The organism is Paenibacillus sp. FSL H3-0321 (assembly GCF_038002865.1).
Classification (GTDB): Bacteria; Bacillota; Bacilli; order Paenibacillales; family Paenibacillaceae; genus Paenibacillus_AQ.
The window spans coordinates 1,614,798-1,672,468 of record NZ_JBBODH010000001.1 but is presented as its reverse complement, the minus strand read 5'-3'; the positions used below and the strand labels follow the sequence as shown (position 1 = coordinate 1,672,468).

General features: G+C 51.5%; 54 protein-coding genes (2 of these 54 cut by a window edge). 47 read left to right on the top strand and 7 right to left on the bottom strand.

What is annotated here, in order from left to right; genetic code table 11:
* Positions 1 to 504, top strand: partial view of a DinB family protein gene (locus MHI45_RS07405; protein ID WP_076108909.1) — the 3' portion only. It extends 15 nt beyond the left edge of the window; 504 of the gene's 519 nt are visible here — the last part of the coding sequence; the start codon falls outside the window, past its left edge; the stop codon is at positions 502 to 504.
* A gap of 51 nt (positions 505 to 555) precedes the next feature.
* The gene (locus tag MHI45_RS07400) at positions 556 to 822 is read left to right on the top strand and encodes a hypothetical protein (protein WP_076108910.1); all 267 of its coding nucleotides are present in this window, start codon (positions 556 to 558) and stop codon (positions 820 to 822) included.
* Between the two features lie 51 nt (positions 823 to 873).
* Here MHI45_RS07400 and MHI45_RS07395 read toward each other — a convergent pair whose 3' ends face one another.
* Positions 874 to 1,443 (bottom strand): thymidine kinase, encoded by a 570-nt coding sequence (locus tag MHI45_RS07395; protein WP_076108911.1) that lies wholly within the window; start codon positions 1,441 to 1,443, stop codon positions 874 to 876.
* Positions 1,444 to 1,664: 221 nt separating this feature from the next.
* Here MHI45_RS07395 and MHI45_RS07390 point away from each other — a divergent pair, with 221 nt between their 5' ends.
* From MHI45_RS07390 to MHI45_RS07380, 3 genes are read left to right on the top strand one after another with little or no spacing between them, the layout of a single operon-like run.
* A complete protein-coding gene (locus MHI45_RS07390) occupies positions 1,665 to 1,874 on the top strand; it encodes a hypothetical protein (protein ID WP_038594769.1) in 210 nt (69 codons plus the stop codon).
* A gap of 18 nt (positions 1,875 to 1,892) precedes the next feature.
* Positions 1,893 to 3,680, top strand: a complete 1,788-nt coding sequence (locus MHI45_RS07385) for an ABC transporter ATP-binding protein (RefSeq protein WP_340897316.1) — start codon at positions 1,893 to 1,895, stop codon at positions 3,678 to 3,680.
* Positions 3,661 to 5,508 (top strand): ABC transporter ATP-binding protein, encoded by a 1,848-nt coding sequence (locus tag MHI45_RS07380; protein ID WP_076108913.1) that lies wholly within the window; start codon positions 3,661 to 3,663, stop codon positions 5,506 to 5,508. The genes MHI45_RS07385 and MHI45_RS07380 overlap by 20 nt, the downstream gene beginning before the upstream one ends.
* A gap of 113 nt (positions 5,509 to 5,621) precedes the next feature.
* On the opposite strand, the gene MHI45_RS07375 is transcribed toward MHI45_RS07380, so the two are convergent.
* The 3 genes from MHI45_RS07375 to MHI45_RS07365 all read right to left on the bottom strand — a co-directional run bounded on the left by MHI45_RS07375 (position 5,622) and on the right by MHI45_RS07365 (position 7,510).
* Complete coding sequence (locus MHI45_RS07375; protein ID WP_076108914.1) at positions 5,622 to 6,350, bottom strand: hypothetical protein; 729 nt, start codon at positions 6,348 to 6,350, stop codon at positions 5,622 to 5,624.
* Positions 6,350 to 7,069, bottom strand: a complete 720-nt coding sequence (locus MHI45_RS07370) for an ABC transporter ATP-binding protein (protein ID WP_179091663.1) — start codon at positions 7,067 to 7,069, stop codon at positions 6,350 to 6,352. Before MHI45_RS07370 ends, MHI45_RS07375 begins: the two co-directional genes overlap by 1 nt.
* 135 nt (positions 7,070 to 7,204) lie before the next feature.
* The gene (locus MHI45_RS07365) at positions 7,205 to 7,510 is read right to left on the bottom strand and encodes a DUF2627 domain-containing protein (RefSeq protein WP_076108915.1); all 306 of its coding nucleotides are present in this window, start codon (positions 7,508 to 7,510) and stop codon (positions 7,205 to 7,207) included.
* Between the two features lie 167 nt (positions 7,511 to 7,677).
* Between MHI45_RS07365 and lpdA the strand changes: the two genes are divergently transcribed.
* From lpdA to lipB, 5 genes are all read left to right on the top strand, one after another.
* A complete protein-coding gene (lpdA, locus tag MHI45_RS07360; protein ID WP_076108916.1) occupies positions 7,678 to 9,099 on the top strand; it encodes a dihydrolipoyl dehydrogenase in 1,422 nt (473 codons plus the stop codon).
* Between the two features lie 251 nt (positions 9,100 to 9,350).
* The gene (locus tag MHI45_RS07355) at positions 9,351 to 10,382 is read left to right on the top strand and encodes a thiamine pyrophosphate-dependent dehydrogenase E1 component subunit alpha (RefSeq protein WP_076108917.1); all 1,032 of its coding nucleotides are present in this window, start codon (positions 9,351 to 9,353) and stop codon (positions 10,380 to 10,382) included.
* Between the two features lie 3 nt (positions 10,383 to 10,385).
* Positions 10,386 to 11,372, top strand: coding sequence for an alpha-ketoacid dehydrogenase subunit beta (locus MHI45_RS07350; protein ID WP_076108918.1), 987 nt, complete (start codon positions 10,386 to 10,388; stop codon positions 11,370 to 11,372).
* A 159-nt stretch (positions 11,373 to 11,531) separates the two neighbouring features.
* Positions 11,532 to 12,935 carry a dihydrolipoamide acetyltransferase family protein gene (locus MHI45_RS07345; protein WP_076108919.1) on the top strand — a complete coding sequence of 468 codons (1,404 nt, stop codon included), beginning with the start codon at positions 11,532 to 11,534 and terminating at the stop codon, positions 12,933 to 12,935.
* Positions 12,936 to 12,988: 53 nt separating this feature from the next.
* Positions 12,989 to 13,696: a lipoyl(octanoyl) transferase LipB gene (gene lipB / locus MHI45_RS07340; protein WP_076108920.1), complete on the top strand. Its 708-nt coding sequence runs from the start codon at positions 12,989 to 12,991 to the stop codon at positions 13,694 to 13,696.
* A gap of 79 nt (positions 13,697 to 13,775) precedes the next feature.
* On the opposite strand, the gene prli42 is transcribed toward lipB, so the two are convergent.
* A complete protein-coding gene (gene prli42, locus MHI45_RS07335; RefSeq protein WP_144024217.1) occupies positions 13,776 to 13,877 on the bottom strand; it encodes a stressosome-associated protein Prli42 in 102 nt (33 codons plus the stop codon).
* Positions 13,878 to 13,972: 95 nt separating this feature from the next.
* Here prli42 and MHI45_RS07330 point away from each other — a divergent pair, with 95 nt between their 5' ends.
* Entirely contained in the window at positions 13,973 to 15,100 is a 1,128-nt protein-coding gene (locus MHI45_RS07330) for a M20/M25/M40 family metallo-hydrolase (RefSeq protein ID WP_076108921.1), read from the top strand.
* Positions 15,101 to 15,603: 503 nt separating this feature from the next.
* Here the strand turns inward: MHI45_RS07330 and MHI45_RS07325 are convergent.
* Positions 15,604 to 15,777: a hypothetical protein gene (locus tag MHI45_RS07325; protein ID WP_179091664.1), complete on the bottom strand. Its 174-nt coding sequence runs from the start codon at positions 15,775 to 15,777 to the stop codon at positions 15,604 to 15,606.
* Positions 15,778 to 15,853: 76 nt separating this feature from the next.
* Here MHI45_RS07325 and MHI45_RS07320 point away from each other — a divergent pair, with 76 nt between their 5' ends.
* The 11 genes from MHI45_RS07320 (at position 15,854) to MHI45_RS07270 (ending at position 26,365) form a co-directional block, all read left to right on the top strand.
* Positions 15,854 to 16,426 carry an NUDIX hydrolase gene (locus MHI45_RS07320; protein ID WP_076108922.1) on the top strand — a complete coding sequence of 191 codons (573 nt, stop codon included), beginning with the start codon at positions 15,854 to 15,856 and terminating at the stop codon, positions 16,424 to 16,426.
* Positions 16,417 to 17,622 (top strand): endonuclease Q family protein, encoded by a 1,206-nt coding sequence (locus MHI45_RS07315; RefSeq protein ID WP_076108923.1) that lies wholly within the window; start codon positions 16,417 to 16,419, stop codon positions 17,620 to 17,622. Before MHI45_RS07320 ends, MHI45_RS07315 begins: the two co-directional genes overlap by 10 nt.
* Positions 17,623 to 17,720: 98 nt before the next feature.
* On the top strand, positions 17,721 to 18,353 hold the full coding sequence (spoIIM, locus tag MHI45_RS07310) for a stage II sporulation protein M (RefSeq protein WP_076108924.1): 633 nt from the start codon (positions 17,721 to 17,723) through the stop codon (positions 18,351 to 18,353).
* 146 nt (positions 18,354 to 18,499) lie between these two features.
* Positions 18,500 to 19,576, top strand: a complete 1,077-nt coding sequence (locus tag MHI45_RS07305; protein ID WP_076108925.1) for a hypothetical protein — start codon at positions 18,500 to 18,502, stop codon at positions 19,574 to 19,576.
* 152 nt (positions 19,577 to 19,728) lie between these two features.
* Complete coding sequence (fur, locus tag MHI45_RS07300) at positions 19,729 to 20,196, top strand: ferric iron uptake transcriptional regulator (protein WP_038594739.1); 468 nt, start codon at positions 19,729 to 19,731, stop codon at positions 20,194 to 20,196.
* A gap of 265 nt (positions 20,197 to 20,461) precedes the next feature.
* Positions 20,462 to 20,695 carry a DUF4227 family protein gene (locus MHI45_RS07295; protein ID WP_038594738.1) on the top strand — a complete coding sequence of 78 codons (234 nt, stop codon included), beginning with the start codon at positions 20,462 to 20,464 and terminating at the stop codon, positions 20,693 to 20,695.
* Positions 20,696 to 20,853: 158 nt separating this feature from the next.
* Positions 20,854 to 21,747 carry a site-specific tyrosine recombinase XerD gene (xerD, locus tag MHI45_RS07290; RefSeq protein WP_076108926.1) on the top strand — a complete coding sequence of 298 codons (894 nt, stop codon included), beginning with the start codon at positions 20,854 to 20,856 and terminating at the stop codon, positions 21,745 to 21,747.
* Between the two features lie 284 nt (positions 21,748 to 22,031).
* The gene (gene deoB, locus MHI45_RS07285) at positions 22,032 to 23,210 is read left to right on the top strand and encodes a phosphopentomutase (RefSeq protein ID WP_038600282.1); all 1,179 of its coding nucleotides are present in this window, start codon (positions 22,032 to 22,034) and stop codon (positions 23,208 to 23,210) included.
* Positions 23,211 to 23,266: 56 nt separating this feature from the next.
* The gene (locus MHI45_RS07280; protein ID WP_076108927.1) at positions 23,267 to 24,091 is read left to right on the top strand and encodes a purine-nucleoside phosphorylase; all 825 of its coding nucleotides are present in this window, start codon (positions 23,267 to 23,269) and stop codon (positions 24,089 to 24,091) included.
* Between the two features lie 82 nt (positions 24,092 to 24,173).
* Entirely contained in the window at positions 24,174 to 25,034 is an 861-nt protein-coding gene (locus MHI45_RS07275) for a purine-nucleoside phosphorylase (protein WP_076108928.1), read from the top strand.
* Positions 25,034 to 26,365 carry a pyrimidine-nucleoside phosphorylase gene (locus MHI45_RS07270; protein ID WP_076108929.1) on the top strand — a complete coding sequence of 444 codons (1,332 nt, stop codon included), beginning with the start codon at positions 25,034 to 25,036 and terminating at the stop codon, positions 26,363 to 26,365. The genes MHI45_RS07275 and MHI45_RS07270 overlap by 1 nt, the downstream gene beginning before the upstream one ends.
* 170 nt (positions 26,366 to 26,535) lie before the next feature.
* Here MHI45_RS07270 and MHI45_RS07265 read toward each other — a convergent pair whose 3' ends face one another.
* A complete protein-coding gene (locus tag MHI45_RS07265; RefSeq protein ID WP_076108930.1) occupies positions 26,536 to 27,558 on the bottom strand; it encodes a serine hydrolase domain-containing protein in 1,023 nt (340 codons plus the stop codon).
* Between the two features lie 344 nt (positions 27,559 to 27,902).
* On the opposite strand from MHI45_RS07265, the gene MHI45_RS07260 reads away from it, so the two are divergent.
* The 25 genes from MHI45_RS07260 to MHI45_RS07140 form a co-directional block, all read left to right on the top strand.
* Entirely contained in the window at positions 27,903 to 28,853 is a 951-nt protein-coding gene (locus MHI45_RS07260; RefSeq protein WP_340897330.1) for a DUF1177 domain-containing protein, read from the top strand.
* Between the two features lie 62 nt (positions 28,854 to 28,915).
* Complete coding sequence (locus MHI45_RS07255) at positions 28,916 to 29,584, top strand: AroM family protein (protein WP_076108932.1); 669 nt, start codon at positions 28,916 to 28,918, stop codon at positions 29,582 to 29,584.
* A 15-nt stretch (positions 29,585 to 29,599) separates the two neighbouring features.
* Positions 29,600 to 30,544: an aminopeptidase gene (locus MHI45_RS07250; protein ID WP_076108933.1), complete on the top strand. Its 945-nt coding sequence runs from the start codon at positions 29,600 to 29,602 to the stop codon at positions 30,542 to 30,544.
* A 54-nt stretch (positions 30,545 to 30,598) separates the two neighbouring features.
* Entirely contained in the window at positions 30,599 to 31,252 is a 654-nt protein-coding gene (locus tag MHI45_RS07245; protein ID WP_076108934.1) for an aspartate/glutamate racemase family protein, read from the top strand.
* A gap of 597 nt (positions 31,253 to 31,849) precedes the next feature.
* Positions 31,850 to 33,376, top strand: coding sequence for a PucR family transcriptional regulator (locus MHI45_RS07240; RefSeq protein WP_076108935.1), 1,527 nt, complete (start codon positions 31,850 to 31,852; stop codon positions 33,374 to 33,376).
* Positions 33,377 to 33,632: 256 nt separating this feature from the next.
* Positions 33,633 to 34,643, top strand: a complete 1,011-nt coding sequence (locus MHI45_RS07235) for an ABC transporter permease (protein WP_179091665.1) — start codon at positions 33,633 to 33,635, stop codon at positions 34,641 to 34,643.
* A gap of 29 nt (positions 34,644 to 34,672) precedes the next feature.
* Entirely contained in the window at positions 34,673 to 35,572 is a 900-nt protein-coding gene (locus tag MHI45_RS07230) for an ABC transporter permease (protein WP_076108936.1), read from the top strand.
* Between the two features lie 191 nt (positions 35,573 to 35,763).
* Positions 35,764 to 37,365 carry an ABC transporter substrate-binding protein gene (locus MHI45_RS07225; protein ID WP_179091666.1) on the top strand — a complete coding sequence of 534 codons (1,602 nt, stop codon included), beginning with the start codon at positions 35,764 to 35,766 and terminating at the stop codon, positions 37,363 to 37,365.
* A gap of 88 nt (positions 37,366 to 37,453) precedes the next feature.
* The gene (locus MHI45_RS07220; RefSeq protein ID WP_076108938.1) at positions 37,454 to 38,740 is read left to right on the top strand and encodes a M20 family metallopeptidase; all 1,287 of its coding nucleotides are present in this window, start codon (positions 37,454 to 37,456) and stop codon (positions 38,738 to 38,740) included.
* Between the two features lie 19 nt (positions 38,741 to 38,759).
* The gene (locus MHI45_RS07215; RefSeq protein ID WP_038594710.1) at positions 38,760 to 39,737 is read left to right on the top strand and encodes an ABC transporter ATP-binding protein; all 978 of its coding nucleotides are present in this window, start codon (positions 38,760 to 38,762) and stop codon (positions 39,735 to 39,737) included.
* On the top strand, positions 39,734 to 40,696 hold the full coding sequence (locus tag MHI45_RS07210) for an ABC transporter ATP-binding protein (RefSeq protein WP_076108939.1): 963 nt from the start codon (positions 39,734 to 39,736) through the stop codon (positions 40,694 to 40,696). Before MHI45_RS07215 ends, MHI45_RS07210 begins: the two co-directional genes overlap by 4 nt.
* A gap of 163 nt (positions 40,697 to 40,859) precedes the next feature.
* Complete coding sequence (locus tag MHI45_RS07205) at positions 40,860 to 42,047, top strand: D-alanyl-D-alanine carboxypeptidase family protein (RefSeq protein ID WP_076109011.1); 1,188 nt, start codon at positions 40,860 to 40,862, stop codon at positions 42,045 to 42,047.
* A 173-nt stretch (positions 42,048 to 42,220) separates the two neighbouring features.
* Complete coding sequence (gene spoIIAA / locus MHI45_RS07200; RefSeq protein WP_038594706.1) at positions 42,221 to 42,574, top strand: anti-sigma F factor antagonist; 354 nt, start codon at positions 42,221 to 42,223, stop codon at positions 42,572 to 42,574.
* A complete protein-coding gene (spoIIAB, locus tag MHI45_RS07195; protein ID WP_038594704.1) occupies positions 42,571 to 43,026 on the top strand; it encodes an anti-sigma F factor in 456 nt (151 codons plus the stop codon). The genes spoIIAA and spoIIAB overlap by 4 nt, the downstream gene beginning before the upstream one ends.
* Positions 43,027 to 43,037: 11 nt before the next feature.
* On the top strand, positions 43,038 to 43,793 hold the full coding sequence (gene sigF / locus MHI45_RS07190; protein ID WP_038594702.1) for an RNA polymerase sporulation sigma factor SigF: 756 nt from the start codon (positions 43,038 to 43,040) through the stop codon (positions 43,791 to 43,793).
* Positions 43,794 to 44,424: 631 nt separating this feature from the next.
* Positions 44,425 to 45,717, top strand: a complete 1,293-nt coding sequence (gene ltrA, locus MHI45_RS07185; RefSeq protein ID WP_076108940.1) for a group II intron reverse transcriptase/maturase — start codon at positions 44,425 to 44,427, stop codon at positions 45,715 to 45,717.
* Positions 45,718 to 46,321: 604 nt separating this feature from the next.
* Positions 46,322 to 47,644: a group II intron reverse transcriptase/maturase gene (gene ltrA, locus MHI45_RS07180; protein WP_076108941.1), complete on the top strand. Its 1,323-nt coding sequence runs from the start codon at positions 46,322 to 46,324 to the stop codon at positions 47,642 to 47,644.
* Positions 47,645 to 48,521: 877 nt separating this feature from the next.
* Positions 48,522 to 49,208, top strand: coding sequence for a response regulator transcription factor (locus tag MHI45_RS07175; RefSeq protein WP_038594700.1), 687 nt, complete (start codon positions 48,522 to 48,524; stop codon positions 49,206 to 49,208).
* Positions 49,205 to 50,347 (top strand): HAMP domain-containing sensor histidine kinase, encoded by a 1,143-nt coding sequence (locus MHI45_RS07170; RefSeq protein ID WP_076108943.1) that lies wholly within the window; start codon positions 49,205 to 49,207, stop codon positions 50,345 to 50,347. The genes MHI45_RS07175 and MHI45_RS07170 overlap by 4 nt, the downstream gene beginning before the upstream one ends.
* Positions 50,348 to 50,349: 2 nt before the next feature.
* A complete protein-coding gene (locus tag MHI45_RS07165; protein ID WP_076108944.1) occupies positions 50,350 to 52,680 on the top strand; it encodes an ABC transporter permease in 2,331 nt (776 codons plus the stop codon).
* 4 nt (positions 52,681 to 52,684) lie between these two features.
* Positions 52,685 to 53,443: an ABC transporter ATP-binding protein gene (locus MHI45_RS07160; RefSeq protein ID WP_076108945.1), complete on the top strand. Its 759-nt coding sequence runs from the start codon at positions 52,685 to 52,687 to the stop codon at positions 53,441 to 53,443.
* A 361-nt stretch (positions 53,444 to 53,804) separates the two neighbouring features.
* Entirely contained in the window at positions 53,805 to 54,506 is a 702-nt protein-coding gene (locus MHI45_RS07155; protein ID WP_038594692.1) for a response regulator transcription factor, read from the top strand.
* Positions 54,503 to 55,732: a sensor histidine kinase gene (locus MHI45_RS07150; protein ID WP_076108946.1), complete on the top strand. Its 1,230-nt coding sequence runs from the start codon at positions 54,503 to 54,505 to the stop codon at positions 55,730 to 55,732. Before MHI45_RS07155 ends, MHI45_RS07150 begins: the two co-directional genes overlap by 4 nt.
* Positions 55,733 to 55,796: 64 nt before the next feature.
* Complete coding sequence (locus MHI45_RS07145; RefSeq protein ID WP_076108947.1) at positions 55,797 to 56,492, top strand: ABC transporter ATP-binding protein; 696 nt, start codon at positions 55,797 to 55,799, stop codon at positions 56,490 to 56,492.
* On the top strand, positions 56,476 to 57,671 hold the 5' portion of the coding sequence (locus MHI45_RS07140) for an ABC transporter permease (RefSeq protein ID WP_076108948.1). 1,165 nt of this gene lie beyond the right edge of the window; only the first 1,196 of its 2,361 coding nucleotides appear in the window; it begins with the start codon at positions 56,476 to 56,478; its stop codon lies off the right edge, out of view. Before MHI45_RS07145 ends, MHI45_RS07140 begins: the two co-directional genes overlap by 17 nt.

Below are 57,671 nucleotides of genomic sequence, written 5' to 3'. Positions count from 1 at the left end.
GAAAAAAATGAGTATCTTGAGGTTCAGGAGCGATATATCGCTCTAGTGCCAGCTGAGGGAGATTTGGCAGCCATTCTGAGGGAGCAATCCGGAAGCTTTTTTGATTTGCTGGGAGCCTTAAGCGAAGAGCAGGGGAACTATCGTTATGCACCGGAGAAGTGGAGCATTAAGCAGATGATTGGCCACCTGACCGACAATGACCGGATTATGTCTTACCGCTTGCTTTGTTTTGCCAGAGGAGAACAAGCGCCGCTGCCCGGTTACGAGGAAAATGATTATGTGGCCGCAGGTGATTTTGACCGCTTCACTCTTCAGGAACTGGTCAGCCAGTACAAACTGGTCCGCGAGTCTACGCTGGCCCTGCTGGACAGTCTGCCGGAAGACGCCTGGACCCGTAGAGGAATGTTCCATTCGACAGCAATGTCGGTCAGAGCACAGGCCTGCCTCATTATCGGACATGAACTTCATCATTTGAATGTGTTGAACGAGCGTTACTTGAATTAGTTGCGGCTGCAGTTGATGGCAGTGAGGGATGGGGACAGGAGGAGGACGCAAATGAGCTTTTTAACGGGCATCTTGCATTTCTTTGTTCCACGGGAGAGAACACTGCTCTTCACTACATTTGATCAGGCCCAGTATTTCAGGGTGAAGAGCCGTCTTACCGCAGCGGGCATCCGCCACCGTTCCAAGATTAATGGAGGCATGCGGGCTGCAACCAACCGCGCAAATTATGGAGGGAACGTGGCAGCGCAGCATGAGCTGTTTGTGAGCAGGGAAGACGAACATAGAGCGCTGAAGGAGATACAATCGTCTTCGGTCTAAACCAAAAAAAGCATTCCGGCTCTTTATGAAGAGGCTGGAATGCTTTTATATTTACAAGGGCGGATTCTTGTGGCATTTGCGGCAGACCGGATAATAAGCTTCATTGCCGCCGATCTGGATTTGCTTGCCGCTGTATACGGGTTGGCCGTTCTCTACACGCAGCGCCATTGTGGCTTTCCGTTCACAGAACCAGCAGATCGTCTTCATTTCTTCAATTTTATCCGCGTAGATCAGCATATATTTACTGCCTTCGAATAAGTTGTTCTGAAAATCATTTTTTAGTCCAAAAGCCATTACCGGTATGTTCAGCTCATCCACAATACGCACAAGCTGGAGAATGCAGTCCTTGGTCAGAAACTGGCATTCGTCGATCAGCACGCAGTGGGGCTTCGGCAGATTGCTGCTGACTATGCTGTATATATCTGTGTTCTCATCGATAGCTATGGCCTGCTTGCGCAGTCCGATGCGGGAGGAAATATACCCGACCTCGTCCCGATCGTCCAGGGATGGAGTGAAGATGAGCACCGACTTGCCCTGCTCCTCGTAATTATGGGCTACCTTGAGAATCTCAATGGATTTGCCGCTGTTCATTGCTCCATACTTGAAAAACAACTGTGCCACGTCCATCTATCCTTTCGTTCTTCAACCTGTGTAATAGTGTACCGAAAAATGCGACTTTATTAGAGTATCATACTCGTGGCTGAACTTGCCAGTGAAATCATTGCTATCGTGTTTTTAAATTTCAGCAACCGCTTTAAAGTGTGCTTCCCTGGTGATATGTTATAATATACGCAATTATGGACTTCCACAGGAGAAGCCTTGACAGAAAGGAAGTTTGGCAGTTGACGGAGAAAATGGAGCATTATAAAGAGAGAATGGCAGCACTTCAGGAGAGCGGGGAACTGTCCCCGGAAACGCAAAGTTTATTGACGGAAATGCTTGATGAATTAGCAGAAATGAACCGGAGCAACAAGGCGCTGCGGCGGGTGATACTCAAGACGGGACAGGGCTCTGCTATGTCCACCCGCCTGCGGGATGCGCTCTACGAATAAACAAATGGGGTAACGTCGATGAACTTAATTTTTTCTTATCTCAAAAGATACCGGGTGGCGGCGATCGCCGCCCTGGTAATGATGCTTATCGAGCTTTCGGTGGAACTTTCGCAGCCTTTGCTGATCTCCAAAATTATCGATAATGGGATCAGGGAGAAGGATAATTCAGTAGTCTGGCTGTGGGGCGGTGTACTTGCAGTAAGCGCGATTATAGCGTTTGCGGCGGGTGTGCTCAGCTCTTTTTTTGCGTCCCATGCCAGTCAGGGATTTGCTTTTGATCTCAGGGACAAGCTGTATGAGAAGGTGCAGTCCTTCACCTATGAAGTGTTCAGCCGTTTTCCGACCTCGTCGCTGATTACGCGTCTTACCGGAGATGTGACCCAACTGCAGGATACAATATTTATGGGGCTGCGGTTTATGACCCGGGTGCCGCTTGTTGTCTTGGGCAGTGTGATCATGGCTTTGGTCGTGCATGTGAAGCTGGGGCTGCTGCTGACGGTGACATTGCCGGTGCTGATTCTGTTCCTGGCGTGGGTGATACGCAGGTCATCAGATTTGTTTCGCAGCGTGCAAGTCCGGCTTGATGGGGTAAACGGCGTTATTCAGGAGAATCTGACCGGCATCCGTTTAATTCGTGTGTTTGTACGTATGGGCCATGAGATTGGCCGGTTCGCTTCATTCAGTGGAGAGCTGATGAAGTCGACTGTAGCTGCACTCCGATTGACGGAAACAACTGCTCCGCTGATTATGCTGATCGTCAACGCGGGGATTATGGCGGTTTTATGGTTTGGAAGGATTGAGATTTCTGCAGGGGAAGCAACCCTGGGACAGACCGTGGCCGTTATTAACTACTCGTTGCGCACGATAGGTGCTATGTCAGCCTTGTCCTCGATCATGGCGACGTTCTCCCGTGCAATAGCTTCTTCGCAGCGGGTGGCGGAAGTGATGTCGGCAGATGCAGCTACGGACGTAACTGCGGAGCAAGCCGAACAGGCCAATGAGCGTAAACGTGGCGTTTCTGGAATCAGTGACTATACCGGACCGGATGCTATACAGGGTGAGGTTGAATTTGAGAATGTCAGCTTCAGTTATCCGGGTAGCGAGATCGCAGTGCTGGAAGAGATCTCCTTTAAGGTGAAACCTGGAGAACGCGTGGCGATTATGGGGGCTACCGGCTCCGGGAAATCCTCACTGGTTGGACTGATTCCCCGGTTATATGAACAGAACCATGGGGTGATCTCAATTGACGGTGTGGACAGCTCGGAGCTGGACATTGCCAAGCTGAGGGGAGCGATAGGTTATGTGCCACAGGAGGTACTGCTCTTCACCGGCTCGGTACGTGACAATATTGCCTGGGGGAATGAACACGCAACCCGGGAAGAGATCGAGCGGGCAGCTGCTGCGGCGCAAATCCATGAAACGGTGACAGGTCTTCCTCAAGGCTATGACACCAAGCTGGGGCAGCGGGGGGTCAATCTGTCCGGCGGGCAAAAGCAGCGGCTGACTATCGCCCGGGCGCTTGCGCGAAAGCCGGCGATACTCATTCTGGATGACAGCACCAGTGCGCTAGATGCAGTAACGGAAGGTCTTTTGCTGGAGGAACTGAAGCATATGTCCTGCACAACCATTCTTATTACCCAGAAGATCAGCTCCACGGTATCGGCAGACCTGATCCTGCTGCTGGATGAAGGCCGGTTAATCGCCAAAGGTACCCATGGAGAGCTTATGACCGGCTCTTCCCTCTACCGGAAAATTTATGAATCCCAGGGCAAGGAGGCGGTGCATCATGTTCAAAGCATTAATTGAACCTTTCAAGCATCCGAAGCTGGATCTGGGACTTGGAGAGGGTAGAAGCTTCGGGGCGGCCTCGAGCCGAAAGCCCCAAGCGAAAGCGAAAAATTGGTCGGCTACGCTGAAACGGATCTGGAGTTATCTTGCCGAGCGCAAAGCCAAGCTGTTCCTCGTGCTTCTGATGGTGCTGTTCAGCTCCGGTCTGGCGCTGCTTGGACCTTATCTGATCAGCCGGGCGGTCGATCATTACTTAGAGGGATCGGGGGGCAGAACCTGGGGGACCTTCCTCATTACCCTTGCACTTGTATATGTGCTCAATTCATTAACTTCCTGGCTGCAAAATATTTGGATGATCGAAATTGCCCAGGAGACAATCTACCGGATACGCACCGATTTGTTCGCGCACCTGCACCGTTTGCCGATTTCCTTCTTCAACCGCAGGCAGCAGGGCGAAATTATGAGCCGCCTGACCAATGACATCGAGAATATCAGCTCCACCCTGAACAGCTCGGCGATCCAGATTTTCTCCAGTGTCCTCACGCTGCTGGGCACCGTGGGTGTTATGCTATGGCTCAGTCCGCTGCTTACGCTCCTGACGTTTATTGTAGTGCCGCTGATGACGCTGGGGATGCGCTGGATTACGCGGCGTACCGGGCCGCTGTTCAAGGAGCGGCAGCGCAGCATGGGCGAGCTCAACGGCTATATAGAAGAAACATTGTCGGGACAGCGGATTATCAAGGCGTTCTCGCAGGAGGAACGGGTCATTTCCGGTTTCCGTGAACGTAATACGCGGATTATGCTGTCCGGGTATTGGGCGCAGTCCATTTCCGGCTTCATTCCCAAGCTGATGAATGGGCTGAACAATCTGAGCTTTGCCATCGTTGCCGGTGTCGGGGGCCTGCTGGCGATCCGCGGCCTGGTCACTGTCGGTGTAATCATCGCCTTTGTGGAGTATACACGTCAATTTACACGGCCGCTTAATGATCTGGCGAATCAGTGGAACACACTGCTGTCGGCGATTGCCGGGGCGGAGCGGGTGTTTGAGGTTATGGACGAAGAGACTGAAGCCAAGGATGAAGGCGCGGCGGTATCGCTGGATCAGGTAGAGGGGGCGGTGACGTTCAAGGACGTCTCTTTCTCTTATGACGGCGGTGCCGACACATTGCAGAATATCAGCTTTGAAGCGAAGCCGGGCGAGATGATCGCCCTCGTCGGGCCTACAGGGGCTGGCAAGACAACACTGATAGGCCTCTTGTCGCGGTTCTACGATCCGAGCAAAGGAAGCATTACGCTGGACGGCATGGTTCTTTCGTCCATCCGCAGGGAAAGTTTGCGCAGCCAGATGGCTTTTGTGCTGCAGGATTCCTTCTTGTTCAAAGGCACAATCCGCGACAATATCCGCTACGGCAGGCTGGACGCCACGGACGAGGAAGTGGAGCAGGCGGCGAAGCTGGCGAATGCCCATTCCTTCATCATGCGGATGCGCGGCGGCTACGAGCGGATGCTCTCCGTGGACGGTAGCGGGATCAGCCAGGGGCAGAAGCAGCTGCTGGCGATCGCAAGAGCGATTCTCGCCAATCCTTCCATGCTGGTGCTGGATGAGGCGACCAGCAGCATTGATACGGTGACTGAAATCAAGATTCAGGAAGGGCTGCAGGCGCTGATGAAAGGCCGGACCAGCTTCGTGATCGCCCACAGACTGGGCACCATCCGCGCGGCGGACCGTATCCTGGTATTGCAGGGCGGACGTTTGCTGCAGCAGGGCACGCATGACGAACTGCTGCAGCAAGGCGGATTGTACAGCGAACTGGTTCGGGGTGCCAAGGATGAGGCAGCGATGTAAGGGGACAGTCCAGAATCAGAACGGCTAACGAGAAGCAGCAAGATACGCCATCCCGGCAGGCAGTGGGACTGGGGCGGGCTTGCTGCTTTTTTGGCCTTTCCCGAAAAATGGAGCTACTGTTTGTAGGATAATATAATGCTCTCATTGCTCAGCTTCCCGTTTAGAGAAGAGCGCACAGCGGTGCAGAGTGCAGCCAGGAGAAGCAGCATGCAGCCGGTAATCCAAAGGATGGCGTTACCATCCGGTGTAATCCCGAGCTTGCGGATAAATGTGCCGGGCAGTGAGGCGGCAAACACAAACAGCACGGCACTGACCGAAAGGAAAGTTCTTACCCGCTCGGGGGACTTGGAGAGCATGGAGATCAGCGTCAATGTTCCGGTGGCGGCATAGGTAAACAGGAGATAAGCCGCAGCAAACATCACAAAAGCAACATTCCGGAACAGATGGAGAAGCACCGCTTCCCGGGCAGCCAGGGCATATCCGAACACGAGGGCATTAAAAAGCAGGATAGGAGCAATGCTTAGCACAAAGGCGGAGCGGCTGTATAAAGAGGTTAGCTGGCGGATATCGACCTTGTTGGCAAGATAATATTCGCAGCGCCCCGAGGTTTTTTCGGAAATAACTATCAGACTGAGGGCAATCATATTAAGAAAGAGATAGATCGAGATGTTGAGAACAAGGTAAATATAGACCGGGATAAATGCCATCGGGCCGGTGCTGGTTCTCAGAATTTGCAGCAGGGAGTTAAACGGCAAGATCATCACGATCAGGAGCATGGCAATATACGAGGGGGTTCTCAGGACATCCTTGATATTCAATTTGTTCACCGGATGCAGCCTCATTATCTAGCCTCCTTAAGTACAGTGAAGAACCGTTGCTCCAAATCACCGCAGAATTCTTGATTATGGATAATATCAACAATAGAACCGCCGATCATGATGGTGATCCAATCGCTGATTTTTTGAACCTCCGCCAGATCGTGAGAGGTAAGGATAAGTGTTTTGCCTTCATCCTTCAAACCGCGCAGGACACTGCGCATGACCAGTCTTGATTCGGGATCGACACCGGAGGTAGGCTCGTCCAGCAGCAGAATGGGGGAATCCTTCAGCAGCGTAATCAGCAGCGACAGCTTTCGTTTCATGCCTTTGGAATAGGTAGCCACTTTATTATCAAGTGCGGTTTCGAGCTGCAGAAGAGCAGCGTATCGTTCGATCATCGTAGAAGCTAACGCCGGACTTACGTCCAAATAGATGCAGAAATCACGGATGTTTTCACGCCCGGTTTTGGTCTCGAATAAGTAATCATTCTCCAGCAATACCGAGATTATCCGCGGATCACTGGAATAAGTAATCGTTCCTTCATCCAGAATCAAGAGACCCATGATGAGACGCAGCAGGGTTGTTTTGCCCGCTCCGTTCGGGCCGATGATGGCAAAAATGCTGTTATGAGGCACAGCGAAAGAAACGCTGCGGATGATCTTTGTCTGATTTAATGTTTTGCCTGCGCCGGATACGATAATCGCATTGCTGTCCAGTGCCGGGGTCTGTTGTTGATGCAGCAAGACATACCACTCCCTGATTAAAATAAGTTACAGGGAAAATATACCTTATTTCCTAAGGGATTCATAGAATCAAAAAAAAAGGCATCTCCGAATGTCTTCGGAAATGCCTGGTTAAGTGATCTAAGTTATTAAAAGTTAAGGATTACTTTTCGCAGCAGGCGGCTGCTGGATTTTTTGCTTCTCTCTGAACCGCGGGCCGACATAGTTCTTTTTACGGTCACGCGTCAGAATCCAGCCTCCGAGAAAGCTCATCCCGGCCAAGAAGAGCAGCAGCCCCCCGCCAAAATGCAGCCAGGCAAAATCCGGTGTCACAGCATCGTCGCCATGCATGGAGATATAGTTGAAAATATCATCTTTCATCATCAGGAAGCCTGTCATGGCCAGCAGGCCGGGAATAACCAGAATAAGGATGGCAATGAAGCGTGAAATCAGCAGTTTCATGAGGGTTCCATCTCCTTCGCAGCCCTTTGGATTCCCCCATATGATAACGCTTCACCAGGGAAAAGTCCATGAATACATGACGATTATAAGTTTGTAATGGGCATAAAAGAGAGTACAATGTAATAGGTTATGCAGAACTTATGAGTAATGACTGGAGGATACATATCATGACAATATCCTGTGACGTGGCGATACTGGGCGGTGGAACCGGAGGTTATGTGGCGGCGATCCGCGCGGCCCAGCTGGGAAAGTCGGTTGTCGTCATCGAAATGGACAAACTGGGCGGCACCTGCCTGCACCGCGGCTGTATTCCAAGCAAGTCGCTGCTGCGCAGCGCAGAAGTCTATGCTGAGATAAATGAGAGCGAAAGTTATGGCATCGAAACAACAGGCGTGAAACTGGTATTCCCGAAGGTGCAGCGCCGCAAGGAAGCTGTGGTGGAACAGCTGCATGAGGGTGTGCAATATTTGATGCGCAAAAATAAAATTCAGGTCCTCAAAGGGAAAGGCCGGATCATCGGGCCTTCGATTTTCTCTCCGCGCAGCGGTGCTGTGGCGGTGGAATTGGAGAATGGCGAGATGGAGACTGTGGTCTCATCCAATCTTATTGTCGCTACAGGCTCACGCCCCCGCGTGCTGCCGGGACTTAAACCGGATGGCAAAGTTATTCTGAGCAGTGAAGAAGCGCTGACGCTTGAAGAACTGCCGTCTTCGATCATTATTGTGGGCGGCGGAGTAATCGGTGTGGAGTGGGCTTCAATGCTGGTTGATTTCGGCGTACAGGTGACTGTGGTCGAGGCCGCTGGCCAGCTGCTGCCGCTGGAAGACGAGGAAATTGCCCGGGAGCTGCTGCGTCTGCTCAAAAAACGCGGGGTCAAAGTTCTAACGGGGACAACTGTGGATGCTGAGACTTGTGTGGTAACGGAGGACGGCGTAACCATTGAAGCCCGCAAGGGGGAACAGAGCCAGAGCTTGTCCGCAGAGAAGCTGCTGGTGTCTGTCGGCAGAGTAGCCAATATCGAAAATATTGGATTGGAAAACACCGATATCCACTTCGATAAAGGTGTGATTGAGGTTAATGCTAACATGCAGACAAATGAGCCGCATATCTACGGTATCGGCGACTGCATCGGCGGTCTGCAGCTGGCCCATGCCGCCAGCCATGAAGGTATTCGCGCGGTGAACCATCTGGCAGGCGAGAAGCTCCATCCCTATCATATCCATCAGGTTCCCCGTTGTGTCTACACACGGCCGGAAGTGGCCAGTGTCGGATATACGGAGAAAGAGGCCAAGAATCTCGGTCATGATGTCGTGACAGGGAAATTTCCATTCTCGGCTATCGGCAAAGCTATCGTCTACGGGATGAAGGACGGTTTTGTCAAAGTCGTTGCCGACCGCAGCAGCGGAGATATTCTCGGTGTTCAAATGATCGGACCGCATGTGACCGATCTCATCGGCGAAGCGGCGCTGGCGCAGCTGCTGGACGCTACCCCTTGGGAGATCGGCGAAGCCATCCACGCCCATCCGACCCTTTCCGAGATTATTGGAGAAGCCATGCTGGCGGTAGATGGCAAATCAATCGGTTTTTAGTATACGAGAAAAGTCCCCAAGAGAATGCCGGATAGAGCTGGAGAAGCGTTATGCGCCGAAATAGCTCTATTCCGGCTTTTCCTCTCTTTTCTTTTTGTACAAAAAGGGATTATAATGAACTCAAGTCAAGTCTTAGTACCAGGTTATAAGATCAGGCACAGGTTGTTATAATTTTAAGCATCTAATCCAAGTTTGTACGAAACCAATTTAGTGGGATTAGGCTCACAAAACATTTAGGAGGTACCTCTCATATGGAATCTCAAGGTACTGTAGGAACAGTCAACAGACATCAGGAGCTTGGACTCAGCGACGGCCAGGTCATCGATATGTACAAATATATGCAGATGGGACGGAAGTACGATGAGCGCAGTCTGCTGCTGCAGCGCGCCGGGAAGATTAACTTCCATGTTTCCGGTATCGGCCAGGAGGCAGCTCAGGTTGCGGCGGCTTTTGCACTGGACCGGCAGAACGATTATTTCCTTCCGTATTACCGCGATTATGCCTTTGTGCTTACCGTGGGCATGACCATGCGCGAGCTGATGCTCTCCGTGTTCGCCAAGGCTGAGGATCCCAACAGCGGTGGACGGCAGATGCCGGGCCACTTTGGAAGCAAACGTCTGCGCATCGTAACCGGCTCAAGTCCGGTGACTACACAAGTACCGCATGCGGTAGGTTTCGCGCTTGCGGCCAAGATGCAGAAGAAAAAGTTTGTTTCTTTTGTTACGTTCGGTGAAGGCTCCAGCAACCAGGGGGATTTTCATGAAGCGTGCAATTTTGCCGGTGTGAACAAGCTGCCGGTCATTATTTTTTGCCAGAACAACCAGTACGCCATCTCCATCCCTGCCCATAAGCAGCTCGCCGGCAAAGTCAGTGACCGTGCGCTGGGCTACGGCTTCCCGGGCATCCAGGTAGACGGCAATGATCCGCTTGAAGTGTACCGAGTCGTTAAGGAAGCGCGGGAGAGAGCTCTTAGAGGAGAAGGACCAACGCTGATCGAAGCGATGATGTACCGCCTGTCACCGCATTCCACCTCGGACAACGATCTGGCTTACCGGACCAAGGAAGAGGTTGACGAGAACTGGAAAAAGGACGGCGTCGCCGCCTTCCGCAACTATCTGATAGAGCTGGGCCTGTGGAGTGACGAACAGGAACGCGATCTGACTGCACAGTACAATCTTGAACTGAAAGAGGCTATTGAATATGCTGACAATGCACCTTTCCCGAAACCGGAAGATACGCTGCTGCATGTATACAGTGAATCAGACCTCAAAGGAGGAGCATAATTCATGGCAATGATGGAATATATCGATGCGATCCGGCTGGCGATGAAGGAAGAAATGGAACGCGATGAATCCGTGTTCGTGCTAGGCGAGGATGTTGGCGTAAAGGGCGGTGTGTTCACCACTACCAAAGGGCTGCAGGAGCAGTTCGGGGAAGAACGCGTGATGGATACCCCGCTGGCGGAGTCGGCGATTGCCGGAGTGGCCATCGGAGCGGCCATGTATGGCATGAAGCCTATTGCCGAAATGCAATATTCGGATTTCATGCTTCCGGCAACCAATCAGATTATTAGCGAAGCGGCCAAAATCCGTTACCGCTCCAATAACGACTGGAACTGCCCGGTCGTTATCCGCGCGCCTATCGGCGGCGGTATATTTGGCGGGCTGTATCATTCCCAGTGTCCCGAATCAATTTTCTTCGGTACACCGGGACTGAAGATTGTAGCGCCTTATTCGGCTTATGACGCCAAAGGTCTGCTGAAGGCAGCGGTCCGTGACCCGGATCCGGTCTTATTCTTCGAGAACAAGAAATGCTACAAGCTGATTAAGGAAGATGTGCCGGAAGATGATTATACCGTGCCGATCGGAGAGGCGAACCTGCTGCGCGCAGGCAGCGATATTACGGTGATCGGATACAGCCTGCCGCTGCATTTTGCGATGCAGGCTGCGGAGGAGCTGGAGCGCGAGGAAGGCATAACCGCACACATACTGGATCTTCGCACGCTGCAGCCGCTGGACCGTGAAGCCATTATTGCCGCTGCCCGCCAGACCGGCAAGGTGCTGATTGTCCATGAGGACAACAAGACAGGCGGAATCGGCGGCGAGGTGGCGGCCATTATTGCCGAGCACTGCCTGTTCGAGCTGGACGCGCCGATCTTCCGGCTCTGCGGCCCTGATGTGCCCGCGATGCCGATCAGCCCGCCGATGGAGAAATTCTTCATGCTGAGCAAAGATAAAGTGAAAGCGGAGATGCTCCGGCTGGCGCAATACTAAACATTCTGATTCTGCGGGTACATGCTTCCGAAGTGAATTTTGTACGAAGATGCTTCAGGAAGTATTGCTTACAAAACTTTAAGCGTATGCTTCCGAAATCAGTTTTGTACGAAGACATTTCTAGGAAGTATCGCTTACAAAACTTTAAGGAGTGACAATATGTCTGACAATACAAAGCTGATCGACGTGATTCTGCCGCAGCTGGCGGAGTCGCTGGTATCGGCGACGATCGGCAAATGGCTGAAGCAGCCGGGCGATCAAGTGGATCAATATGAGCCCATCTGCGATTTGATTACGGATAAAGTCAATGCAGAGCTGCCTTCCACCGTGGAAGGAACGCTGGTGGAGCTGCTCGCGGAAGAGGGCCAGACCGTCAACGTTGGCGAAGTCATCGCCCGTATCGCTGTAGCCGTGGCTGCCCCCGCAGCTCCAACGGTTCCGGCAGCTCCATCCGCCGGAGCTGGCCAGGTTAATTCCGCTCCGCAGGCGCCTGCAGCAGCCAGACCGCCGGTACCAGCTGCCGGGGGTTCAGCTGACGCTCCAATGCGCTCCCGCTACTCACCGGCAGTACAGACACTCGCCGCCGAGCACGGTATTAATCTTGCCGCTGTGCCGGGAACCGGTATGGGCGGCCGTATCACCCGGAAGGATGTGCTGACGTTCCTGGAAAGCGGCGGGGCCGCAGCCGTCCATGCCTCCAATGGCGCAGCTTCAGCAGCCGGACATCAGGCGCAAGAAGCTGCGCAGCAACCTGTACTGCAGGCTGTTCAAACCGAAGTGCAGGAGCCCGTTCGCCATTCCGGACTGCACCTGAGCGAATCTCCACGTATTCCGACGATTGAGGTGGAAGGCGGCCGGGGCAGCAGTTCAGAATTTTTGATCGACGTCACCCCGATCCGCAACACGATCGCCACGAGAATGCGCCAGAGTGTCTCGGAGATTCCCCATGCGTGGACAATGATTGAAGTGGATGTGACGAATCTCGTCGTGCTGCGCAATAAGCTTAAAGATGAGTTCAAGCGCAAGGAAGGCATAAACCTGACTTACCTAGCTTTTATGATGAAGGCTGTAGTCAGTGCGATCAAGGATTATCCGATTATGAACTCCGTCTGGGCGGTTGATAAAATCATTGTCAAACGCGACATCAATATTACACTTGCTGTAGGCACCGAAGATTCCGTTATGACACCGGTAATCAAGAAGGCTGATCAGAAGAACATCGCCGGACTTGCCCGGGAGATCGACGAATTAGCGCAAAAGACCCGCGACGGCAAGCTGCGCCTGGAAGATATGCAGGGTGGTACCTTTACCGTCAACAACACCGGTTCTTTCGGTTCTATTCTGTCCTACCCGATTATCAACTACCCGCAGGCGGCAATATTGACCTTTGAATCCATCGTGAAGAAGCCTGTGGTCATCAACGATATGATCGCCGTACGCTCCATGGCCAATATTTGTCTGTCTCTGGATCACCGGATTCTGGATGGAGTCATTTGCGGCCGCTTCCTGCAGCGCGTGAAGGATAACCTGGAAAGCTATACACCGGATACCAAGCTGTATTAATATTTTGCAACATTCAGTGACTGGCGACTCTAATTCAAAGGGGACCTGACGTTATGAATAACCCGCAACCTGGCAAGCTGGAAATTTCATATCACCCCCTGATGGAATATGGTGCGGCCTGGGAGCTGCAAAAGGAACATGTGCAGGCCATTGATGCCGGAACAGGCCTGGAACAGCTGATCCTTTTGCAGCATCCGCCCACCTATACCATCGGTTCTCAGAATCACCCGGAGCATCTTCTCCTCAGCGGTGAACAGCTCAAGGAGCAAGGGATTGCGCTGTTTGAAATCGACCGCGGGGGGGACATTACATATCACGGGCCGGGCCAGCTTGTCGGCTACCCGCTGCTGAAGCTTGGGGAGGACGGAAGGGTCGACCTGCACGGGTATCTCCGCCGGTTGGAGGCTGTAATTATTGATTATTTGGCTTCGTGCGGAATAGAGGGTGACCGAAAGCCCGGGTATACCGGCGTTTGGGTTGGCGACCAGAAGATTTGTGCGATTGGCGTCAAGTTTAACAGAAGCAAATCACGCAGAGGCTTTATTACCAGCCACGGCTTTGCCTTCAACATCTCTGCGGGGATTGGCGGGCGCGGGTTTCAGGGGATTATCCCCTGCGGCATTGCGGAATATGGGGTAACTTCGCTGGAGGAATGCACCGGCCGGCCTGTGGAGCCTGAGCAGGTATCAGAGGAGCTGATTCCTTATTTCCTGCAGCACTTTCCGTATAAGGTAATCAACCCGGCGAATCCACATGCTTAGGCCGATTTGACGGTAGTCCGGGATGTCAAATAGCGCCCGGGGAGCCCGGACGCTATTATTAACGTTCTACTTTCTGCTGTTAACCGGCCAGGAAAGGCTCGATGACCATCAGCAAGGTAGAGCCGACCATGGCGATCAGCATGACATAAATGAAGATACGGAACCATTTTTGACGTTGCATGAGTGACTCCTTTGGAATTAGTTTAAGTTAAGAGCGTACAGATATTTAAGGCAGTACCACTATTGTAACGCAATCGTGAAAGAGAGGGAAGTCCAATGATAACACAAGACCGATTGATTCAGGAATTTATGGAGCTTGTCCGTATTGACAGTGAAACAAGAAACGAACGGCAAATTGCCGATGTGCTAAAAGAAAAATTCAGCGCCTTGGGTCTTACTGCCATCGAGGACGATTCCCAGGAGCGCACTGGACATGGGGCAGGCAATCTGTTCGTTACCTGGCCTGCCGATAACGGAGCAGCAGCTCCCAAGCTGCTGTTCACCTGCCATATGGATACAGTAGTTCCCGGACAGAACATCAAGCCTACCCTTGGAGAAGACGGCTGGATTACGAGCGACGGCAGCACAATTCTCGGGGCGGATGACAAAGCGGGGTTAGCTGCTCTGTTCGAAGCGATCCGTGTCATTCAGGAACAGGGCGTTGCTCACGGGCAGATTCAGTTTGTCATTACAGCCGGTGAAGAATCCGGGCTGCTTGGCGCCCGGGCCATGGACCCCAAACTGCTGGATGCTGACATGGGCTTTGCGCTGGATTCCAACGGCGAGGTTGGAGCGATTGCGGTTGCTGCGCCTTCCCAGGCTAAAGTAACGATGCAGATCTTCGGCAAATCCGCCCATGCCGGCGTGAATCCGGAAGATGGCATCAGCGCCATTCAGGTAGCAAGCAAAGCCATCTCGGCGATGAAGCTGGGACGCATCGACAATGAGACTACGGCCAATATTGGCAAATTCGCAGGCGGCGGACCAACGAATGTGGTCTGCGACCATGTGCAGCTGGATGCTGAAGCGCGCAGTATTGTGCAGGAGAAGGTAGACCGGCAAGTGGCTTCCATGCGCGAAGCATTGGAGACTACAGTGCGTGAGCATGGTGCAGAATGTGAATTCCGCAGTGAGATTATTTATCCGGCCTTCAGCTTTAATGAGCATGATCCGGTTGTAGTACTTGCGGACCGCGCCATAACCTCACTCGGTCTGAAGACACGCTTGTTCCCGTCCGGCGGCGGCAGCGACGCCAATGTGTTCAATGGTCTAAAGGTACCAACGGTAAATCTGGCCATCGGTTACGAGCATATCCATACCACCAAGGAACGAATCAAAGCCGAGGACATCGTCAAAGCGGCTGAGCTGGTTGTAGCCATCGTTAAGGAAAGTGTAAAAGGTTAAAATATCATGTGCAGCAGCTGAGGCTGGGTATATGCAGTGAAGGAGCTGTTTCCGGGCGATTCCCGGGAGCAGCTCCTTATGTTTTACTGAACAGCACCATTAGTAGCGTTTAATGGAACAGCTTCGCCGAATGGAACCTTACGGAAAATGCTGTTGTCTAGCTAAATCTACGTATTTGTTGGGAACGTTCCTTCAAGCGAATGGGGAGGACTCTCGGTGACTTAGAAGGTGGCCTAGAAGCTGGGGAGAACTCTCCGTGACTTGAGGATGAGGAATAGAAGCTGCCGGACTCCATGGACGTTATTTCTAATAATCGCCGGTTTTTGACAAGGGAACGGACTCCAGAGACACTATTGTTCTGTTTTGAAGCCAATCTCCCTCCTTGTAGAGGAAATAACGCCTTTCCGGTCCGGATGATCGGGAAAAAGGATTTTCCAGGTGTAATAACGTCTTTCCGGTCCGGATACATTCAGAAACGGAAAGGAGAAAATGCTGCAAGCGGGTTACCCCGCTTTAGGTGGACTCAGCCGTGATTCAGCTTTCAGCCGCAGGATGTAGGACAGTGGCATATCACGTCTGTACTGCAGGGTCCACCCGGCGATTACTGCTTTAATCTGCTCCGGTGTACCTACCATTGTGACTGCAGTTGAGCTTGTACGGATAAGGATGTCATACATGTCTACATTCCTTCTTTCCCCTTAAGTTTGCTATAATACACCCTATGCAGAACTGAGCTAAAGGAGACCATAAACTATGAAAAAAGTTGAAACTCACCGCAATCCCGCACTGGATGAAGAGACGTTGTCTACACAGCCGATTTTTGAAGGCAAAATTATTACCCTGCAGGTGGATACGGTTAAGCTGCCGGATGGCAATACCGCAACCCGCGAGGTCGTGAAGCATCCCGGAGCTGTAGCTGTGCTTGCTCTGAATCAGGGCAAAATGCTTGTAGTGGAGCAATACCGCCAGCCGATGCACCGCACCGAGGTAGAGATCCCCGCAGGTAAGCTGGATAAGGGCGAAGATCCCTTGGCCGCTGCCGGCCGGGAGCTTCAGGAGGAGACGGGCTTTCACAGCGGCGACCTTAAGCTGCTGAAATCCTTTTATACCTCGCCCGGATTCGCAGATGAAATTATTCATTTGTATGTGACAGACAACGCCCAGGCGGGAGATATGGCACTGGATGAGGACGAATTCCTGGAGGTTTCCGAGCTTACGCTGGAGGAAGCCTACCAGTACATTGCGGACGGCCGTATTGCCGACGCCAAAACGATGATGGCGGTGTATGCATGGCATCTCTATACGCTGACGGGCCAATGGCACTAGAAGAGGAAAACAAGCTGCACAGCTTCTACTGTGACCTGCATGTTCATATCGGCCGCACTACGGAAGGACAAGCTGTCAAAATCAGCGGCAGCAAGAATCTCACCTTTGCCGGAATCGCCAAGGAGGCCGCAGAGCGCAAGGGGATCGGGCTAATCGGGATTATAGACAGCCACTCTCCCGGCGTGCAACGCGATATCTGCCAGTCGCTGGAATCCGGAGAGATGACAGTGGCAGACGGTGGAGGTATTGCTTACAGGGGCACCACCATCCTGCTGGGGTCAGAGATCGAAATCCGCGAGCCTGGCCGGAAGGAATGCCATGTGTTGGCCTTTATGCCGGATCTGGAGACGATGGCGGATTTCAGCAGCTGGATGAGCAAGCATATGCGCAACGTAAATCTCAGTTCCCAGCGGCTGTATGCCCCATCCAGAGAACTGCAGGATGAGATTTACGGACGCGGGGGCATTCTAATTCCGGCGCATATTTTCACGCCGCATAAAGGTCTTTATGGTTGTGCTGCAGAGCGTATGGCCGAGCTGTTTGACCTGGAGCGCATCGCAGCAGTTGAGCTTGGCCTTAGCGCGGATTCGGAGATGGCAGGATACATTTCTGAGCTGGACAGCTATACCTTCCTGACCAACTCTGACGCCCACTCCCTCGGCAAAATCGGCCGTGAATACAATGTCATCGAGCTGGCTAAGCCGTCCTTCAGCGAATTGAAGCTGGCACTGAAGCGTAAGGCAGGCCGTAGAGTCAGCGCTAATTTTGGACTGAACCCGCGCCTGGGCAAGTATCACCGCACTTATTGCGCCGGATGCGGCAGCATCATTGATGAAGCGTATGCCACTTCGGAACGCTGTCCTTATTGCGGCAGTCCCAAGCTGGTGCAGGGGGTGTTTGACCGGATTCTGTCCATCGCCGACCGCGGGCAGCCCCTCGTGCCGGACCATCGTCCGCCGTATCATTATCAGGTGCCGCTTGAGTTTATTCCGGGACTTGGCCCGGCTAAGATGAACGCGCTGCTGGCGGCTTTTGGCACAGAGATGAACATTCTGCATGGTGCCGGCGAGGCGGAGATTGCTGCAGTAGCGGGAACAGAGCTGGCTGCGCAGATTGTTCTTGCCCGCACGGGGGAACTTGCACTGTCGGCTGGTGGCGGAGGGACGTACGGCAAAGTAATGGTGAACAAAAAGTAGAATTGCTGTGCATAACAGCGACCTGTCCAAAGGACAAGTCATAGAGCGGGATGTCTCCTCATATGGTTTAATATGTGACCGGAAAGGAGAACGTCCCGATGCGCAGTTTAAGGCTGATGATGAAGGAACAGACGCCTCTTTATATTTTTGTTGCCGTATTATTTCTCGTTGGTGTCGTTTTCGGGGCTCTGATTGTTAGTGCGTTAACGTTGGATCAGCAGCAGGAGCTGGGAGATTACATGGGGAATTTCTTCGTCACCGTTGATCAGCAGGGCCTGCCGGCTGCGCCCGACTCTTTCTGGAGTATCGCCGCGCTCAATCTGAAGTGGGTGGGACTCATTTGGATTCTTGGGTTGTCGGTCATTGGGCTTCCGGGTATTCTGATCTTAGATTTTCTCAAAGGCGTGCTGATCGGTTTTACCGTCGGTTGCCTCGTCAGCCAGTATTCCTGGCACGGTATGCTGTTTGCCCTCGTCTCGGTTGCTCCGCACAATCTTGTGCTGATCCCGGTTCTGCTCGTATGCAGCGCAGCGGCTATTGCCTTCTCACTGCTGATGATCCGCAGCCGGGTGCTGGGGAAGCGGCGTACACCGGTGACAAGGCCTTTTGCAATGTACACGGTATTATCGCTTGGAATGGCCGTACTCGTCTTGGGCATTTCTGGTTTTGAGGCCTGGGTGACGCCGGTGATGATGAGATGGGTGACACCCATGCTCGTATCTATAGGGTGATTTAAAGAATGCTGCCGGGTGGAATTTTCACTGGGGCAGCATTTTTTTTATCCCTTTGATTGCAAAAAGTTATGAATAGTAGATATTTGCAAATATAGGAATTAAAATGGTGTTGGGTGAGCAGCCGAGGAAGGAGGATATAGCAGGTGAAAAAAATAGGGATTCTGATAATTCTTTTGTTTATGGTGTCTACGAATGTTTTCGCAGAACCCGTTCAACAGAGGTCATTAGAAGGCTTTCTTAACAATGATTTGCAAATGCTTACACTTTCAGCCCAAGAGAAAGTTGTTTTTAACAGGATGGATAACTCGATATCTGTCTTTAACTTGGCTTCAGGCGAAGAAGCTTGGACGAAAAGTTATTCCAAGCTCTATGATGTTGATGTACTCAGCTCTCCGGAGAAAATCATTGTGATCGCCAAAGACAAAGATAAAGACAACAAGCTGCAAAAGATCGTCCTGAGTAAAGAAGGAACGACACTCTCCACTACGGTCTTTAACAGCGCTCCAATCACTAAATCAATAACAAGCAATGAGGAGATGATCAACTGGTACGCACCAGAAGGGAGCAATAAAGAAAGACTCTCTGTGTACAGTAACAACGTTCTTGCTGCATATCAAGCCCCTTGGAACAATCCTGTTTTTAAAATAAATTTCGGCGGAATGTCAAGCAGCAAGTACGAAGATATCACGCTTAAGGATATTAAATTGAACGGGCCTTATGCGGTGGTCAAATTTACAGGATCCAGTCTAATGCAGAGCCAGGATTTTTTTCGTGTGATTAATACCTCGAATAAGAAAACATACATTATCGCTTCTGATTGGAACACACGCAGTGATTCTTCATTTGCCGGCAATGAGCTTGTTATTAACAGTTCCTTCAACGTGGGCAATCCGCTGGGCGTGAATGTTGGGCAGCCTTATTCACTATCCGGCATGTATAATCTCTCGACAGGAAAAAAGACAGCAGGCATCTCTGAAACGTTTACGGATCGGGAAATGGGTTGGAAGTCTGAACGTATAGGCAATCATATTCTAATCTATCTCCCGGAGAAAGGACGAATTGATATATATAATCTCTCTGGCCGGAAGGTGTCGGAGGCTTCGATTACTCTTCCCAATAGCTTCCGCGTGCTGGATTATTCCAAGGGTGAGCTTTCTTTACTTATCCGGGAAGAAACCGGAGCAACAATTCAAGTGATCCACTCCACTGCTGTTAACTAGACCATAGAACCGTTGGCGGAGCTGTATTGCCGTCCCGGAATACCACTATTGAACACACTCTAAAAGCGTTTGACTTCTCAAAGCGACTCCCCCTATAATGGAAGAAGTGGTTTTATGCCCGGTGCGGTAATTTTCCAAGGGGGAGGGATACTATGGAAGCCCGGATAGACAAGATAAAGCAACAGCTACAATCCCAAGGATATAAGCTTACACCCCAACGGGAAGCAACCTTAAGGGTGCTGCTGGAGAACGAAGACGATCATTTAAGTGCAGAAGATGTATTTATGCTTGTGAAAGAAAAGGCTCCCGAGATCGGTCTCGCCACTGTATACCGGACCCTGGAACTGCTCAGCGAGCTTCATGTCGTGGAGAAGATTAATTTCGGAGACGGAGTTGCCCGTTATGACCTGCGGACAGATACGGCGAAACACCATCATCATCATTTAATCTGTGTGCAATGCGGCACAATGGATGAAATCCGTGAGGATTGGCTCGGACCGCTGGAAGAGCGGCTGGAGAACGATTATAATTTCACGGTGCTTGATCATAGACTTGATTTTCACGGGATTTGCCACCGCTGCAAGGACAAGAATACTACGGATGGCAATACGCCCGAATAGGCTTATAGATGATAAATTACCGCACAAGCTCTCCCCGGTGTACTGCCGGAGGGGGCTTTTTAAATGATTTCATCAGGCCGACATACATATCACCGCACGCCGGCGCATAAAGTGAAGGACGAGTTATGCTTCTGAGGCGAGTTTTGTACGAAGCAATTCCTGGAAGATAGAGGCTCACAAAACATAAGTTTATGCTTCCGAAGTGAGTTTTGTACGAAGCAACCCTGGGAAGTATAAGCTCACAAAACTTTTAGGAGGAATCCTAATGATTATTTCTGTGCCTGGAACGGTGCGCCGGCTGTATTTTTTGACCCTGCTTGTTGCATTGAGCTGTTTCTTGTATTACGCCCTGAGCTGGCTAAGCGGATGGATCAGTCCGATAGATCATTATGAAATCCCGGAAGGTACGGCAGTCCGGGCCTTTAAGGATGCCCCGGTCAGTGTGGACAGTCTGAATGCAGGGGAACGTCTGCGGCTATATTACTGGTATGGCGAGTGATTGCCCGGCCCGAAGCAGGAAGAAGCCGGAACACTGTCGAATGAACCTTAGGTGAGTTCATGCATCTGGCTTGCCGCTGTGCAGCCGGATGCTGAACTCCATGCCTAAATGCTGCATAGCCGCGAAGAGCAGCCTGAGCAGACAGGAGCGTGAATGAAATGAAGTCACACTTGCAGCCTTTTATGCAATATTTAACCGTAGAGAAAGGTTTATCTTCCAGCACTCTCGAGTCCTATGGACGCGATGTGTCGCAGTTTCTGGAGTTTGCCGAAGGCCGTGGTGCCGTTACACCGGAGGAGATTAGAAGATCGCATATCATGCAGTATCTCGCTGAGCTCCGCACCGCAGGGCGGGCAACCGCAACAGTGAACCGGAATACGGTGTCGCTGCGGGCTTTTTTTCACTATCTGCTGAAAGAACGGCTGATCGTGCAGGACCCAACGCTGGATATGGAAATGATCAAACCGAGCAAAAAACCGCCGATGATCTTAAGTATCGAAGAAATCGAACGGCTGCTGGCGGCCCCTGATGAAGCTACCCCCCAGGGAATGCGTGACAAGGCGATGCTAGAGCTGCTGTACGCCACCGGCATCCGGGTTACAGAGCTGATTACCCTGAATGTAGAGGACGTGCATACGGACCTGAAGTTCGCCCGCTGTAGCGGGGCTTCCGGGAAGGAGCGGGTAGTGCCGATCGGCGCTATTGCAGCGGAGTGCGTGGCGGTGTATACATCCGGTATGCGGGACAAGCTGCTGCGGGGAAATCAGGAGGAGCCAGCCCTGTTTCTGAACAGTCTGGGCGGACGGCTGACCCGTCAGGGCTTCTGGAAAATTATTAAAAAGTATGCGCGTGAAGCCCGGATTGAGCAGGATATCACTCCGCATACCCTTAGACATTCGTTCGCTGCTCATTTGCTGGAAGGCGGTGCGGATCTGCGTTCCGTGCAGCAGATGCTTGGTCATGCGGATATTTCCACAACGCAGATCTACAGCGGGATTGCCCGCAAAAATATGAAGGAAGTCTACGAAAGCCACCATCCCCGGGCGAGGTAACTGCTGCTGCGGAATGGGTATAAGACCTGAATCGCGGTAATCCCCGAGGATAGGGTAAAAAGATGCTTTTTGTGAGTAAGATCGTTATGATGGAAATATACTGAAAGGATAGACCGGAGCGTGTGAACCCCGGGAGTTACTTTCAGCAGAAACGGGTACCTAAAAAGCGGGGCAATGGGCCGCTGGCTTCGGAAGGGCTGTCCCTTCGGAAGAAGGTAGAGCCGTTTCTTCTTGTTTTGATAAAACCTAAAGAATATGCATACTACGAAGGAGTGAAGACGGACATGTCCTCATTTAAACGAATTGGATTTATCGTTCTTGATAGTGTTGGTATCGGTGAAGCGCCGGATGCGGAAAGTTTCGGTGATAAAGGGTCCCATACGCTGGGACATATTTTGGAGCGGGTGCCGGGTCTTAAGCTGCCTAATCTGCAAAAGCTTGGTCTCGCCAATATTGCACCACTGCCGCCGCTGGAGCCTGTAGCAGCACCGGCCGGATATTACGGCAAAATGCAGGAGGTATCGGTAGGCAAGGATACAATGACCGGCCATTGGGAGCTGATGGGGCTGAAGATTGAAGTTCCGTTCAACACCTATTTTGACGGATTCCCGGCAGAGCTGATTGAGAAGTTCGAAGCGGCAACCGGACGCAAGGTGATCGGCAATAAGCCGGCTTCCGGTACGGAGATTCTGGTCGAATATGGCGAAGAGCAAATGAAGACCGGGGCCTGGATTGTGTACACTTCCGCCGACAGCGTATTCCAGCTTGCTGCTCATGAAGATATTATCCCGCTGGAAGAGCTGTACAGCGCCTGCAAAATCGCCCGCGAGCTGACGATGGCTCCCGAATTCTCGGTAGGCCGCGTAATCGCCCGCCCCTATGTCGGCGAACCGGGGAACTTTGTGCGTACTCCTAACCGCCATGACTATGCGGTCAAACCGCCGGAGCCGACGGTAATGAACGCGCTGGAGGATATCGGTAAAGACGTTATCGCTGTGGGCAAGATCAACGATATTTTTACAGGTGAAGGCGTAACAGCCACGTATCCGACAAAAAGCAATGAGCATGGCATCGAGATTACGATCCGAGAGCTGCGCAAGCCGTTTGACGGCTTCCTGTTCACGAATCTGGTAGATTTCGATTCCCTGTATGGCCACCGCCGCGATCCGGAAGGTTACGGACATGCTCTTGAGGTATTCGATCAGGCGCTTCCGGAACTGCTCTCTACACTCGGCGAAGATGATCTGCTCATTATCTCGGCAGACCACGGCAATGATCCGATCCATAGCGGAACTGATCACACACGTGAGTATGTGCCACTCTTGATTTACAGTCCAAGATTCAAGACTCCGGGCAACCTGGGCATCCGCCAGACGTTCTCGGATGTGGCAGCGACAATTGCCGACAACTTCGGGGCCAAAGCGCCGCAATATGGGACAAGCTTTTTGGCGGAACTCAAATAATACGAAATCCTATGAAGCATCAATACTATAGACAACCCTCAAGGAGGCAATAAACTATGGAAGCAGTTAGCCAAAAGCATATTCAGGAAGCAGCGGTTTATATCAAGGATAAATGTACAGTCGCCCCGGAAATCGGGCTAATTCTCGGTTCGGGTCTGGGCGTTCTGGCAGACCTCATTACGGATGAGGTTGTAATTCCCTACAACGAAATCCCCCATTTTCCTGTATCCACAGTAGAGGGACATGAAGGCGAACTGCTGATCGGGATGATTGAAGGACGACGAGTTGTAATGATGAAGGGCCGGTTCCACATGTATGAAGGCTACGGCCCGGAGACGACGGCTTTTCCGGTGCGCGTCATGAAAGAGCTTGGCGTAACCAGCCTGCTCGTTACCAATGCCGCAGGTGGCGTGAACACGGACTTTACACCCGGCGATCTGATGCTGATTACCGATCATCTGAACCTGACCGGGCGCAATCCGCTGACCGGCCCGAATGACAATGCTCTGGGCGTGCGTTTCCCGGATATGTCGACCGCCTACAGCCCCCGCCTGATTGCAGCGGCCAAGGAAGCTGCGGCAGAGCAGGATTTTGAATTCAAAGAAGGCGTTTATGCCGGCTTGCTCGGCCCTTGCTATGAAACTCCGGCTGAAATTGTCATGCTGCGCCGTCAAGGTGCGGATGCTGTAGGCATGTCCACCGTCTCCGAGACGATTGTGGCCCGCCATGCCGGTATCGAGGTGCTTGGCATTTCCTGCATCACCAACATGGCTGCCGGCATTCTTGACCAGCCGCTGAACCATGCGGAGGTTATGGAGACGGCTGAACGTGTGCGTGAGCGCTTTTTGAAGCTGGTGCTGGCCTTTATTCCGAAGATGTAGACTCTATAGATCAGATTCAATGGCATCGGAATTATGCCAATATTATTCATCCACAACAATTCATACCCGGGAGGTTCAATTCATGACACAAACCAATATTTCTTACGGCAATCAGGTGAAAGAAGCAGCGGAATACGTAAAATCCAAATTCGGAGCGTATTCACCGTCCATCGGGCTGATTCTGGGCTCAGGTCTTGGCGATCTGGGCGACCAAATCGAAGATGCAGTGTATCTTCCTTATGAAGAAATTCCTCATTTTCCGCGTTCTACGGTAGAAGGCCATGCTGGCCGGTTCGTTATCGGGAAGCTGGAAGGCAAGGATGTTATCATCATGCAGGGCCGCTTCCACTTCTACGAAGGCTACGAGATGCGCAAAGTTGTGCTTCCGGTCTATGTGATGGCAAAGCTTGGCGTGGGTACGCTGGTGATCACTAACGCGGGCGGCGGAATGAACCGGGCGTTCAAAGCAGGCGACCTGATGCTGATTACCGACCACCTCAATATGACTGGCGACAACCCGCTGATCGGACCCAATGATCCGGAGCTGGGTGTACGTTTCCCGGATATGTCCCGTGCTTATGATCCTGAGTACATGGCTTTGGCCAAAAAGCTTGCGGCTGACGTTAAAGGTGTAGACGGTGAACCGCTTGTGCTGCAGGAAGGTGTATATGCCGGCATCAGTGGTCCAACTTATGAGACACCGGCGGAGCTGAAAATGCTGGCGTACCTCGGCGGCGATGCTGTCGGGATGTCTACTGTACCTGAAGTGATCGTGGCTAGTCACAGCAAGCTGCGTGTGCTTGGCATTACCTGTATCACCGATATGGCGATCGGGGATGAGCTGGAGCCGCTGACGCATGAGCAGGTGGTGAAAGTTGCCAATCTGACTAAACCGAAGTTTATCGGCCTTGTGCGCGCCTTTGTGCGTGAGGTACAGGTGTAATGCGAGCGGTTGATCTTATTCAGAAAAAAAGAGACGGCGGGGAGCTTAGCCGTGAAGAAATAGCTTTTCTGATCCAAGGCTACAGCAAGGGTGAAATTCCCGATTACCAAATCTCGGCTTGGGCAATGGCGGTGTATTTCCGCGGGATGAACGCACGGGAAACCGGCGATCTGACGCTGGAAATGGCCATGTCCGGTGATCAGGTCGATCTCAGTCCGATTGCCGGCATCAAGGTGGACAAGCATTCTACCGGCGGCGTGGGCGATAAGACGACTGTGGTTCTGGCACCGCTTGTTGCCGCAGCCGGAGTACCGGTGGCCAAAATGTCCGGCCGCGGGCTGGGACATACTGGAGGCACCCTCGACAAGCTGGAGTCGATCAGCGGCTTCTCTATCGAGATGGGCCGGGAACAATTTTTCGCCCAGGTAGGGGAGATCGGCGCTGCCGTAATCGGCCAGTCGGGCAACATTACACCTGCAGACAAGAAGCTCTACGCACTGCGTGATGTGACAGCGACAGTGGAATCCATTCCGCTGATCGCCAGCTCCGTCATGAGCAAAAAAATCGCCGCAGGTGCCGATGCCATCGTGCTTGATGTCAAGACCGGCAGCGGCGCGTTCATGAAGACGCTTGACGATTCCATTGCCTTGGCGCAAGCCATGGTGGATATCGGGACCCATCTGGGCCGCAACACGGTTGCGGTCATCAGCGACATGGACCAGCCGCTTGGCTACGGCATCGGCAACGCCCTGGAAATCAAGGAAGGCATCGAAACCTTGAAGGGCCACGGGCCGAAGGATCTGCAGGAGGTCTGCCTTATTCTGGGCAGCCAAATGCTGGTGCTTGGCGGCAAGGCGAAGGACGAAGCCGAAGCCCGCTCCATCCTGATGTCTCATATCGAGGATGGTAGTGCTCTGGAGAAGTTCAAGCAAATCGTATCTGCGCAGGGTGGAAAGGTGTCACAGGTCGAAGCGCCGGAGACGCTGCCGGCAGCACGGAGATTTATCGAAGTGAAAGCAGCAACCGCTGGTTATGTGGAGAGCATCCAAGCCGAAGAGATTGGTGTAGCTGCCATGCTGCTTGGTGCAGGCCGCGAGACCAAGGAATCGGTCATTGATCTCGCCGTTGGCATTCAGCTGTCGCTGAAAGTCGGCGATGCCGTAGCCGCAGGAGATACGCTTGCCGTATTGCATGTGAACGATGCCAGCGAGAACAAAGTGCAGGAAGCGGAAGCTAAAGTGCTGGAAGCTTACCGCATTTCCGCTCAGCCCGTTCCGCCTCAGCCGCTGGTGTTTGCGCTTGTGACCAAAGATGGCGTAACCCGGTACTAGGATTCAGCGCAGGATGTAAAGGTTCTTGATATTTCTGTGATAGATCAGCATCATGTAAACGAAAAGCCGTACAGAACAGTCAAATGTTCTGTACGGCTTTTTGCAATTTGAAGTAACCCTCCAGGAGTTTGACGTTAAATATCATCAAACCTGCGCCTTGGAAAGAAGAATTACTGCAGCAGCCATTCCTCTACCACCTTCAGGATAGGGTAGGCTCCCCGGCTTTTGTTGCACAGGACAACAACGGTTGCTCCGATTGCAGGGTAGAAGGCGGAGTGGAAGGACACCCCGGGATCGTACCCCATCAGATGATATTTCAGTGCCTCGCCATTTTGCTTCGTGATCCATACTCCGTAACCGTAGTACTCCTCATTGTCATCATGAATATGCGGAGTGAGCAGGAGGGCCGTCAGCTCCGGATTTAGCAGCGTATGATCGAGCAGTCCCTGCCATAGCCGCTGCATATCCGGCGCGGTGACGAAAGCGCCGCCGTCAGCGCCTCCTTTTACAGGAATGGAATAGATGTTGGTGACCCAGTTTCCATCCGCTTCTTCGATATATCCCATGGCGGTATTGGCTGGAAGCGCATCCAGTGCAAAATACCCGGAATGCTTCATTCCGCAAGGCGCAAAAATATGCTGCTCCACGTAATCCGTAAAGGGCATCCCGCTAATCTTCTCAACCAGCAGGCCAAGCATGATGTATCCGGCATTGTTGTAGTGAAATCTTTCTCCCGGTGTGAATTTCATCGGATGCTGCGAGAACATCGGCACGAAATCCTGGAGCTTGCGCAGCAGGTACATGGGCTGGTTCAGCCACAACGCCGCGTAATCATCCATGATTTCTTCATCAAAGTAATCTGCAATACCCGAGCTATGCGTCAGCAGGTGATGAACGGTCATGTCATGGCTGAATCGGGCAAACTCTTTTCCATTCAGCACATCCAGCACCTTGCTGCTGAAAGCAAGCTTGCCCTGTTCCACCAACTGGCAGACAGCAATCGCCGTAAACAGCTTGCAGCCGGAGGCGATGCCAAAGCGTGTGTCCGGATGATTTAGCCGCTCCTCTGAAATGTTAGCACTGCCGTAAGAAGCGGCCAGGGTGTGGGTCTGTTTTTTGACCAAAACTGCTCCAGAGAATCTTTCGGTCTCAGCTTCCTCGCTGAGCTTATGCTGCAGATATTCAAGCTTCATGGTGGCTCCTCCGATTCAGTTCATTTATAGTAGCTTAGCTAAGAAATTCGCCTGAAAGATACAAGTTTCCTTCATTTGTTCCTTATTTATGAGGCAAGAATTGGAATAACGACTGAAGACTGTACGTGCTGCGTAAGGTTTATCTGCAAAGGACAAGAAAAGCACATCAGTTTTGGCAGGGCGGTACATTGTGGACGTTTTGGAATTTAAGATACTATAAACTCTAACCTTACAATAATAGTTTTGTACAGACTGGCAGCGGTTGGCTGCTTTTTCATGAAATGTCGTTAGCGTTTCTACAGATTAACAAATCCGTGAGTTAGCACATCCGAGGAGGAATTATAATGGCACTTCATCAAACGATAACGGTATTGAACACACTGGACAGCGCTTATGCTAACGGTGAACAGGTCAGGCAGCTGTTTGCAGCTTATCCGGCAGTGAAGGTAGACGTCCATAAGGTTGAGGGTGAAAAGGGCAGCACGGAATTCGTCAAAATCTCAATCCCGGGCAGCAACGGAAAGCTGGCGGGCGGCACGGCGCCGACCTTCGGGATTGTGGGCAGACTTGGCGGAATCGGCGCCCGTCCCAGCCGGATCGGGATTGTCTCCGATGCGGACGGCGCAGTTGCTGCTATTGCTTCAGCACTTAAATTGGCTCATATGCAGACCCAAGGCGATGTGCTCAAAGGGGATGTGCTGGTAACGACCCATATTTGCCCGGATGCTCCGACGCTGCCGCATGAACCGGTGGATTTCATGGATTCACCGGTCGATATCCTGCAGATGAATGAACATGAGGTGCTGCCGGAAATGGAAGCGGTTCTGTCCATTGATACCACTAAAGGTAACCGGGTGGTCAACCACAAAGGCATTGCAATTTCGCCAACGGTCAAGGAAGGCTATATTCTGCGGGTGAGCGAGGACCTGCTGCGCATTCTGGAAATGACGACAGGCCAGTTTCCGGTTACTTTTCCGGTGACGACCCAGGATATTACACCTTACGGGAACGGCCTCTATCATATTAACTCGATTCTTCAGCCTGCCGTTGCAACGAATGCTCCGGTTGTGGGCCTGGCGATAACTGCACAGTCCATGGTGCCCGGCTGTGGCACCGGTGCAAGCCACGAGGTTGATATTGCTTCCGCAGTACGTTTTGCGATTGAAACCGCCAAAGAAGTGACCGGGGGATCATGCTCATTCTATAACGAAGCGGAATTTGACCGCATTACAGAATTGTACGGCACGATGAGTGTATTGCAGACACTGGGCAAACCGGCGGTAACCTCCCGCTAAATCCGGGTTTATAGAAATTGTACTGCGAAGGGTAACTCCATGAACATCTAGGAGGAAGCAAATTGAAAAAAATTGGGTTGATCACGATTGGACAGTCCCCCAGATCCGATGTGGCGCCGATTATTGAGAAATATTTGGAGGGCCGTGCGGAGCTGCTGCAGTCAGGGGTATTGGATGGATTCACCCCGGCGCAGGTTCGCGAATACTACAGTCCGCAAGAAGGAGAATATATTCTGACGACCCGGATGGCGGATGGTACTGCGGCGATTATCTCCCGCGAAAGGATAAAGACAGTGCTTCAGGGAAAAATTGATGCCATGGAGGCTGCTGGAATCCGACTGATTCTGCTGCTCTGCACCGGTGTGTTTCCTGAGCTGCGCACGAACAGCGCCCATTTGCTTGAGCCGGACCGGATTATACCACCGGTAGTGCAGGCCATGATCGGCAAGCGCCGGTTGGGGCTGATCGGTCCCTTGCCTGAGCAGGAAGTGAGTATGGTCGAGAAATTCGCCGGGCCGGGGACCTCTCTTCCTTTTGCCGCTGTCTCTCCATATACCGGCACTGAAGCGGAATTCCGCGCTGCAGCGAGCCGGTTGAAAGACGTGGCGGATGTGATTGTGCTTGACTGCATGGGTTATGTGGAGCAGCATAGAATATGGGCGGCCTCAGAAGGAGTGCCAGCCGTACTGTCAAATGCCCTCATAGGGAAACTGATAGCGGAAATGGTGTAATCAGGAGGAACGAATATGAGTGAAGAGCGGATAATAATCAGTATGAATGTCCTGAAGGACTGCCTGGGACTCTGCAGCGGTGAACTGCTGGCCGTAGTGGCGGACGATGACAAGCGGGAGCTTGCCGAATCCGTCTATGAGGCCGGCAAAAGACTCGGAGCGGAGTCGGTGCTGCTGATCATGCAGGAACGGAGCAAGTCCGGTGAAGAACCGCCTGCTCCGATTGCGGAGGCGATGGCCAAGGCGGATGTGGCGGTGTGTATTACGAAACACTCCATGACACATACAGCGGCCCGCAAGCAGGCTGCTGCAGCGGGAACCCGGGTAGCGACCATGCCGGGTATGACGGATGACATGTTCAGCCATGGAGCCATTACGGCAGACTATGGGCAAGTGAAGTCGTTGACGGAGCAAGTTGCCCTGCTTCTGTCCGCAGGCCGTGAGGTACGTGTGGAGAAGGACGGGCTAAGCCTCTCCTTTTCCATAGAAGGGCGGGACGGAGTACTGAGTACTGGGCTATACCTGAATCCTGGGGAATCCGGGAATTTGCCTTCGGGCGAAGCGTATATAGCACCGCTTGAAGGCACTGCCGCAGGACGGATTAAAGTAGACGGGTCCATAGCCGGTATTGGCGCCTTGGCCAGTCCAATGGTGCTGGCGGTGGAGCAGGGCAGGCTTACAGCAGTTGAAGGTGAAGGCGGAGACAAGCTGCTGGAGATGCTGGGGGCAGGCGATGGCCGGCTCTTGGGTGAGTTCGGCATAGGCACGAATAACAAGGCGAGAATAACCGGTGTGGTGCTTGAGGATGAGAAGGTCTACGGGACTATTCATGTAGCCTTTGGCAGCAATAACACCTTTGGCGGCGTTGTAGCGGCAGGTGTACATATAGATGCTGTAGTGATGAAGCCGGATGTGTATATTGATGACAAAATCATTATGCGTGCCGGGGAATTGCTCTAGTCCTGCCAAGTACCTAAGCGGTCGTTACAAGCAACCTGAAAGGGAGGGATACGGATGCTGGGAATCATACGTGTAATAACACTTCAAGAAGAGAGCTCCATCCATCTGCACGGCGAGCTGATAGAACGCCGCTATGGCCTGCCGGTCATGAGCCGCTGCATTCAGGATCAGCCTCAAGGCGTCTACGATGACCTAACGGAAGCAGAATCCGTACCGAAAATCATTGAACTCGCACGGGAGCTTGAAGCAAGCGGATGTACGGCGATCGGCATCAGCTGCGCGGCCGATCCGGCGCTGCTGGAAGCGAGGGCTGCGGTACGGATTCCTGTACTCGGTGCCGGGTCCTGTGCAGCCCATATGGCGCTGGCCTTCAGCAGCCGAGTCGGCGTTCTGACGATCCTGACCGAGGTGCCTCCCTTCATTCGAAGCATCCTCGGGGACGCCTATCTCGGGATGGATCGTCCCGACGGTGTAACAACGACGCTTGATCTGAACACGCCTGCGGGACGTGCCGGAGCTCTGGCTGGAGCGGCAAGGCTCGTTGAGCGCGGAGCAGAGGCCATTGTGCTGGCCTGTACCGGATTTGCAACGATCGGTTTGGCTGCTGAACTGGAAGAGAAGCTTGGAATCCGCGCACTCGACCCTATTCTCTCACTGGGTGCCGCAGCCGCTTCGGCTGCCTCTCTGCCCGGGCTTGTCCGCCGCTAAACCGTTGTCTATGGCTGATTTGCTGGGCAGAAAGCTATAAAGATTTCAAGTGAAACGTTCTCCCGGACCATCGGTCCGGCGAGGACGTTTTTTTGTGGATCACTCGAAAGCTCGAGAAGCAAAGGTGCATCTGATTTCGCCGCAAGCAGGCTATATGGTGGAATGAGAGGTAAAGGTGCATTTGATATTGCCGCAAAAGCACAATATGGCTTAATGAAAGGTGAAAGTACATCTGGTTTCCACACAACATGCGGACCGCAGTCGCGTAATTCCTTGGAGAAACGGCAAAGTGCCAGCAATTTCATACAAATTGCAATAGCGACTGTGATGTCCGCAGATTGCCGGAATTGTGGATTTAATCGAACTAACAGCTCTGGTGTCCGGATAAGTCACCGCTACAATGTAGCTTGCGGGAAGTCTCCACTTCAGCGATTTTCTCCAAAAGGTTTTACTGTAGGATACAGTTGTTATCTGCAATTTGAAATATTTGCCCTGTGGTTTGCGGGCGAATTCTGATAAACTATCGGGAACGCCAAACTATGGCATATCTCAGGAGAAAACTTGAAATACTGTAGACAGCGGAGGGAGGAAGGAATATTGAACACACGAGGAATTACGTTGAGAGAGCTGCTGCAGCTGCCGATTCTTGGTACAGCCACTGTAGTCAGCGGTGAACAGGGACTGGACCGGATTGTCCGCTTTGTAGATATTATGGAGGTTCCCGACCTGAAGGGTTGGATCAGTGAAGGCGTCATGCTGCTCACTACGGCCTATTCGATCCGCCATGACCCTTCACTGCTGACCGAGCTGGTATACACACTGGACAAGCTGGGGGCAGCTGCGCTGGCCATAAAACCTGCCCGGTTCCTAAAGGAAATTCCCCAAGCGGCAATCGAAGCGAGCAATGCCTGCGGGCTGCCGATCGTCGAGATTCCGCCTGAAATCCCTTATACGAACATTACCCAGCCGGTGATGGAGCTGCTGCTGGGCCGTCAGGCTATGCTGCTGCGCCGGGCAGAAGAGGTCTACCGCACACTCACAACGATGGTGCTGGAGAACAGTGGAATTCAGGCGGTGAGCGATAATGTGGCCGATTTTCTAAAAGCGCCTGTCGCACTGGTGGATACGCAGCGCAGTATTATAGTTTCCTCACCCTCCAATTTTGACTGGTCACAGAAGACTTCGCCGCTGAACTGGAACATTAATGTGGACAAGCGGACGGTAGCCAGGCTTCTGGTAGACAAGGAGAAGCTGGATGATATGGAGGAAGTGGGGATCGAGCAGGCCAGGCTGGTGTTTGCCCTTGAGCTGATGCGGAAAAAGGTAGCCGAGGATACCGAGTTTCGTCTGCGCGGCAATTTCATCGACGAGCTGCTGACACCTCCGCTGCCTTCACGGCATGAAGTGGAGCGGCGGGCACGTCAGCTTGGTATGAATCCTGAACATAAATGGGAGGTCGCCGTCATTGAAGGCGATACCGCTCCTAGTGAGGAAACCGTGAACCGGCTGCTGGACCGGGAAGCGCGCAAGCGCGGAGTGACTCCCCATGTGGAATACCGCTCAAGCCGAGCCGTGTTGTTCTTGCCGACACCGGAAGGCCGTAAATTTACGGGAGCTGCAGGCGGGGAGGAACCATGGGCGTCAACGCTGGAAAGCTGGCTGCATGACAAAAGCGAAGGTCTTGGCGCCTACCGGACCGGTATCGGTACCCCGGAGGACCTGTGGAATATCCACACCAGCTATAATGAAGCGCGCAAAGCACTGTCGGTCTCCAAACGTCTGGGCCAGGGGGCTGGTGCAGTCACCCAATACGAGGAGATGGAGGTCTACCATCTGCTGGAGGGGTTAAGCAGGCAGGGCTTCGAGGTGCTGTTCGAGCGCAAGCTGGGCAAGCTGCTGCGATATGACCAGGAGCATGACAGCAACATGCTGTTGACGTTTTATCATTATCTGGAGCACCGGGGGAGTCTGATTGATACGGCCAGCAGTCTCTACATACACCGCAATTCAGTGAAGTACCGGCTGGAGCGGATCCGTGATATTACAGGGTTCGATCTCAATGATCCGCGTGAGCAATTTGTCTGCCATTTGTGCCTGATTTACTACTACCTGCAGGAAAAATAGGGCGTGCTGGAATTTTTACGGAAGTTAATGTTAGAAAACGTGACATTAAGAGGCGGTAATAGTGCACAACCGACAAACGGTTGTGCTTTTTTTTAGCTAAACGGGACGTAGAGTGGACATGAAATTGTATGTAGAATTAGCTCAACTACTAAAGAGAATAAAGAAACAGCACAGTACCTGACATGGAACCGCAGGTTCCGTCAAAGAAAGGGCTCACAGCCTGGATTGCAACAGAAGCCGTAAGGGGGTTGATTCATTGTTTGCTTACACATTAAAAAGACTAACGCAGATGATTCCGGCCTTGCTTGGTATCATCGTCATCACATTCATTCTATCTAGGGTACTGCCGGGCGATCCCGCAATTATGCTGGCCGGTGAACAGGCCCCGGAGGAAATCGTGAACAAGATCCGCCAGGACATGGGGCTGGACAAGCCGCTTTATGTTCAGTTCTTCAGCTATTTCGGGCAGCTGTTTCAAGGAAACATCGGCTATGCCTATCATACGGGGCATTCGGTAGCCAGTGATTTGTCCTCAAGGTTTCCGGCCACCCTTGAGCTGACCTTGACCAGCATACTGATCGCGATTCTGGTGGCGATTCCCGTCGGAATTGTTGCTGCGACCCGCAAGGAATCTATCCTCGACCATATTTCGCGTGTATTCTCGCTGATAGGCGCATGCGTGCCGATCTTCTGGCTCGGTCTAATGTTCATTTATATTTTTTACTCGATCCTTGGCTGGGCTCCGGCACCGATGGGGCGAATCAGCGGTGATCTGAATCCGCCGGTCCACATTACGGGTTTGTACGTGCTGGACAGTCTTCTGTCGGGTGATACCGCTGCTTTGAAAAGCAGCCTGGCCCACCTGCTGCTTCCGGCAATCTGCCTGAGCACAGGCACCATGGCCATTGTGGCCCGCATGACCCGTTCGAGCATGCTGGAGGTAGTCGATCAGGATTTCGTGCGCACCGCCCGGGCTAAAGGGCTGCGGGAGTCCGCCGTAATTTACAAGCATACACTTGTGAATGCCCTCATTCCTACACTTACCGTGCTCGGCCTGCAGTTTGGCTATCTGATGGGCGGGGCGGTCATCACCGAGACGATCTTCTCCTGGCCGGGCATCGGCGGGTATGTCACAGATTCCATTCTGGCCGCGGATTATGCGCCAATTCAGGCGTTTACCCTAGTAAGTGCGATTCTCTATTGCGGCATTAACCTGGCGGTAGATCTGATATACGGTCTGATTGATCCGCGTATCCGCTATGAATAAACAGCTTTTTGGAGAGGAGGAGATTTCTGTTGAGCACTGCAGCACATTCAGCACAGGGCAACCCTGCCAAACCCGCAGCTGCGCCGAAACCCAAAACATTACTGACGCTGCTTCTGCATAACCGTCTGGCTGCCATCGGCCTCATCTTTATTCTGATCTGGACGGTGATTGCCATCATTGCACCCTGGATTGCTCCGCATGATCCTTACATTACAGATATGGCGAATAAATTGCAGGCCCCTTCAGGAAGCCACTGGTTCGGAACGGACAACTTCGGCCGGGATATTCTCAGCCGGGTGCTGTACGGAGCAAGGATCAGTATCTGGACTGGTCTGATCGCCGTGGCGATTTCTTTTCTTATCGGCGTACCGCTGGGCGGAATTGCTGCCTACTACGGCGGGAAGACCGGAACGGTCATAATGCGATTGATGGATGTCCTGTTATCCTTCCCTTCACTGGTGTTGTCCATGGCAATTGCCGCTTCTATCGGGGCAGGCTTAACCAGTGCAATGATCGCTGTAGGAATCGTCGGTATTCCGGAGTTCGCGCGGCTGATGTTCGGCCAGACTGTCTCCCTCCGCGAGAAGGAGTATGTTGAAGCCAGCCGGGCAATCGGTGTAAAAAATTCAGTGATCCTATACCGTCACATTCTGCCCAATGCACTGGCCCCGCTGATGGTGCAGGCCACTCTCGGAATGGGCTTCGCCATCCTGACGGCATCCAGTCTCAGCTTTCTCGGCCTTGGGGTCAAACCTCCGATTGCCGAGTGGGGGGCGATGATCTCAGAGGGCAGGGAATACATCATTTCCGGTCAATGGTGGTTGGTCACTTTTCCTGGATTGTCCATCGCCACTTCGATTCTGGGCTTTAATCTGCTCGGCGACGGTTTACGAGATGTTCTTGATCCACGGTTGCGGTCGGGCAAATAGAGCGGAGCGCAGGCAGGGAAGTCCCGCTGCATATCCGCAGGTTGCCCGATAAATATAGATTAGTGTCTGCCGGAAGGGCTGCTGCAGACAGGAGAGACCCTCGGAAGCAGATCCAGCCCCTCACGGAGCATGATCACAAGCAGCAATATGTTTTTTTAGCAGGCAGGATATAGAAAAGGGAGGAATTACTGATGAAAAGAGTCAAGCTGCTGTCCACATTCATCGCTTTTTCAATTATGCTGGCTGGTTGCGCAACCAGCGCCAATCCGCAAACACCGGCTGCCTCACCAGCGACATCGGGAACTACAGGAGAGACGGCGGCTGCCAAACCATTCCTGACCGTAGCTTATTCCGAGGGCGGCACAACACTGGACCCGGCAGAGGCGAATGACCTGACCTCCGATACACTGGTACTTGCCGCGTACGATCAGCTGGTTACCTACGGAATTAAGACCGAAAATGGCGCAAGTATCGCCAACACCGAAGATATTCAGCCCATGCTTGCCGAGAGCTGGGAAGCCTCAAGCGACAATACCGTCTATACTTTCAAACTAACGCCCGGAGTGAAATTCCAGAGCGGCAATCCCGTGGATGCAGCATCGGTTGTATATTCCTTTGACCGTGTTGCCAAGTCCAGTTCCGGCAGTTTTCTCTATGGAATGGCTGCGATCAAAACCGTAACCGCCGTAGATGATGCTACAGTTGAAATCACCCTGACTAATGCCAATCATAATTTCCTGCAAATATTGGCCATGTACACCTTCTCGATCGTCGATCAGAAGACGGTGGAAGCGCAAGGTGCCGATTACCTCAAGACTCATGCCGCCGGCTCCGGTCCGTTCAAGCTGGAGAAATGGGACCCGGCTACGGAAGCAGTGTTCACACCTAACGAAGACTACTGGCAGGGTGCTGCGAAACTTGGCAAGGTGACCCTGAAGTTCACCAAGGAAGCCTCCAACCGGGTGCTGCTGCTGGATAAAGGTGATGTAGACATGGCGATTGAGATTCCGCCTAAGGATGTATCCTCCCTGAAGAGCAACACCGACCTGACCGTAGCCTCCAACGCCAGCAACCGGATTCTCTACTTTGCGATGAACAGCAAAGTGAAGCCTTTTGACAACGAGAAGGTCCGCCAGGCGATCAATTATGCCATCCCTTATGATGAACTGCTGAGCGGCGTCATGTACGGCCAGGCGAATCAGATGAAGAGTGCCGTGGCCAGCAATACTCCGGGCTTCACCGATGCAGGTTACGTCTACGAGCATAACCTGGACAAAGCCAAGGAATTGCTGAAGGAAGCTGGTTATGAGAACGGGTTTAAATTTGACTTCACCCTGGGCTCCGGCTTTGACGACTGGGAAGATGATGCCGTACTGATTCAGGCTGAGCTTGCCAAAATCGGCGTCACTATGAACATCAACAAGCTGGCACGCGCCCAGTTCCTGGAACAGCAGAAAACAAAGAACCTGACCGCTTATATATCCAAATGGACTTCTTTTGTCAATGATCCCGGCTATCATCTTGGTTTCCTGATGTATGGCAAAGGTTCCTCCAACTACAACAACTATCAGAATGCCGAAGTAGACAAGCTGTGGGAACAAGCTAATACGGAGACTGATCAAGCCAAACGCAGTGAGCTGTACCAGCAGGCACAGGAAATTATTACAACAGAAGCGCCATGGGCGTACCTCTACGAATACAACCGCATCGTTGGTATGAGCAACAAGATCAGCGGATATGCGTTCTACCCGGATGAGGTCATCCGATTCTATCCATTGTCAGTGCAGGAATAAAATTCGACTTACAAAGAGCGGACGGGCCATGAGGCTGCGGTCCCTCTTTTTTCACAAATTCATGGGAGCTATAGGGAGGCCACTACCAATGACTGACTGGACAAGCAAGGTGCTGAATGCAATTGATGAAGGGCAGGATCAGCTGCTGGAGCTGTGCTCGCAGTTGATCCGTTATCCATCGGAGAATCCCCCGGGCGATTCGCGTGAGATCAGCGCTTTTATTATTGATTATCTGAAGCAGGCGGGAGTGAGCACGAGCATTTATCCGGCCACTGAAAAGATGCTGAATCTCGTATCCACATTGACAACAGCAGCTGAACAGCCTTCCGATAAAAAGTTGATTTTCTGCGGACATACCGATGTGGTTCCGGCTGGTGATCTGTCCCGCTGGGATTTTGATCCCTTCTGCGGGGATATTGTTGATGGATACATGCTCGGCAGAGGCGCTTCCGATATGAAGGCGGGGCTTGCCGGACTGATCTATGCCGTGGCCCTGCTGTCGAAACTAGGCGTGCCGCTCAAAGGCGATCTGTCGCTGCTTATCGTGCCGGATGAAGAAACAGGCGGCCACCTGGGTGTGCCCTGGGTGCTGGAGCGCGGGCTAATTACCGGGACTGCAGCAGTTATCGCGGAGCCCTCCGGACCGCTGAATCCGACGATCGGCCAGAAGGGCAGCTGCTGGTTTGAATTCACAGTGGAAGGTACGCCGGGACATGGCAGTCTGTCTCCAGTGGTTGGTGAAAGTGCAATCGTCAAAGCGGCCAAAGGTATTGATGCCTTGCAGCGCCTATGGGATATCAAGCCGGATATTCCGGAGGAGGTCAAAGAAATTATCCGTATCTCCCAGGATTATGTGAAGCAGCGTGAAGAGTACGGTACGGTCGCCTATCAGGTGTTCGACCATGTTACCGTAAATATCGGAACCATTCAGGGCGGTACGAAGGTCAATGTGGTTGCCGACCGCTGCACTATTCAGGTGGATTCGCGGGTGCCGTTCGGCGTTGATTACCGCGATGTACTTGACCGCGCCCGTTCCTTGCTGCTTGAGGCGGGAATCGAGTCAGAGGTCAAGGGCTTCGGCTTCCAGGGGAATGCGAATTGGACCTCCCCGGAGGAGCCGGTCGTCAGCGATCTCGTTGAGAGCATTTGCGAAGTGAGTGGAGAAGAGGCTTACGGTGTGCTTCAATGGGCATCCAGCGATGCGCGCCATTTCCGCACTCATAACATTCCGGTGCTGCAATACGGCCCGGCCGAGCTGTCCACCATTCATAATTTCAATGAAAAAGCGCCAGTCTGGCAGATCATTCAATGCGCCAAGGTTTATGCCTTGACTGCGCTTAAATACCTGGGCGTGGAAGAAGACACGCAAAGATAAACGTAACGGAGGGGAAACGATGACAGAACTGCTGGAAGTATCGGGTTTATGCACCGAATTCGTAAGCGCTGCGGGCACAGTCCGCGCGGTGGACGGCATCAGTCTGTCAGTGCGCAAAGGCGAGACGCTGGGTATTGTCGGTGAATCCGGCTGCGGCAAAAGCATAACCTCGCTGTCGATTATGCAGCTCCTGCCCAAGCGGATTAGCCGGATCGCCGCCGGGCAAATCCGTTTTGAAGGCAAGAATATGCTGGAAATGCCGGCGAAGGAAGTACGCAATATCCGGGGCAACCGGATTGCGATGATTTTTCAGGAGCCGATGACCTCGCTCAATCCGGTATTCAAGATCGGCCGGCAGATTTCCGAGTCTGCCCGCTTTCACCTGAAGCTGGGTAAGAAGGAAGCGAATGAGCGTGCGGTTGAGATGCTGCGAAAGGTCGGCATTCCCCGTCCGGAGAAGATTGCCGAGCAGTATGCACACCAGCTCTCCGGCGGTATGCGCCAGCGCGTGATGATCGCCATGGCGATGGTCTGTAACCCTCAACTGCTGATTGCAGATGAGCCGACCACGGCACTGGACGTCACGATCCAGGCGCAGATTCTCGATCTTATGCGTGATTTACAGAAGAACGAGGGCATGTCCATCCTGATGATTACCCATGATCTTGGGGTGGTTGCAGAGATGTGCGACAGAGTGGTCATTATGTATGCAGGACAGATTGTGGAAGAAACAGATGTGGCGACGCTCTATAACAATCCGCTGCATCCGTATACCCAAGGGCTGCTGGCTTCGCTGCCTCAGCTCGCGGGAGACAATGACCGTCTGAGCTCGATTCCGGGTCAGGTGCCGAACCCGGCCAATCTGCCGCCCGGCTGCCGGTTCGCTCCCCGTTGCCCGATGGTGGTTCAGCGCTGTTGGGAAGAACGCCCGGAGCTGCTTGAGATTCAGCCGGGACACACTTGCCGGTGTCTGCTGCAGCAGGAGGGAATATCATGAGTACAATTCTGGAAGTCCGCAATCTTAAGAAACATTATCCGATCCGCAAAGGGTTCTTCTCCAAGCAAGTAGGTGCCGTGAAAGCCGTTGACGGCATTACGTTATCGGTAGAACAAGGAGAGACCCTAGCCGTAGTGGGGGAGTCCGGCTGCGGTAAGTCCACTACAGGGCGGGCCATCCTGCGCCTGATCGAACCGAGTGAGGGCGAGATCCTCTTCAACGGCACAGATGTGCGCAGCCTGGGTACCGAGCAGCTGCGCCGCTTCCGCACCGATATGCAGATGGTGTTCCAGGACCCGTATGCTTCGCTGGACCCGCGCTGGACCGTGCAGCGTATTCTGGAGGAGCCCATGCGCACGCATGAACAGGCAGCAGGAAATGAACTGAAGAGCCGGGTTGAACACTTGATGGAGGTTGTGGGACTTTCCCCTTATCAGGCGCACCGTTTTCCGCATGAATTCTCCGGAGGCCAGCGGCAGCGGATCGGAATCGCCCGGGCGCTGGCACTGAACCCCAAGTTCATCGTCTGCGACGAGCCGGTATCTGCATTGGATGTATCGATCCAGGCCCAGGTGCTGAATCTGATGCAGGATCTGCAGGAGCAGTTTGGCCTGACCTATATGTTCATCTCCCATGACCTGTCGGTCGTGAAATTTATCAGCGACCGTGTGGCCGTCATGTACCTGGGGCGGATCGTTGAGCTTGCGCCCACAAAGACGTTATTCGCGAAGCCGCTCCATCCGTATACACAAGCGCTGATGTCCGCAGTGCCGGTGCCGAATCCGGCGCTGAAGAAGCAGCGGATTGTCCTGAGCGGCGATGTGCCGAACCCGGAAACTCCGCCAAGCGGCTGTGCCTTCCATCCCCGCTGTCCGCATGCAACGGACAGATGCCGGACCGAAGAACCAGTGCTGCGCGAGCTGGAATCAGGGCACCAGGTTTCCTGCCACTTGTATTAACCGCATAGAGCAAGATAGTGAGGCCATCCGGAAGCGGGTGGTCTTTATTTTATAGAGCATTTTTGCGGATAAATGGAATAATTTTCAGCCTTTCTGACCAAACTGGAACACAGTACCTATGAATTGAAGGTTAATGTTCAGGAGGGGAACCATTGTGAGAAGAATGCGTTATGTTATGTTAGTGCTGTGTATTGCTGTATCGGTTCTGGGAGCGTCCTCGGGGGCGTATGCAGAGGAAAAAGCCAAAGGTACCGGCAGCACTGCCGCCGCTATTGACCTTGCGCCGGGTGCACGTTCCGCCATCCTGATGGATGCGGGCACCGGCACGGTAATCTATGAGAAGAACAGCCATGATAAGCTGCCTCCGGCAAGCATTACGAAAATTATGACAATGCTGCTCACCGTCGAGGCACTTGACGAAGGAAGACTGCAATTGACCGATAAGGTACGGACCAGTGAATACGCGGCATCCATGGGCGGTTCGCAGATATTTCTGGAGCCTGGTGAAGAAATGACGGTAGACGAGATGCTGAAAGGCATCGCAATGGCCTCAGGCAATGACGCATCGGTGGCAATGGCGGAGAAAATCGCCGGTTCGGAGAGTGCATTTGTGGATCTGATGAACAGCAAAGCTGAAGAGCTGGGCCTGAAGGACACACATTTTGCCAACTGCAACGGTCTGCCGGCGCAGAACCATTATTCTTCAGCGAATGACATTGCCGTGATCAGCCGGGAGCTGCTGAAGCATGAGCGGATCATCAAATATACCGGCTCCTATCAGGATTATCTGCGCAAGGATTCGGCGAAGCCGTTCTGGCTGGTAAATACGAACAAGCTGGTCCGTTTCTATACAGGAGCCGACGGACTGAAAACGGGTTATACCTCCGAAGCCAAGTTCTGCCTGTCCGCGACTGCGGCCAGAGACGGACTGCGTGCTGTTGCGGTCGTGCTGGGCGAACCGAACACCAAGACGCGCAACAGCGAAGTATCGGGGATGTTCGATTATCTCTTTTCTCAATATAAAATGCACACCATTCACAAAAAGGGCGACGCTATCGGTACCCTAAAGATTGAGAAGGGTGTGAAAACGGAGCTGCCGCTGACCGCGGAGGAAACCTACAGTGTCCTGCTGAAGAAAGGCATCACCCAGGAAGGCATCCGCCATGAGCTGGTACTGCCGGCAAACCTCAAAGCTCCTGTAGCTGCAGATCAGATCATAGGTAAGCTGGTAGTTTATCAAGGGACGAATGTAATTAAGGAATACGAGCTCAAGGCAGGCGAAGATGTGGCGAAGGCGGGCTGGTGGAAGCTGTTCAAGCGGACGACGGGTTCGCTGTTCACGATTGATTAATTTCTGGTATTTTGTAGATTGCTCATGAGTCTCCTGTAGATTCATAGGGGTTTTCTTCTAGTTTTGTCGTGGGGCAGGAATCCTCAATTGCCATGTAGAAAACCTTGTCCTTGAAGGGGAAAACATTTAGTTTCAGGGCGGTTTTGAAAGCAACGAAGAGGAGAGTGGCAGGCATGAATTCTCATGTGGAGATGGAGCATCACCGGGGTGTGCTGATTGTCCGTTTATTTGGAGAGCTGGACCATCACGCAGCCGATTATGTACGTATGGAAATGGATGAAGCGATTATGCGCGGCCAGGTCGAGCATATGATCCTCAGCCTGAAGGACCTGCAGTTTATGGACAGCTCGGGCTTAGGAGTCATTCTCGGGAGGTACAAGCTGATTCGCAGCAAAGGCGGCAAAATGGCAGTCTGCGATGCCACCGCACCTGTGAAGCGGCTGCTGGAAATGTCGGGCCTGTTCAAAATCATGTCCCTATATGACGACGAGAGCGCTGCACTCTCGGATTTGGAGGTTGCGTTATGACAAAGAGTGAAGCTGGTAACTTCATGAGTGTGCAGTTTGCTGCCCTGTCGGAGAACGAATCGTTCGCACGTGTGGTGGTGGCAGCCTTCGTCTCCCGGCTCGATCCCACAATGGAAGAGCTGAATGATCTGAAGACAGTCGTTTCGGAGGCAGTGACGAACTGCATTATTCATGGATATGACAGTGACCCTGAAGGGATTGTCAGCATCTCCGCATCGATTGAGAACGAAACCGTGCGTCTGACCATAGAGGATCAGGGACGCGGGATTGAGGATTTGGAGCTGGCGCAGCAGCCGCTGTACACCTCCAAGCCAGAGCTGGAGCGGTCAGGTATGGGTTTTACGATTATGGAGAATTTTATGGACGAATTCGAAGTTACAAGTGAACCGGGACGCGGTACTTCCATCGCAATGAAGAAAACCATCGTCTCGAAAAAAGCTTTATACAATTAGGGGTTGGAGCCATGGATGCAGAGTCAAAAAAAGCTCCGCCGACCTATTTGGACGATGCGGAGGTCAAACGTCTTATCGCGCTCAGTCAGGCTGGAGATAATCTGGCCCGCGACACGCTTGTAAGCTGCAATATCCGCCTCGTCTGGTCGGTGGTGCAGCGGTTTATGAACCGCGGGTATGAGCCTGATGATTTGTTCCAGATCGGCTGTATCGGACTGCTGAAGTCCGTAGATAAATTCGACCTCAGCTATGAGGTCAAGTTCTCCACCTACGCGGTGCCGATGATCATCGGCGAGATCCAGCGTTTCCTGCGCGACGACGGCACCCTGAAGGTCAGCCGTTCGCTGAAGGAGATGGCGAACAAGGTACGCAAGATGAAGGATGAAATGTCCAAGACATTGGACCGCCTGCCGACCATCGGCGAGGTCGCGGAGGCGCTGGGCGTGACGCCTGAAGAAATCGTCTTCGCCCAGGAGGCCAACAAGCCGCCGACCTCGATCCACGAGACTGTCTTCGAGAACGACGGCGACCCGATCACCCTGATCGACCAGATCGCTGACGAAACGCAGGAGCGCTGGTTCGACAAGCTTGCGCTGAACGAGGCCATTGGGGCCTTGACCGAACGCGAGCGCCTGATCGTCTATCTGCGCTACTACCGCGACCAGACGCAATCCGAAGTCGCCAGCCGCCTTGGCATCTCGCAGGTCCAGGTGTCGAGGCTGGAGAAGAAAATCCTTGCGAACATCCGCGAGCAGATCGCGCAGTGAAACAAGGATAAGTATGAGCAGTGAATGTGACGGGTGAAATCAAGGGTGGATGAGCAAGAAGCAGGAGCCGCCTCGGGAGAGGCGGATTTTTTAAAAAGATAGCGTGCCCAGAAGCACGCATGATCTAGTTGGTGAAAGTCCAACCCAAGGAGGGACCAAGCCACCTTGGTAGCTAGGATGCTTGCATATGGCGAAATCTGTGTGTAAAAGCGCATCGACAAAAGTCCGGTCAGAGGCAGGGCGAGCAACACCCCAGGCCGCAACATCAAGTGAATCCTGCCGCGTCGTCAAAAAGGCCCTGCAAAGGGGAAGAGAGGGAGCCGAGTCTCGTGTCTTTGGACGAAGGCCAAGGAAGCTGTACAGAACTTGGAGCAGCAGCGAAGAACCCTCCGGCGTATAGGGAACGGCATGGGCTGAAAGATCGTGCAGTGAACTGGGGAGACCCTCCCCTGCACGGGATTTTTTTTTTAGGAAACCGTAAAGAGGCATTCTATAAGTCCAAAAGACGAAGTGAATCGTCTGCAGGAAGGGAGTCCGAGGGGCTCATAGTACCGAAGAACCTAAGGACAACATAACCTTAGGGAGGGAAGGAGCCCTGCTTTGTTTATGCTTTTGGAGGAGGTACGAGTGAGTGAATGCCAAACGGCTAACGACACCCAAGGAAAAAGTTCAAGAACTCCAAGAAAAGCTAGGTCATGCGGCCAAGGAGAACAACAAGCGTAAATTCCATGCACTATATGACAAAGTCTACCGGTGGGACATCCTGTGTGAAGCGTGGAAACGAGTAAAAGCCAACAAGGGAGCCGCAGGAGTAGATGCCGTGACGCTAGCAGATATCGAGGAACAAGGAGAAACGAGATTCCTCAAGGACTGTGAGCGAGAATTGAAAGAAGGCACCTACCACCCGCAGCCCGTACGGCGACACTATATCCCGAAGAAGGATGGGAAGCCAAGGCCGCTGGGCATACCCACCGTGCGCGACCGAGTCCTACAGATGGCAACGAAACTCGTGATTGAACCCATCTTTGAAGCGGATTTTGAGGAAGTATCCTTCGGATTTCGCCCGAAGCGAAGTGCAAAAGGAGCGCTGGAACGAATCCGGAAAGCCTGCAACCGCAAAGGAAATTGGGTAGTCGATGTGGATATCCAAGGCTATTTCGACAATATTAATCAAGAGAAGCTTATGAAATTAGTACAGATGCGTATCAATGACAGGCGGACCCTGAAGTTAATACGGAAGTGGCTTCAGGCGGGAGTCATGGAAGAAGGAACCGTAAGGCGTTCCGATTTAGGAACACCGCAGGGTGGAGTCATTTCACCGCTTTTGGCGAATATCTATCTGAACTATTTCGACCGACTGTGGGAGAAACACGGGAGCGGAATAGGTGAACTCACGAGGTATGCAGATGATCTTGTGGTGGTCTGCAAAACCAAGAAGGACGCCGACCATGCGTATGAACTTATACGTAAAATTATGGAGCGTCTGGAGTTGACCCTACACCCGACCAAAACCCGCATTGTAGGACTGTGGACAGGAGACGAAGGATTCGACTTCTTAGGGATGCATCACCGGAAAACCAAAGCAGAAACCTCCCAAGGCAAGGTGTACACCACCACGCAGCAGTGGCTAACGAAAAAGGCGGAGGAGCGTATTCGAGGGGTAGTCAAGGAAAGACTGTCACCACCCAGCATGCGTTCGAGATCGTTCGCGGAACATGTAGAATGGCTCAATCCAAAGATTCAAGGATGGAGAAACTATTACTACACGAACTACAGTCAAAAGAGGTTAGCCAAGTTGGATTGGTATACTTTGCAGCGATTAAACCGGTGGTACGCCAAGAAAAGACAACGCAGAAGATGGAGGGGATCACGGTCGGAGGTCAAATACTTAGCCATGCAATATGGACTAAAAACGCTGTTGTAACCTGCATGCCCATGAATGACGAACATCGGAAAGCCGTATGAGGGAAAACCTCACGTACGGTTTGATGAGGATTGCGCCTTGCAAGTTCAAGAAACACGTATCGCCTGAAATGGTGATCAGGACAAAGCCTAGCCAGCAGTCCTGTACCGAGTCTTGCGTGGTGCATGGTAACATGTACGGCGAAGCGTAGACAGGGAGACAGTAGGCCGGAATCAAGTGAAGAGGATAATTAGCCCCGAAATCAAACGTGGTTGAAGCAGCCGATCCTATTTCTCTGTGGAGAAGGCAGAACCGGCATCATCGATAGGGCAAGAGGGTGACCGGGGCTTCCGGGGTTCGTACCTACAGCATGCTGTCCAAGGGTTTCTTGGGAACAAGGGAGATCCGGCAGTTCCAATTTTTTTTTTGGTAGAGCCGAACAAGCCTACAAAGCAAGGGAGGCTCAAAGACTTGCCGGAAGTCTTACTGACGGATAGTACTCCGAGGCAGGGAGAGCCTGCTACATGGGGAAGCGGTCAGCAGAAATGGAATCTTTCTAAGGCAACATGGGCTCCATACAACGGGAGGACACAGGCCTTCATACAACGGAAGGAAGAACCTAGCCATGACAACAGGATTGGAAAGAATAGCAGCAAAAGCACGAGAAGATACGAAACTTCAGTTCACTTCGCTTACCCACCACATCTCTAAAGAACGGCTACAAGACTGTCTGCAGCATATTCCCAGACGAACGGCTCCCGGTGTGGATGGGGTTACCCGAGACGAGGCTGTGAAAAGCTTCGAGGTGTGGGCAGAAGAAATGCTCACGTCCATACACCGGAAAGGCTACCAACCGCCAGCCGTAAGAAGAGTCTGGATACCGAAGCCTGGAAAGAAGGAGAAACGTCCGTTAGGTGTCCCGGCCGTGGCAGACCGAGCTTTACAACGGTGCACAGCAGAGATACTAACCGCTATCTATGAGCAAGATTTTCTAAATTGTTCATTTGGAGGCAGACCGGGCAGAGGGCAGCACAACGCGTTAGCAACACTGAATGAGATCATAGCCGGAGAAAAGGTGGGTTGGGTATTCGAAGCCGATTTAAAGAATTTCTTCGGCAGCCTGGATCATGAGTGGATGATGAAATTTGTGGAACATCGCATGGGTGATCCGCGAATCCTCCGGCTGATCCAGCGCTGGCTCAAAGTTGGCGTATTGGAAGACGGGAAAGTCCACGCCAGTGAAGAAGGTACGCCGCAGGGCGGCTCCATTAGTGTGCTTTTAAGCAATGTGTACCTGCACTATGTGCTGGACTTATGGTTTGAGAAGGCAGTTAAGCCGCGGCTTAGAGGCGAAGCCTATCTAATTCGGTATATCGACGACTTTATCGTATGTTTTCAATACCGAAGCGACGCCATCCGTTTTCAGGAAGCGCTGGTAAATCGGCTTCATAAGTTCAAGCTGGAGTTGGAACCGAGCAAAACCAGATTAATCGAGTTTGGGAGATTTGCGAGCAAACATAGCCAAAGAAAAGGGAAGAAGAAGCCGGATACGCTCTACTTTCTAGGGTTTACGCATTACTGTACGCGAAACCGGCAAGGGAATTTCATGGTGGGCAGAAAGACAGAGAAGAAGCGACTGAAGCGAAGTATGGGAAACGTGCAGGAAACCATGAGAAGAATGCAGCATGAACCGCTGGAGGTACAGGCAAAGAAGATTAACCAAATGTTGCAAGGACATTACGCTTACTATGGAATGGCAGGCAACATGAGGTGTCTGAGTAAAGTGTACGCCACAGCCGTCACCTATTGGCGGAAGGTACTCAGTAGACGAAGCCGGAAGAGCTACGTGACTTGGAAGGAATACCAGCGACTACGTTCATTGTTTCCACTGATGCGACCGAAAATCTTCATCCCATATCAACGGTTGAAGACATACGCGATGCTGTAAAACCAGTTCTGAAGAGCCCGGTGCGGGAAATCCGCACGCCGGGTTCTGTGGGGGTTCGGGTCACCAGTTGGGTGGCCCTTCTACCCGGAGGGGCTGGTTTTGAACCCAGCCCTTTACTCTAGAGAATTTATATGTTTTAGGGGCTGTCCCATAAGTGGAGTTTCCGGCGAATGGGACAGTTCTGTGATTAAAAATGACCGTAAAAAACAACAGAGCCGCGCTTCTCCCGTTACTGGAGAGTCGCTGCTCTTTGTTTTTGGTCATTGGCTGCCGAACTTCATATCCACTCTCTAAGGTTTCCTTATATACTTTGAGGGGGATCGTCTTCTTTAAGTCCATTGGTAAGCAAAGTTGATCCATGGTATATTGAATGTACAAAGAAATCGCTCCTTTTTGAGATGGTTGGGTGGTACCTCCATTTTACTAAAAGGGCGATTTTTTGCTGTTTTTTAAGATTGTCGAAACAATTTCCGTTTAAACAGCGGAGTGGACGGACTGATTGTGGAAAAGCGGTAGCGGTCGCCTTTGTCCCCGGATTTCCGCAGCCATTTCATGGCTTTTGAACAGAATGGAACGAATAAATTTTTTTTGCGCCGCCGTGTGAATTATTCAAAATAAAATGTGGTTATGCTTCTGAGTCCAGCTTATTCAGGTGTTCCATAACACGGCGTAGTAGATGCGCAGGAACTTATGCTCCAATGCCTCGCCCCACAAAGTTGCTGTATTTTCGTTCCCGGCACAATGCTCAGCATTGACAGCCGGATTGCAGGAGCAATGTTAAGGTAATGTTAAGGTTAACCATGTTTAACTGAAAGGTAGGACAACTATAATGAACTTACGGCCCGAAGGTATGATGAGCAAGAAGAGAGGTGAAACCATGAACAAAACTATTCTGATTGTAGATGACGAGAAGGAAATTCGTGAGCTTCTGCGGTTGTATATAGAAAAGGACGGCTATTCCGTGATACAGGCTGAAAATGGATTGGAGGCGCTTAAACAGGCTGCGTCCGCACGGATTGATTTGGCTGTCATCGACATTATGATGCCGGAGCTTGACGGCTATCAGCTTATCAAAGGTTTGAGAGAACGCAGCAATCTTCCCATTATTATCGTGAGCGCTAAAACGGAAAATCATGAGAAAATATTGGGGCTTGACCTTGGTGCGGACGATTATGTTACAAAGCCTTTTGACCCTTTGGAGGTCACAGCCCGAATCAAAGCTCAATTACGACGCTATGACGGAGGTGCGGCGGATTCCGAAGCGGCTTTACTGACGGCAGGCGAACTGTGTATGGATGTTTCCGCTTGCACACTTAGCTTTGGCAGCGGGACAATCCCTCTTACCGCCACGGAATTTAACATGATGAAGCTGTTTATGCAAAGTCCCGGACGCGTATACACCAAACAGCAGATTTATGAAGCTGCATGGCAGGAGGCAGCCATCGTGGACGACAATACGGTGATGGTCGCCATCAGCAAGCTGCGCGGCAAACTTCCTGGTGACGGTGCGGTATCCATCGGAACCGTCCGGGGATTAGGGTATCGTCTGGAGGTGCGTACATGAAGAAAAAGCGTAGTTTCAAAAGTGTCATCATGCGCAGATTCATAGGCTATACCATCGGAATTGCACTGACGCTTCTGGTATTGGAGTTTTTATTCAGTCTGTTTACATTGAATAACGGGATGAACTTCTCGGAACTGGCGTCTTCCCCTCTGGCCGAGGGGACGGAAACCCTTCAAATCACGCTTTCAGTTATCTGGAATCTTATCACAGTTGCGATATATTTTATTGGGATTGTCCTTTTTGGGCGCGGAATCAACAGGAAAATCATGGAGCCTGTACAGAAAATGGAAGAAGGTTTCAAGGAGGTTACGGCCGGTCATTTAGACACTACGCTGGACTTTGAAACAGAAACGGAATTTGGGGAAATGCGGGATGCTTTCAATTTTATGGCACGAAAGCTGAAAGACTCCGAAGAAAAGCGAATGACAATGGAAAATGAGAGGATGCGGCTTTTCTCGCACATTGCCCATGACTTGAAAACCCCCATGACAACGATTTCCGGATACGCGCAAGCCTTGGCAAGCGGTATGGTGGAGGAGCCGGACAAACAGCGGGAATACCATCTGGCGATTAAAGCGAAATCCGGGCAGATGAACCAATTGATTGACCAGTTGCTTTCCTATTCCAAGCTGGGTACGCCGCAATACCGGATGAATTTTGCGAAGGTTGACCTTGTAGAGCTGCTTCGCGTATCTTGCGCCACTTTGTTTGGTGAAATCGAAAGCAGGCAGATGAAATTGGAGCTGCGGTTGCCGGACAAACCAGTATTTTACATGGCGGATTCGTTGGAAACCAACCGTGCTATTGGCAATCTGCTGACAAACGCAATCCGCCATAACCCGGTGGGCAGCCTATTGTCCGTGGGGCTGACGGATGAACCCGGCTGTATTGAGTTACAAATTGCCGATAACGGAGCGGCTATCCCGGAGGCCATCGCCGGGAATCTGTTCGAGCCTTTTGTTTCCGGCAGTGATTCAAGAAGTACCAGCAGTGGAACAGGACTTGGGCTTGCCATTGTGAAAAAGGTGATAGAACAGCATTCCGGCGAGGTTTTCGTATTGGACGCACCCTCTCCTTATACAAAGATGTTTGTCCTGAGATTTCCAAAAGTTTCAGGACACAGAAAGACGGAGGGATGAATATGTATCAAAAAATTATCAAAAACGATATACGCAAAAGTAAGCTGATTACCGCGACGATTACGGCGTTTATCCTCGTTGCCGCCATGCTGACCGCTTTGGCCGCATCGCTGACAGTAAACCTGTTCGGCGGTATCGACAATATGCTTCTTTCGGCAAAGTCGCCTCATTTCATGCAGATGCACACAGGCGACGTAGATTTGGAACAGTTGCGGAGCTTCGCGGATGTTAATGACAACGTAGAGGATTATCAGGTGTTGGAGTTCCTCAACATCGAGGGCGCGGACATTGTCATCGGGGACGATTCCCTTGCCGGAAGCATACAGGACAACGGCCTTTCAGTGCAGGGCGAGAAATTCGACTTCCTGCTTAACTTAAACGGTGAAGTCATCCATCCCGCCGACGGCGAAATCTATGTCCCCATCTATTACATGCAGGAAGGAAACGCGGCACTTGGCGATACGGTGACAATCCACGGCATTTCCTTTACCGTCGCGGGGTTTTTACGGGATTCTATCATGAACGCGGCGATGGTAAGCTCCAAGCGGTTCCTTGTGAGTCAAGCGGATTTTGAAAGAGTCCGTGAGTTCGGACAGTTAGAAAACCTTATTGAGTTCCGGCTGGCAGAGGACGTTTCCTTCCCGGCTTTCGAGGCAACCTATCTCGATGCGGGGCTTCCGGCAAACGGTCCGCCCGCTATCACTTACACTCAAGTGAAGATGATAAACGGCATTACGGACGGCATCATGATTGCCGTGCTGGTGTTGATAGGCGTCCTTGTCATCATCGTGGCGTTTTTGTGCATCCGCTTTACGCTACTGGCTAAAATCGAAGAGGATTATAAGGAAATAGGCGTACTGAAGGCCGTTGGGATGCGGGTATCGCAGATTAAAAAGCTCTACCTTGCGAAATACGGCGCTATCGCGGGGGCGGCCTGCGCGCTGGGCTTTCTGGCCTCCCTGCCGCTCCAAACGCCTTTCATGCAAAACATCCGCCTGTACATGGGCGAAAGCGGCAGCCCGTTACCCGGCTTGCTCTGCGGACTTTTGGGGGCGACGGTAATCTGCGGGGTTGTCATGCTGTATGTGAACGGCATGTTGCGGCGCTTCCGTAAAATATCTGCGGCGCAGGCGGTGCGGTTCGGCGCGTCGCAGGAAAAATCGAGATCGGCCAGAAATTTCCGGCTGAGTAATAACAGGCTCTTTTCCCGGAATATCTTTCTTGGAATCAAGGATGTTCTTTCCCGGAAAAAGCTGTATCTCACCATGCTGATGGTGCTGGTCATTTCCTCATTCATTATGATTGTGCCGCAAAATATCAGCAGCACCATTTCTGCGGAAAGCTTCATCACCTACATGGGCATGGGAATTTCCGACGTTAATATCGGGGTGATGCGGACACAGGTGGAGGACGTTCTGGGGAAGGCGGCGGAAGTTGCTGATGTGCTGGCGGAGGATAAGAATGTTGAAAAGTATGCTTTGTTCACCGGCATGATGTTAGACCGGAAAGCGGACGACGGAACGATGGAGAAGCTGCGGGTGGCATTTGGTGACTATTCCGCCTTTCCTATCACCTACTCCAAGGGCCGTGCGCCGCAATCGGAATCGGAACTCGCTCTCTCCGTCCTCAATGCCAAAGACCTTGAAAAAACAGTTGGGGATGAAATCATTTTAATCGTTGACGGCGCGGAAAAGCACCTGACGGTCTGTGGGATTTACTCTGATGTCACCAACGGTGGCCGAACGGCGCAAGCCAGTTTTGAGGCAAATAACGGAGATGTTTTGAGCGTCGGTCTGGCGGTCACGTTCCGTGACCGCCAGAGTGTAAAGGCGGCAATATCACAGTACAGGGAACAGTTCCCTTTCGCCAAGGTTACCGGTATCGACGAAAGCATTGGGCAGATGCTCGGCTCTATACGGGACGCCATCAAAATGGCTTCCGCTGTCGCTATCGGGGCAACCGTCCTGCTCACACTACTGGTCACGGTGCTGTTTATGAAAATGCTGGTGGCGAAAGACCGTTATCCTATCGCCATACTGAAATCAATGGGCTTCACCGGTGCGGATATTCGCGGGCAGTATCTTACGCGCTCCATCACTGTGCTTCTACTTGCCGTAATCATCGGCACGATTCTGGCGAACACGCTGGGAGAGCTTGTCGGCGTAGCAATCGTTTCTTCCTTTGGCGCAACAACCTTCCATTTTGCGGTAAACCCGTGGTTTGTCTACCTCGTTTCGCCTCTGCTGATTACGGGTTGCGTTGTCGCCGCCACCATGCTGGGCGTTTCCGGCATCCAGTCATTAAAGATTTCCGAACATATTAAGGAGGCTTAACAATATGAATAACATCATTACAGGGAAAAACATCGTGAAAACCTTTGGCAAGGGAAAGGAGCAGGTAAAGGCGCTGAACGGAGTAAACGTGGAAATAGCAAAAGGCGAGTTTGTTGCCGTGATGGGGCCGTCGGGTTCGGGGAAATCCACACTGCTGTTCGCGCTCAGTGGCATGGACGAGATTACAGGAGGGGCGGTGAAATTTGGCGATACCGAACTATCTAAACTCCGCGAAAACGCGCTTGCGGATGTTCGCCGGACAAAAATGGGCTTTGTCTTTCAGCAGCCCACTATGCTGAAAAACTTGAATCTTTTGGATAATATCATCCTCCCCGCCGCGCATGAGGGCAAAAGGGATATAGCGAAACTCACGCAAAAGGCGAAAGCCCTGATGAAGAAAACAGGGATTGCCGGGCTTGAAAGCAGGGATACCACGGAGGTTTCGGGCGGCCAGCTCCAGCGGGCCGGTATCTGCCGCGCCCTGATGAATGCACCGGAGATTCTCTTTGCCGACGAGCCGACCGGCGCGATCAACTCAAAGTCGGCGGAGGAAATCATGGGGCTGCTGGTGGACATCAACAAAGAGGGCACAGCCATATTGCTTGTGACCCACGACGCGAAAGTCGCGGCCAGGGCTGACAGGGTTCTGTTTACGAAGGATGGGAATATCGTTTCCGAACTGCCGCTACAAAAGTTCAGCGGCAGGGATATGGAGGCGAGAGGGGAAAAGGTACTTGCTGGGATGGCGGCTGTGGGTATTTAGGTGCGATTAAAAACTGCAAATAGCCATACATTCGAATTCAGAGGACAGACATGTCCGGCATGAACCGCCTTCATGTTTTTCCATAAGCTGCTACCCCTTTCCTAATAAGATTTATTCACTCAATAAAACTAGCGCCTCCGCAGAAAGTGTTGTAGAGTTTGTGAAAGACAAACATTTCCACAACTGTCGCCATGCCTGTTTCTCGCGCGTTTTTCAACTCCAATTTAATTCCAACACTGGATAAACTCGGTGTAAAAAGCTATGTTTACACCGTCAACAGCAGACCGGTTATGCAACTTCTGTACAACTTTGGGGTGCATGGGTTTTACACTGATCGGGAAGAATCACCGGAGGAGGAGTAATGAATAATAAAATTTTACTTTTAGAAGATGATATTAGCTTAGTGGATGGATTGAAGTACTCTTTAAAACGTAACGGCTTTGAAGTTGATATCGTCCGTACCAAAAAAGAAACTATAAGCCTCCTGCCCAAGATCAATACATATGATTTATTGATTTTTGATGTAACTTTACCGGACGGAACAGGCTTTGAAATTTGTGAAAAAGTGCGGAAACAAGGAAATCAGATTCCTATTATATTTCTAACCGCCTCTGATGAAGAAGTGAATGTCATTCGGGGTCTGGACAGTGGCGGGGATGATTATGTAACAAAGCCGTTTAAGCTAGGTGAATTATGTTCCCGAATTCGGGCTTTATTGCGTCGAACCAGCGTATTAAACCAAAATAATCATGCTGTTATCGAGTGTGGCGATGTTTCAATCGATTTTTTGGGAAGCCGTGTTCAGTTGAAAGGAAGAACTCTGGATTTAACAAGTGTAGAATACCGTCTGATATGCTTGTTAATAAGAAATGCTAACAGGGTAACAACCCGCAACAATATTTTGAATGAGCTATGGGACAGTTCAGGGGACTTTGTGGACGATAATACGCTTTCCGTTTATGTACGGCGGCTTCGTGAAAAAATTGAGGTTGATCCATCTCACCCTGAGCATTTAATAACGATTCGTGGATTCGGCTATCAATGGAACGAGGTATCTGTATGAACCTTTTTCGTGACAACCAAATAAAATATTATATTATCTTTCTTTTTTCTTTTTCTTTGCTGATTTTTCTTTCCGGCATGGGATTAATCGCAGTACAGGAAAAGGCCATACAGAATTTATTCTTATCACATGATAAAGCAATTGTAACTTCTCTTTTAGAACAGGGCATTTCGAAAGATGTGATTGCCAAAGCAGTTACAAATACCGTCAGTAGCCAAGAGGGAACGGCTTTGCTTGTTAGTATTGGTATAACAGAACATACCTCTATAAGATTTTTACCCTTTATTGCTGAGTTTCAGCGGATATCAGGGTATTTCATGCTGCCTGCAGGAGCGTTTCTATCTATATTACTTTTTGGTGGGACATTTATTTTCTTATGGAAAAGGGAGCAGCTTTATCAGCGAGCGGCAAAGGTGATTACCCGCTTTACTGAGGGGGATTTTTCTTGCCGCATGCCTCAAATGAGTGAGGGGACGCTCTACCGTCTCTTTGCTTCTTTAGACCAACTTGCTACGAGATTACAGTCGGAAAATGAAGCTGGGCAGAAAGCAAAAAAGTTTTTGAAAAATACAATTTCAGATATATCGCATCAGCTGAAAACACCACTTGCCGCTCTTACCATGTATCACGAAATCATTTCCGATGAACCCGATCATATTAAAACTGTCATAGAGTATTCTGAAAAGACAGGGTTGGCGCTAAGGCGTATGCAACAGCTTATTCAAGCCATGCTGAAAATTACCCGCTTAGACGCCGGCAGCATTGTCTTTGAAAAGGAAAGCTGTCGTATATCAGAATTGGTTTTACAGGCTATCGGTGAATTAACAACACGGGCATCCAGTGAGGGAAAAGAAATTATTATAGACGAATCCTCGGAAGAAACGATCATTTGTGATAAGCAATGGACGAGCGAAGCGATTGCGAATATCGTGAAAAACGCTTTGGATCATACGGATTCTGGAGGAGAAATCCATATTTCTTGGAACCGAACCCCTGCCATGCTCCGCATATTGATATCCGATAATGGTTCGGGAATTCCTCCGGAGGATTTACATCATATCTTCAAGCGCTTTTACCGCAGTAAGAAATCTTTGGACACGCAGGGAGTTGGATTAGGGCTGTCACTGACAAAATCCATTGTTGAGGGACAGGGCGGCATTATCTCTGTTCAAAGCACTTTGCATGAGGGAACTACTTTTATCCTTTCTTTCCTTACGGAATCGTAAGCTGTTATTCACCCGATTGTAAGGTGAGCCTGTTATTCTTTTCAGGAAAGGAGGTACTTGAAATATGGAAATTTTAAAAGTACAGCATATATCTAAAACCTACGGCAAAGGTGAAAATCAGGTGAATGCCTTAAAGGATGTTTCCTTTACATTGGAGCAGGGAGAGTTTGCGGCTGTAGTCGGTGAATCCGGATCAGGTAAAAGTACATTGTTAAATTGTATCGGAGCCTTGGATACTCCTACCTCAGGAAATATCTATATGGATGGCAAAGATTTGTTTTTGATGAAAGAGGAACAGCGCACCATTTTCAGGCGGCGCAATATCGGCTTTGTGTTTCAGTCTTTTCAGCTTGTTGCAGAATTGACTGTGGAGCAAAATATTATGTTTCCGATTCTTCTGGATTACCGCAAGCCGGAGCAATCGGCAGTGAATGAGATTTTAGAAGTTTTAGGACTGAAAGAACGCCGTCATCACTTGCCAAGCCAATTATCCGGCGGACAGCAGCAGCGTGTTGCAATTGGGCGGGCGCTGATTACAAGACCTAAATTGATTCTTGCTGATGAACCCACCGGAAATCTGGACAGCAAAAACAGTCAGGATGTGATTGATTTACTGGTTAAGGCATCACGCCACTACCAACAAACAATTCTAATGATTACACATAACAATAATCTGACTAATTCAGTAGACCGTGTACTGCGTGTTTCAGATGGTGTGCTGACGGATCTGGGAGGGAAAGAGAATGAAAAGTTATCTTGACCTTGTTCCCATCTCAGCCAAAGTCCATAAAAGGCAGAACAGAATGTCTGTATTCTGCATTGTTTTAGCGGTGTTTTTAGTTACAGCTATTTTCGGTATGGCTGATATGTTTATACGCAGCCAAATTATGCAGGCCCGTATAGAGGACGGTAATTGGCATGTAATGGTTCGAAACATAAACGAAGAACAAGCAAACCTAATTTCTGCACGGCCGGAAGTAACTGCATATTCTTGGTATGGTGTCCTCAACTTCAGGGGAGATCAGGGCTATACTGTATCGGGAAAAAACGTGGTCGTTTTTGGAAGCGAAGAAAGCTTTGTAACAGAAATGCAAACGGATGAAATTCAGGATGGAACATTTCCCCAAAAGGACAATGAGGCCATGATAACAGAAAATGCAAAGACGATGCTTGGATTGCAAATCGGAGATGCCATTTCAGTCAATGCGCCTGATGGAGCAAGTTATAGATTTACGATCTCCGGCTTTATAAAAAATGCATCTAAAACAATGAAAGAAGATTCCTATGCGGTTAGCTTGACTACCAAGGCGTTTCGTTCCCTGTATCCCGGAGTCACGAATGGTAAACCAGCCGATTATAACAGTGTCTTTTGTGTGCAGTTTTCTACTCATAGCAATATACGCAATACGATTGCCGATATGAAGTCTCAGTTTGGACTTTCAGACGAACAGGTTTCGGAAAACACGAAACTGCTGGGCTTACTTGGTCAAAGCGGGAATTCTTTTATGATGCAAATCTATAGCTCCGCTGCTGTTTTGTTTTTATTAGTTTTACTGGCAGGCATTATGATGATTGCAAGCAGTCTCAACAGCAATGTCGCACAGCGTACAGAATTTTTTGGAATGATGCGCTGTATCGGTGCGACACCAAAGCAGGTGATGCGATTCGTCCGCAAGGAAGCCCTCGGCTGGTGTAAATTCGCAATTCCGCTTGGCATTTCAACAGGAGCCGTTGTCATTTGGATCTTGTGCGCCTTACTTCGTTTTCTCAGTCCGGAATATTTTGCCGAGATGCCAGCCTTTGGCATAAGCTTACCAAGTATCGTGGCCGGTATCTGTGTAGGCATCCTGACGGTTCTTCTGGCTGCTCGTTCCCCAGCAAAAAGAGCAGCCAGCGTTTCCCCGTTAGCAGCTGTATCAGGGAATGCAAATTCTTTACA

Coding starts and splice junctions, on each gene's coding strand:
- MHI45_RS07400 (WP_076108910.1), top strand. CDS start 556: ATGAGCTTTTTAACGGGCATCTTGCATTTCTTTGTTCCACGGGAGAGA.
- MHI45_RS07385 (WP_340897316.1), top strand. CDS start 1,893: ATGAACTTAATTTTTTCTTATCTCAAAAGATACCGGGTGGCGGCGATC.
- MHI45_RS07380 (WP_076108913.1), top strand. CDS start 3,661: ATGTTCAAAGCATTAATTGAACCTTTCAAGCATCCGAAGCTGGATCTG.
- MHI45_RS07375 (WP_076108914.1), bottom strand. CDS start 6,350: ATGAGGCTGCATCCGGTGAACAAATTGAATATCAAGGATGTCCTGAGA.
- MHI45_RS07365 (WP_076108915.1), bottom strand. CDS start 7,510: ATGAAACTGCTGATTTCACGCTTCATTGCCATCCTTATTCTGGTTATT.
- lpdA (WP_076108916.1), top strand. CDS start 7,678: ATGACAATATCCTGTGACGTGGCGATACTGGGCGGTGGAACCGGAGGT.
- MHI45_RS07355 (WP_076108917.1), top strand. CDS start 9,351: ATGGAATCTCAAGGTACTGTAGGAACAGTCAACAGACATCAGGAGCTT.
- MHI45_RS07350 (WP_076108918.1), top strand. CDS start 10,386: ATGGCAATGATGGAATATATCGATGCGATCCGGCTGGCGATGAAGGAA.
- MHI45_RS07345 (WP_076108919.1), top strand. CDS start 11,532: ATGTCTGACAATACAAAGCTGATCGACGTGATTCTGCCGCAGCTGGCG.
- lipB (WP_076108920.1), top strand. CDS start 12,989: ATGAATAACCCGCAACCTGGCAAGCTGGAAATTTCATATCACCCCCTG.
- prli42 (WP_144024217.1), bottom strand. CDS start 13,877: ATGCAACGTCAAAAATGGTTCCGTATCTTCATTTATGTCATGCTGATC.
- MHI45_RS07330 (WP_076108921.1), top strand. CDS start 13,973: ATGATAACACAAGACCGATTGATTCAGGAATTTATGGAGCTTGTCCGT.
- MHI45_RS07325 (WP_179091664.1), bottom strand. CDS start 15,777: ATGTATGACATCCTTATCCGTACAAGCTCAACTGCAGTCACAATGGTA.
- MHI45_RS07320 (WP_076108922.1), top strand. CDS start 15,854: ATGAAAAAAGTTGAAACTCACCGCAATCCCGCACTGGATGAAGAGACG.
- MHI45_RS07315 (WP_076108923.1), top strand. CDS start 16,417: ATGGCACTAGAAGAGGAAAACAAGCTGCACAGCTTCTACTGTGACCTG.
- spoIIM (WP_076108924.1), top strand. CDS start 17,721: ATGCGCAGTTTAAGGCTGATGATGAAGGAACAGACGCCTCTTTATATT.
- fur (WP_038594739.1), top strand. CDS start 19,729: ATGGAAGCCCGGATAGACAAGATAAAGCAACAGCTACAATCCCAAGGA.
- MHI45_RS07295 (WP_038594738.1), top strand. CDS start 20,462: ATGATTATTTCTGTGCCTGGAACGGTGCGCCGGCTGTATTTTTTGACC.
- xerD (WP_076108926.1), top strand. CDS start 20,854: ATGAAGTCACACTTGCAGCCTTTTATGCAATATTTAACCGTAGAGAAA.
- deoB (WP_038600282.1), top strand. CDS start 22,032: ATGTCCTCATTTAAACGAATTGGATTTATCGTTCTTGATAGTGTTGGT.
- MHI45_RS07280 (WP_076108927.1), top strand. CDS start 23,267: ATGGAAGCAGTTAGCCAAAAGCATATTCAGGAAGCAGCGGTTTATATC.
- MHI45_RS07275 (WP_076108928.1), top strand. CDS start 24,174: ATGACACAAACCAATATTTCTTACGGCAATCAGGTGAAAGAAGCAGCG.
- MHI45_RS07270 (WP_076108929.1), top strand. CDS start 25,034: ATGCGAGCGGTTGATCTTATTCAGAAAAAAAGAGACGGCGGGGAGCTT.
- MHI45_RS07265 (WP_076108930.1), bottom strand. CDS start 27,558: ATGAAGCTTGAATATCTGCAGCATAAGCTCAGCGAGGAAGCTGAGACC.
- MHI45_RS07260 (WP_340897330.1), top strand. CDS start 27,903: ATGGCACTTCATCAAACGATAACGGTATTGAACACACTGGACAGCGCT.
- MHI45_RS07250 (WP_076108933.1), top strand. CDS start 29,600: ATGAGTGAAGAGCGGATAATAATCAGTATGAATGTCCTGAAGGACTGC.
- MHI45_RS07245 (WP_076108934.1), top strand. CDS start 30,599: ATGCTGGGAATCATACGTGTAATAACACTTCAAGAAGAGAGCTCCATC.
- MHI45_RS07225 (WP_179091666.1), top strand. CDS start 35,764: ATGAAAAGAGTCAAGCTGCTGTCCACATTCATCGCTTTTTCAATTATG.
- MHI45_RS07220 (WP_076108938.1), top strand. CDS start 37,454: ATGACTGACTGGACAAGCAAGGTGCTGAATGCAATTGATGAAGGGCAG.
- MHI45_RS07215 (WP_038594710.1), top strand. CDS start 38,760: ATGACAGAACTGCTGGAAGTATCGGGTTTATGCACCGAATTCGTAAGC.
- MHI45_RS07210 (WP_076108939.1), top strand. CDS start 39,734: ATGAGTACAATTCTGGAAGTCCGCAATCTTAAGAAACATTATCCGATC.
- MHI45_RS07205 (WP_076109011.1), top strand. CDS start 40,860: ATGCGTTATGTTATGTTAGTGCTGTGTATTGCTGTATCGGTTCTGGGA.
- spoIIAA (WP_038594706.1), top strand. CDS start 42,221: ATGAATTCTCATGTGGAGATGGAGCATCACCGGGGTGTGCTGATTGTC.
- spoIIAB (WP_038594704.1), top strand. CDS start 42,571: ATGACAAAGAGTGAAGCTGGTAACTTCATGAGTGTGCAGTTTGCTGCC.
- sigF (WP_038594702.1), top strand. CDS start 43,038: ATGGATGCAGAGTCAAAAAAAGCTCCGCCGACCTATTTGGACGATGCG.
- ltrA (WP_076108941.1), top strand. CDS start 46,322: ATGACAACAGGATTGGAAAGAATAGCAGCAAAAGCACGAGAAGATACG.
- MHI45_RS07175 (WP_038594700.1), top strand. CDS start 48,522: ATGAACAAAACTATTCTGATTGTAGATGACGAGAAGGAAATTCGTGAG.
- MHI45_RS07170 (WP_076108943.1), top strand. CDS start 49,205: ATGAAGAAAAAGCGTAGTTTCAAAAGTGTCATCATGCGCAGATTCATA.
- MHI45_RS07165 (WP_076108944.1), top strand. CDS start 50,350: ATGTATCAAAAAATTATCAAAAACGATATACGCAAAAGTAAGCTGATT.
- MHI45_RS07160 (WP_076108945.1), top strand. CDS start 52,685: ATGAATAACATCATTACAGGGAAAAACATCGTGAAAACCTTTGGCAAG.
- MHI45_RS07155 (WP_038594692.1), top strand. CDS start 53,805: ATGAATAATAAAATTTTACTTTTAGAAGATGATATTAGCTTAGTGGAT.
- MHI45_RS07150 (WP_076108946.1), top strand. CDS start 54,503: ATGAACCTTTTTCGTGACAACCAAATAAAATATTATATTATCTTTCTT.
- MHI45_RS07145 (WP_076108947.1), top strand. CDS start 55,797: ATGGAAATTTTAAAAGTACAGCATATATCTAAAACCTACGGCAAAGGT.